Consider the following 57,671-nt stretch of genomic DNA (forward strand, 5'->3'; position numbering starts at 1 on the left):
CTTCAGCCGTTGAGATATTACGCTCAGGGGTATTTAAAATATTTAAACCGGTATAAAGAGAAACCGTTTTTCCTGAACCTGTAGGTCCAGTCACTAAAATCATACCTTGAGGCTGGTCAAGGGCTTCAGTGTAAATTTTCTTTTGTTCATCTTCGTAGCCTAGCATTTCAATGCCTAACATAGCACTTGAAGAGTCTAAAATACGCATTACTATTTTCTCTCCCCACATAGTAGGTAGCGTACTTACACGAAAATCGATAGATTTCTTCTTAGATAGCGCTATTTTAATACGGCCATCCTGCGGTACTCGGCGCTCAGCAATATCTAGCTTAGACATAACTTTTAATCGGGCAGCCATACGAGACGCGAGTTTAATACTCGGGCGAGAAACTTCTGATAAAATGCCATCAATACGAAAACGAATTCTGTAAGACTTTTCGTAAGGTTCAAAATGTAAATCTGAAGCACCTTTCTTAATTGCATCTAATAGTATTTTATTAATATAAACAACGATAGGGGCATCTTCTTTATCGCTTGTTACTGGGGCGTCCTCGACATCCTCTTGTACATCCATATTGGCGAGTTCTTCAGCATCAATGTCTGAAATGTCTAAGCTGTCACCTTCATCTTCTAAAACTTTATCTATGCATTGGTGTAAGGTAGTTTCGTCGGTTAAAACAAGCTCTGTGGTATAACCGGTGTTAAATTGAATTTCTTCTAAAGCATCTAAGTTAGTGGGGTCTGACATCGCAACAAATAGCACTTTACCACGTAAAAATAAGGGTAAAGCATTATGTTTTTTTATTAGGTTCTCATTACGAACGCCTTCAGGTACTAAAGTGGTGTCAAAGGTTTTAAGATCGATTAAAGGGTAACCAAAGGTGCGGGAAAGTATACTGGCAATATTTTTAGCGTCATATTTTTGGTCTTCAACCAAGAAACTGATAAAAGGTTTCTTTTGTTTAATAAAATCGGCATTAATCTTTTCAACCATATTGGTTGGAACAATATCGAATTTTGATAATGCGGAAAGTAAACTGGATTGTTTATGACTACCTTTCATATGCCTTTATGTACATCAATGAGTAATATACTGAGTGTACTTATTTTTGATGTAAAAACAAAGGATAGGTTAAAATTTAATAGTGAAATATATTAAAGACATAAAAAAAGCTTCAATTAGACGCTTTTTAATAATATAGAGGTTACTCTTGTGAAGTAACCTCTAGTTATGATTTGTTTATTTAAATTAACAAAGAGTTGTATCAGAACAAGTTCTAACCCATGAAACTTTGTTGTTAGCTAAAGTAGGCGTTAATGTTACTGTTGCACTATTTATACCTTGTCCAGCTATACCTGTAGCAACAATTGCACCATTAGTAGTTGCTATTGATGATACATAACCTGAAGCACCTACTGCAGCAATAGACCAACCATTACCCTGTGTACCATCAGTACAACCAGTCACTGTTGCTAAATCAAGAGCACATAATTCAACTTGTGTTTTAAGACCAGTGGTCGCTAGAACAACTTCTGAGAACTTGGCTTTAGTTGTATATTGTTGATAAGCAGGCAACGCAACCGCTGCTAAAATACCGATAATCGCCACAACGATCATCAATTCAATAAGAGTAAAACCTTTTGCTTTATTTACGTTATTAATTTTATTTAAAGTTTTCATAGTAAAATTTTCCATTAATTTTTACGGGGTTGTTGGATATATACTGCGACACTTTTTTAAAGATGTAAAACATTCTTATACATTTTTTTGCTTTTTTTTTGTTTTTTTTTAATATTTAGCATGTTTTTTACATTTTGTTAAAAAAGCTACTTTATTTTAACAACTTATCTCGGTTATTTATTTAGGTTTTTATCATATTGTATACAAATAAATAGATTTTATGTTTAATTAAACAGCAGCTCACGAGGTGAATACTATTTTTTAAGCTTTTTAAATTTGCAATTACTTAATAAAAGTTGTTGGGTATTTTGATTATGAAAATCGCATTGATAAATCTATGGCATTAACTTGTTTAGTGAGTGCACCTACCGAGATAAAGTCGATTCCTGATTTAGCGTAATCAGCTAATGTAGTTAGTGTCATATTGCCAGATACTTCTAATTGGGTTCTTTTTACTTCCCTTTGAGTTTTTGAATTTTCTATTCCTGAAGTGTCTAATATTAAGCTTTCTGCTGCTTGGTTACGTAATACAACCGCTTCTTCAATCATGGCATGGCTGAAATTGTCTAACATAATGATGTCGGCTTGGGCCGCTAATGCTTGATTAAGCTCATCAATGGATTCTACTTCTACTTCTACTTTTTTATCAGGGTGGTTTTGTTGTGCTCTATTGATTGCTTGCGTAATTCCACCACAAGCTGCTACGTGATTTTCTTTTATTAAGAAGGCGTCGAATAAACCAATACGATGGTTATAGCCACCACCACAAGTAACTGCATATTTTTGAGCATTACGTAATCCCGGTATGGTTTTGCGTGTATCTAATAATTTAGTGGTTGTATTTTTTAATGCTTTTACGTATTCACTTGTGATAGTTGCTGTACCTGATAGCGTTTGCACAAAGTTTAAAGCGGTACGCTCACCTGTTAATAATGTACGAGCGTAGCCTGATAACTCAAATAAGGTGGTATTGGCTGATATATGCTGTCCGTCATTTACAAACCATGTGATCGTTGTCGGTACAAATGTTAGATTTGGCTGACTTTCAGCAAGTTGTTGAGCAACAATAGCATCTAATTGTTTAAATACTTCGTTTACCCATGCTACACCACAAAAAATACATTTTTCTCGTGTGATCACGGTTGCGTGTGCTGTATCAGTTTCTGGAATTAATTCAGCGGTAATGTCAGTGCCATTATTTAAGTCTTCTTTAAGAGCAAAGGTAACTGTTTCTTTAATGTCATTTAGAAGTTGTGGAGTTATGTTTGTTGATAATTGAGATGCTTGCATTTATTTTTGTTCTCGTAATATGAGTGTTTTGCCACTTTGATGAAGTTCTAGCTGCTTTAATGCGCTCATGCCTAAAAGGATTTCATCACTGTTAAATGAAGGGTTAATATTCGCTTCTACATTATATAAGCTAATATCACCAATATTTAACTCGTTAATTTTTGAACGGTAAACTTGCGTATTACCATTGGCTGTAGATACTTGATAGCTATTATAACGTGGTAAGTTTAATTTTTCTGCTATATGTTCAGGAATAGAAACGTCAGTTGCCCCCGTATCAAGTAAAAAAATAACAGATTGTTGATTTATTTTACCTACGGTTAAGTAATGGCCTTGTTTATTTCTTTTAAGGTGGACTTCATTTAAGCCATTATCTGATAGGTAATTTTTTGGGGAGCTATTTGGGTTTTGTTGTTGTTCAAGTATTTCTTGAAAAAAAAACACAAGCAAACCAATAGCGAGTATCCAAGCAATCCAACCAAAATATTTGCCTATTTTGTTTGTTGTATCTTCTTCAGTCATAATACCCGTATTGTTTTAGTTTATTTTAAATAGAGACTGATATTGTATGACTAATGATTCGGTTAGCCAATTAAATGAAGGATATTTTCTTAATAAAAAAAGTAAGAAAATTGCTATAGATAATGGCTGGTTTAACTCTGATGCTAATGGTATTAAACATTTTCCTTCTCCACACTTTACTCCGAGAGAAGAGAATTGCGCTATAAGCTTATTGGTAGTACATAATATTTCTTTACCTCCTAAACAATTTGGTGGAGATCACATCACTGATTTTTTTCTCGGTAAATTAGATAAAGATACTCATCCTTATTTTGAAACTATTTATGAGATGAAAGTTTCTGCTCATTGTTTAATTAAAAGGGATGGGAGTTTACTACAATACGTTTCTTTTTTAGATAAAGCATGGCATGCGGGAGTTTCTTCTTATAAAGGTAGAGAAAAGTGTAATGATTTCTCTATTGGAATTGAGCTAGAAGGCGCTGATGATATTCTTTATACTGAAGAGCAGTATCAAGCATTAGCATTGGCATGCTTTTCAATTCAACAAGAATATCCTGAAATTAAAAATAATATAGCAGGGCACAATCAAATAGCACCCGGTAGAAAAACGGATCCGGGTGAAGCATTTGACTGGAATTATTTTTCTCGTTGTTTAGATATATATAGTTGTACCAAATAATTCAGGTATATTGAGTTTTGGTTATATTGAGTCAATTCGGCTCAAAATCTGTTTGAATTAACGTACTATTTAAACAGTTATTTTTTAACAAAAAGGTTGGTTTGTATGAGTTTAATCAGTTTATTAATTGCATTGTTATCAGAACGCTACTTATCAAATAAGTGGTGGCAATTTAATACCTATTATAAGCGTTATAGTAAACTGGCTTTAAATGATATTAAGGGGGACTCAAAAGATAAGTCTCCTATTATATTACTGTTATTTTTATTAGTGCCTACTGTGCTTTGCTATATTGTACTAACGCAATTGAATAATGATTTTTTATATTTAATCGCTTCAACGGTTATTTTAATTATTTGTTTTGGGTGTTTAGACACTCGTTCTATATATAAGCGTTATTTAGTCGCTGCCTTTCGCGGGGAAACCACAACGTGTGATCTTATTCATAAAGAGTTATTACAAAATAAACAGTTACCAGAAATGGGCTTTGGACAAGCTTTGGTTTGGCTAAATTATCGATACTTTATAGCCATAATGCTATTTTTTGTTATTTTTGGAGCACCCGGCGCTTTGTTTTATCGACTATTAACGAGCATAAATGAGCGCTGTGTTACCGTTAATAGTGAGCAAGAAGCACCCAACGTGTGTGTATCTAATCAATTACTTTTTATTATTGATTGGCTACCCGTAAGAATTATAGCCTTAGGTTATATGCTAGTAGGGCACTTTTCTAAAGCGATACCTATATGGTTAGGAAATTTGTTTGATCTTGAAATGCCGTCGTATGAAGCATTAGTTTCAGTCGCTCAAAAATCTGAAGACTTTATGGTTGACTCTCAAGACTGTACTGCTGAACCTTGTACCTTAGTAAGGCTAGCTAAAAGAACCTTGTTATTATGTTTAGCCTTTATTTCAATTCTTATATTAACGGGCGTGCTGTAGCTATTGTTGTTTTATTACAAACATCATTTATTTTTGCTTAGTAATCACGAAATAAAATATTAATGGAATATACAAATAATCAGGTTACCGTTTATAGGTATTAAGTTATTGTTATATTGTGTTTTTGATTGATATAACTCAATGGCGCTAGCGTTTTTTAAACGACCGTTTTAAGTTTTGACTCTAAAATTTTCCTTGGAAAATGGGGCGAATTAATCTATGTTACATTTACAAAACTGCAAAGTTTTGTTATTTTTACAACAAAATATCATTGGTAATACCAATTTACCAAGCTTTTTTTAGTTCGTTTAGGTTGTAGAGGTAATAAAAAAGATGTCGTATGGCAGTGTAAAAAAAGCAGTTAAACAGCCTAAGTTATCAGATGTTATTCAAGAACAATTAGAAACAATGATCCTTGAAGGCAGTTTACAACCAGGTGAAAAATTATTACCTGAACGTGAACTAGCAAAGCAATTTGATGTATCGCGACCTTCATTAAGAGAAGCGGTACAGAAACTAGAAGCAAAAAAATTAGTTACAAGAAAACAAGGTGGCGGAACCTTTGTTAGTCATACTATTTTGTCTGGCTTGTCAGACCCACTGTTTGAGCTAATGTCACAAAGTAATGAATCGCAATTTGATTTATTAGAGTTTAGACACGGTATAGAAGGCATGGCGGCATACTATGCTGCAATGCGTGGGACACAGGCTGATTTTGATGAGATTCAAAGAAAGCATGACAATATTGGTAATGTTCAGCTAGAAGATAGCTACAATCTTGAAGCGAATGCCGTATTTGATTTTTATATGGCTATTTGTGCAGCTTCGCATAATGCTGTTATTTTGCACTTAGCTAGAAGTATGAGAGCTTTGTTGGTTGATAATATAGAACAAAATTTAACAATGATGGCTAAGCGGCCAGATGTTTTTTCTCAGATAACGGATTATCGAAAACACTTGTTAGAGGCTATTATGAGTGGAAAGCCCCAACGTGCTTGGGGAGCTAGTCATAGTCATTTAGCTTTTATTGAAGAAGTTTTGTTGAAGCTGACCCAAGAAAATAGCCGGGTTGAGCGTTCAATGAGACGAATGCAAAGAAAAATATAGATGTAATATCTATACATTATATTTGATTAGTAATTTGTCGTTTACATGTAAACGTTAATTATTTTTTATGTTTAAACATTTTAAGTAAATTTTAATATTTAACTTTAATCCCAAAGCCACATATGTAGTGGCTTTAATAACATTTGGAGACAAAGTAATTATGTCTGAGCTCCCGAAAATTGATATTGATTCGTCAGAAACGCAAGAATGGTTAGAATCAATGGAGTCTGTTTTAGAAAATGAAGGGCCAGAGCGTGCTCATTTTCTATTGGAAAAATTAATTGATAGTGCACGCCGTAGCGGTACACATTTACCGTTTGATGCTAAAACAGCATACGTAAACACTATTCCACCAGGCCAAGAGCCTCATATGCCTGCAGACCAAACCATTGAATCGCGTATTCGTGCCGCAATTCGTTGGAATGCTTTAGTACTTGTATTACGTGCTTCAAAGAAAGATTTAGACTTAGGTGGTCATATTGGTAGTTTTGCTTCTTCAGCAACACTTTACGATGTAGGTTTTAACCACTTCTTTAAAGCAGCTTCAGAAAAAGACGGTGGCGATTTTATTTTTGCTCAAGGTCATATTTCTCCAGGTATATATAGCCGTGCATTTTTAGAAGGTCGCTTAACTGAGAAGCAAATGAATAACTTCCGTCAAGAATGTGATGGCGAAGGTTTATCATCTTATCCTCATCCACATTTGATGAAAGATTTTTGGCAGTTCCCTACAGTTTCTATGGGCTTAGGTCCATTACAAGCTATTTATACTGCACGTTTCTTAAAATATCTTACCGATCGTGGAATTAAAGATTGTTCAGGCCAACGTGTTTATTGTTACTTAGGTGACGGTGAAACTGATGAGCCAGAATCATTAGGTGCTATTGGTTTAGCGTCTCGTGAAGGTTTAGATAACTTATGTTTCGTTATCAACTGTAATTTACAACGTTTAGATGGACCAGTACGTGGTAACGGAAAAATCATTCAAGAACTTGAAGGTACATTCCGTGGCGCAGGTTGGGAAGTTGTTAAAGTTATTTGGGGTTCATACTGGGATGCATTAATCGCCCGTGATACTTCAGGTAAACTTTTACAATTGATGAGTGAAACAGTTGATGGTGAATATCAAAACTGTAAAGCGAAAGGTGGTAAGTACACTCGCGAAAACTTCTTTAATAAATACCCAGAAACAGCAGCATTAGTTGCTAATATGTCTGATGCTGATATTTACCGCTTAAACCGTGGTGGACATGATCCTGTTAAAGTTTACGCGGCTTACAAAAAAGCAATGGAAACTAAAGGTCGTCCTACTGTTATTCTTGCTAAAACCGTTAAAGGTTTTGGTTTAGGTGCATCAGGCGAAGCGCAAAACGTTGCACATAACGTTAAGAAAATGGATGTTGAATCTATTAAGAGATATCGCGATCGTTTCAATATGCCTATCGCTGATGATCAAATTGAAGATTTACCATTTTACAAATTCCCAGAAGATAGCCCAGAATACTTGTACATGAAAGCGCGTCGTGAAGCCTTAGGTGGTTCATTACCTGCACGTCGTGAACAAGCTGAAGAACAATTAGAAATGCCTGGATTGAAAATATTCGACGCTATTTTAAAAGGTTCTGGTGAACGTGAAGTTTCATCAACAATGACGTTTGTTCGCGTATTAAATGCTGTTTTAAAAGATAAGAAGATTGGTAAGCGCGTTGTTCCAATTATACCTGATGAAGCACGTACTTTCGGTATGGAAGGTTTATTCCGCCAAGTGGGTATTTACGCAAATGAAGGACAAAAATATGTTCCTCAAGATGCTGATCAAGTTGCTTATTACCGTGAAGACAAGAAAGGCCAAGTATTACAAGAAGGTATTAACGAACTAGGTGCTATGGCATCTTGGGTTGCTTCTGGTACGTCTTACTCTACTTGTAACGCGACAACTATTCCGTTTTACATCTACTACTCAATGTTTGGTTTCCAACGTGTTGGTGATTTAGCATGGGCAGCTGGCGATAGCCAAGCACGTGGTTTCTTATTAGGTGCTACTGCTGGTCGTACAACCCTTAACGGTGAAGGTCTACAGCATCAAGATGGACATTCACATGTTCAAGCTAACTTGATCCCTAACTGTGTGACTTACGATCCAACATACGGTTATGAAGTTGCCGTTATTGTTCAAGACGGTTTACGTCGCATGTATGGTGAAAACGAGAATGTTTTCTACTACATGACATTAATGAATGAAAACTATCAACATCCAGCAATGCCTGAAGGTGCTGAGGGCGAGCAAGTTGCAAAAGATATCATCAAAGGTATTTATAAATTAGAAACTGTTGCTGCTAAAAAATCTGCTGCAAACGTTCAGTTATTAGGCTCTGGTACTATTTTATTACAAGTGCGTGAAGCTGCTCAAATTCTTGCTAAAGACTATAACGTTTCAAGTGATGTTTACTCAGTAACATCTTTCAACGAATTGGCCCGTGAAGGTCAAGAAGTTACACGTTGGAATATGCTTAACCCTGAAGCAGCACAAAAAACTGCTCACATTGGTACTGTCATCACTAAAGCCGCAGGTCCTGCTATTGCTGCAACCGATTATGTTAAATCATATTCAGACCAAATTCGTGCCTTTATCGATACAGATTACCGCTGTTTAGGTACTGATGGTTTTGGTCGTTCAGACAGCCGTGCTAACTTACGTACTCACTTTGAGGTGAATGCTGGTTATGTTGTTGTTGCTTCATTATATGAATTAGCTAACCGTGGTGAAGTTGAGAAGAGTGTTGTTACTGAAGCGATTAAACGCTTTAACATTAACACAGATAAACTTAACCCACTTTACTCTTAATTTAGACTAGAGAAGGAATCAAAGATATGTCTGATATTCAAAAAATTCTAGTCCCTGATGTTGGTGGCGAAGAAGTTGAAATTATCGAGATTTGTGTTGCTGTTGGCGACACATTAGAAGCTGATGAAGGTATTGTAACGGTTGAAACTGATAAAGCTTCAATGGATATTCCTGCACCTTTTGCTGGAGTACTATCGAGTCTTTCAGTATCTGTTGGCGACAAAATTAAAGAAGGCGATGTAATTGGTGAATTAAAAGCGTCAGGTGCAGAGGCTTCGGCTGAAGCTCCTGTTGCTGAAGCACCCGCTGCGCCTGTAGCTGAAATGCCTGCTGTTGAAGCTCCATCTGCTCCTGCTGCACCAGTTACTTCAAGCGCAAGTGAAGTTATTGATGTAGCTGTACCTGATATAGGTGAAGATGGCGAAGTTGATGTTATTGATGTACTCGTGGCTGTTGGTGATGTAATTGAAGCGGAAGACGGTTTAATTACTTTAGAAACTGATAAAGCAACAATGGACGTACCTTCAACACATGCGGGTACAGTTAAAGAAGTTTACATTTCAAATGGCGACAAAGTTAAACAAGGTACGCTTGTTATTAAACTAGAAACTTCTGGTGGTTCTGTTGTTGCTGAAACTGCACCAGCTGCACCTGTATCTGAAGCCGCGCCTGTTGTATCGGCTCCAGTAGCACAAGCTGCTGCACCGGTTGCCACTGAAAGTGCAATTATTGATATTGTTGTGCCAGATATTGGTGAAGATGGTGAAGTAGACATTATTGATGTACTTGTTGCTGTTGGTGATGAAATCAATGAAGAAGATGGCTTAATTACATTAGAAACAGATAAAGCAACAATGGACGTACCTTCTTCACATGCTGGTACGGTTAAAGAAGTTTTAGTTGCTGTTGGTGGTAAGGTTAAAAAAGGCTCTTTAGTTATCAAGCTAGAAACTAGTAGTGGAGCACCCATTGCTTCAGCTGAAGCCTCATCTGTTGAAGCTCCTGCTGCTGCAACAAGTGCTGTAGTTCAAGCGCCTGTTGAAGCTCCTGCTGCTACTAAGTCAGCACCTGTTCCACATCATCCTCAAGCTGGCACATATAAAGCGACAGGGGCAATTTATACGTCACCTTCAATTCGCCGTGTTGCTCGTGAATTTGGTGTTGATTTAACCTTAGTTAAGGGGACTGGTCGTAAAGGGCGCATTCTTAAAGAAGATGTTCAATCGTATGTTAAATATGAATTGTCTCGTCCTAAAGCGAATGCAGGTAGCTCTGTTGCAAGTGGTGAAGGTGGCTTGCAAGTTGTTAGTGCTAAAACTATTGATTTCTCTAAATTTGGTGAAATTGAAACAAAAGCCTTAACACGTATTCAGAAAATTTCTGGACCATTCTTACATCGTAACTGGGTAACCATTCCGCATGTTACTCAATTTGATGAAGCTGATATTACAAATGTTGAAGCATTCCGCAAAGAACAAAATGTTGTTTGTGAAAAGCAAAAACTTGGTTTTAAAATTACACCACTTGTGTTTATTTTAAAAGCAGCAGCAGATGCTTTACGTGCCTACCCAACATTTAACTCTAGCTTAAGTGAAGATGGCGAAAGCTTAATTCTTAAGAAATACATCCACATTGGTGTTGCTGTAGATACACCAAATGGATTGGTAGTTCCTGTTGTTCGTGATGTTGATAAAAAAGGTATTTACGAATTATCTCGTGAGCTTTTAGAAATCAGCGTTAAAGCACGTGAAGGAAAACTTAAAGCAGCAGACATGCAGGGCGGTTGTTTTACTATTTCTAGTTTAGGTGGTATTGGCGGTACAGCATTTACTCCAATTGTTAATGCACCAGAAGTCGCTATCTTAGGTGTTTCTAAATCTGAAATGAAACCTAAGTGGAACGGAAAAGACTTTGAGCCTAAGTTAATGTTGCCATTGTCTATGTCTTATGACCATCGCGTAATTGACGGTGCTCTTGCTGCAAGATTCACTGTGCATTTAGCAGGTGTAATGTCAGACATTAGAAAGCTTGTTTTATAAATAGCAAACTCTATTGTTGAATTAGTTCGGCAACATAACTTAACAGTAATATCCACTGAAAGTTTTTATGTTGCCGACATTATCAGCATAAAAGATAGAGATTTTGGTCAAGTTTAAGTAGACTTCTTGCCAGAATAATAAAAAACATTCTTGATTGTGCTTGTTTATTAATTAGCACAATGAATATTCATACGTAAATTGAGGTTAGCATGAGCAACGAAATTAAAACTCAAGTAGTAGTTTTAGGAGCAGGCCCTGGTGGTTATTCAGCAGCATTCCGCGCTGCCGATTTAGGTTTAGATGTAGTATTAGTTGAAAGTCGTGAAACACTTGGCGGTGTTTGTTTAAATGTTGGTTGTATTCCGTCAAAAGCATTATTGCACGTAGCTAAAGTTATTGATGATGCTGCAGCTATGGCATCTCACGGTGTAACTTTTGGCAAACCAGAAATTGATTTAGATAAGATTCGCGGTTGGAAAGAAAGCGTAATCGGCCAATTAACAGGTGGTTTAGGCGGAATGGCTAAAGCACGTAAAGTAAATACTGTTTACGGTTACGGTAAATTTACAAGTGATAAAACTATCGCTGTTGAAGGCGCTGACGGCAAAGTAACAACAATTACATTCGACAATGCAATTATTGCTGCTGGTTCTTCAGTGGTTGATTTACCTTTTATACCAACAGAAGATCCTCGTGTTATCGATTCTACAGGCGCTTTAGAACTTAAAGATGTGCCAGAAGAGTTGTTAGTATTAGGTGGTGGTATTATCGGTTTAGAAATGGGTACAGTATATAAAGCGTTAGGTTCTAACGTTTCTGTGGTTGAATTTGCAGACCAACTTGTACCTGCTGCTGATAAAGACATCGTTAAAATTTATACTAACTACAATAAAGCTAAATTCAACATTATGTTGTCTACTAAAGTTGTTGCAGTTGATGCGAAAGACGATGGCTTATATGTAACATTTGAAGGTAAGAACGCTCCTGAAGGTCAGGTTCGTTACGACAAAATTTTAGTTGCTGTTGGCCGTAAGCCAAATGGCCACTTAGTTGATGCTGATAAAGCTGGTGTAAATGTTGATGAGCGTGGTTTTATCAATGTAACTAACGAATTACGTACTAACGTAAATCACATCTTCGCAATTGGTGATGTAGTTGGTCAACCTATGCTTGCTCACAAAGCTGTTCATGAAGCACATTGTGCAGCTGAAGTGATTTCAGGTAAGAAACACACGTTCGAACCTCGTTGTATTCCTTCAATCGCTTATACTGATCCTGAAATGGCTTGGGTTGGTGTTACAGAGCGTGAAGCTAAAGAACAAGGTTTAAACATTGAAGTTGCTAACTTCCCTTGGGCAGCTTCTGGACGTGCTATCGCTTCTGCACGTACTGAAGGTAAAACTAAGATGATCTTTGAAAAAGAAACGGGTCGTGTTCTTGGTGGTGCTATTGTCGGTATTAACGCTGGCGAAATGCTAGGTGAAGTTTGTTTAGCGGTTGAAATGGGCGCTGATGCTGAAGATGTTGGTTTAACTATTCATGCTCACCCAACGTTAAACGAATCTATTGGTTTAGCGGCTGAGATCTTTGAAGGTTCAATCACAGATTTACCTAATGCTAAAGCAGTAAAAAAGAAAAAATAATATTTTAAACTGTTAATTTTTAATGAAAAGCCAATATTTATATTGGCTTTTTTGTTTTTATTCGTCAAAATAAAAGTTTATATTTTAAAATCAACAAGGATGTATTAATGAAGAGTTTATTCATTTTAGCAATTACTTTGTACAGTATTGCTTTCAGCAGTTTCTCCGCCCAAACAAAGCTTTCCTATAAAGACTTCGGTGTTTTACCAATGTTCCAAGATCCATCTGTTTCTCCAGAAGGTAACAAAATAGTTGCCATCTACAATACAGAAGATGGGCCTAGTGTTGTGGTTAGTGATTTTGGTGGACAAGAAATTACGACTCTTGTTAAGTTGAAAAAAGCTAAAGATAGAATAGATAATGTTTATTGGATAAATGAGAAACGTGTTTTAGTTTCTGCAAGTTATTCTGAAAGAATTGTTGATCGTTACTTTAGAATGACGCGTTTGTTTGCTATTGATATAGACGGTCAGAACTTACGAGAAATTAAACAAAGAGGCAGAAGAGACTTAAACAATTGGGAAAAAATTGCAGCAGGTGATGTGAGTTTAGTTTCTTTACTCAAAAACGATAAAGAACATATTTTAGTTCAGTTATACGATAAACGAGATAAAGATCACGCTGTTTTTAAATTTAATGTTAACGACGGTAGTTTAGAGAAGTTATTTGCTAATACATATAATGTTCACACTTGGGTAGTAAACAGTGAAGGTGTTGTTGTATTTGGTTACGGCACAGATAAAGTTGAAAGTGATGTAAGAACGATTTGGTATCGTAAAGATGCATCATCCAAATGGACCCTTTTACATAAGCAAAAAGCTTATGCTGGGGAAACCTTTGAGCCTAAGATTGTGCAAGACAATAAGTTGTTGGTTATCAGTGACAGAGAAACTCGCAGAGCCTCTTTATGGCAGTACGACATAGCAAAAGGTGAGTTTGAAAAAATTATTTATAGTCATGAAAAATATGATGTTGAGGGTGTTATATATACAGCTGATAGAGATAGAGTCTTAGGTGTTTATTATTTTGATAACTTCCTTAGAAGTCATTATATCGAAGACGCTAATAATAATATTGCGACATTAGTTAAGAATACATTTAAAAACTTCGAAACAAGCATATATAGTCTTAGTCAAAACAAGCAAAGAATGCTTATTTTAGCTGCCAGTGATAATAGCCCAAGTAAATTTATTTGGATGGATTTGAATGTTAAAAAAGCAGGGATTTGGTTTACACAATACCCTTATTTAGAAAAGAAAAACTTCCCTAACGTAACTCCTTATAGCTATAAAGCTAAAGATGGAACGGAGCTTTCAGGTTATTTAACTTTACCACATAATGCGAGTCCAGAAAAAACACCTGTAGTTGTATGGCCACATGGTGGTCCAATCGGTGTGCGTGATTACCAATATTTTGATACCTTTGTTCAATTCTTTGTAAATCAAGGTTATGCGGTTTTACAAATGAACTATCGAGGCTCTGGTGGCTTTGGATCTGATTTCCAAGTATCGGGTTATCGGGAGTGGGGGAAATTAATGCAAGAAGATGTATATGATGCATTTGATTGGTTAAAATCTCAAAAACTGGTTAACACAAATAATGCTTGTTTAGCCGGTTATAGTTATGGTGGTTATGTGGCATTAACAGCATCTTTTCAAAAGCCAAATACATTTAAATGTATTATAAGTGTTGCCGGCGTAAGTGACTTACTTGAGTTGGCTGAAGATGATTATCGATGGGAAGGTAGTTTACGTGCTCATGTTATCAATGAAATTGGTGACCCTTCAAAAAGTGACATTGCCAAAGAATTAGCAAATGTATCTGCAATTAATCATCTTGATAAAATAAAAGCACCTATTCTTCTTCTGCATGGGACTTATGATACACAGGTTAGATTAGATCAATCGAGCAACTTTTATGAGAAAGCCAAAAAAGCGGGTATTGATGTGGAATACACTGAATATAAATACGGAACACATTATTTAGATGAACCTGTTAATCGCATGGATGCATTTAAGAAAATAGGTGAGTTCTTAGAAGAGCATTTAGATTAGAATCGTTCAAAGTAAGTGGCTTAAAGATAAAGATTGCTGTATCAAAGAAGCTAATTATCATTAACCGTTTGAAACGAATATAAAAAGTCTTCTTACCAAAAAGTGGTCTTAGTTAGCTGACACTATTTCAAAGCACCTATTTAGGTGCTTTTTTCATTTTTGGCCTTAATGTGGAGAGTAGGCGTTTCATTAGGACTTTAATAAATTTATTAACCTATGAAATAAAAGTCCTTTATAACCTATCTTATAAGTAGTTATTTATTTTTAAGGAAATGAAGATGTTTTTAGTTAAAAAGTCAGCTCAATTAGCTACCTTTATGATGATGTTTTTTAGTTTATCTGCTTTCGCAGTTGATGATGCCGTAAATACCGGTCGTTTCAATACTATCGCTATTGATGGTTACGATACTGTTGCTTATTTTACACAAAATAAAGCTATTGAAGGTGATAAAGCTTTTCAGGTGAAATGGCGAGATGCTTATTGGTATTTTGACAATAAAGAAAACAAAGCGCTCTTTATAGCTAATCCAGAAAAGTATGCACCGCAATATGGTGGTTGGTGTGCTTACGCTATGGCAAATGAAGGTGATACGGTTCGTACAGATCCTGAAGCTTTTCATATTTATGAAAATAAGCTTTATTTAAATTATAGTGAAGGTGTTCAAAAAAGGTGGCTTGAAGATAAGCTAATTAAAATTGAAGATGCAGATCATTACTACCCACTAGAAACTAATGTGAATAGTTTTCATGAATAACATATTGTATACGGCTATAAGGTATTTTGTGTAACTGCTAAGTTTAAATAACCTCAAGTTGGATTAAATAACTTCTTTTCAATGGTCTTTGAATTTAACCATTTATCGTTTCAAGGCGGTTTTCCAATGAAGGTAATTAGTAAAATAAATAATTCTTTATCTTTACGTTTATAGAAGATCTACAAGCATCTATTCGATAAATATTTTTATATAAATATGTTAATGTATGAGTAGAGCGTATTTAATAAATACAGTATTAATCTCAAATCTAGCGTTATTTAGTATGAGTCTAACACTTATTCCTAATTGTTTATTTCTTATTTATCAAATTTTTAAAAGTAATGCTGTATCACATGAATTTTGATAAAATATAAATAATTATACTTCACGAAAATTTAATAAAATGGCGATTAATTGGTTTCCTGGGCATATGCATAAAGCCCAAAGAGAAATAAAAGACATCCTTCCTCAGATTGATGTTGTTATTGAGGTATGTGACGCACGCTTACCTTTTAGTAGTGAAAATCCTATGATCACTGAGATAAGAGGTGATAAGCCATTAATTAAAATATTAAATAAATCTGATCTTGCTGATCCTATTAAAACACAAATGTGGTTAGATTATTTAGAAGCACAACAAAATGTAAAAGCTATTGCTTTAACCACAGATAATCCGGGTGTTGCTAAAACCCTTCCTGCTTTAATACGTAAACTTGCTCCTAATAAAGATGAAACAGGTAAGCAAATTAACGCCGTTATTATGGGGATACCCAATGTAGGTAAATCTACATTGCTCAATACTTTAGTGGGTAAAGCTAAAGCTAAAGTAGGGAATGAGCCCGCAGTAACCAAAGGTCAGCAGCGTATAAAGCTTGAAGAAGGTTTATATCTTTATGATACGCCAGGTATGTTATGGCCTAAAATCGTAAACGAAAATAGCGGTTATCGTTTAGCTATTACTAGTGCTGTGAAAGATACTGCCTTTGATCATGATGATATCGCTTTTTTTGCCGCTGACTATCTTCTTCTTGAATACCCTGAACGATTAAAAGAGCGTTATAAGCTTGATACTTTACCTGCAACAGAAATAGAAATGTTAGAAGATATTGGACGGGTTAGGGGGTGTGTTAAGAGTGGTGGGCGCGTAGATCTCCATAAAGCATCAGCCATTTTAATTAATGAAATACGTGATAGAACACTAGGTGCTATAACTTTTGAAACGCCTGAAATGATTGAAAAAGAAATTATCCATTTTGATAAAGTGGAAGCGGATAAAATAGCGGCTCGAGAAGCTAAAAAGTTAGCACGTGGTCGCGGTCGTAAAAATAAAAGATAGGTGTAAGCTAAATGAATATTGATTTTCAACTTCACGACATGTTAGCTAAAGATTGCATTGAAGTTTATGAATTTCCATTATGTAAAGTGTTACTCATGAATGACAGTCAATATCCGTGGTTTATTTTAGTACCGAAAGTAAATGATGTGTTAGATATTTATGAGCTTGAATGGGAACAGCAAATTCAGTTTTTAAATGAATCTAGTTTGTTGAGTGAAGTTTTAATGGCAATGTTTAAAGGGACTAAACTTAATGTTGCTGCAATTGGTAATATCTGCCCTCAATTACATGTTCACCATATTGTTAGATTTAGTGACGATATCGCTTGGCCTAAGCCTGTATGGGGAGCATTTCCTGCAATTGCATATGATAACGATGCGCTAGATAAGATAAAACATGAAGTGAAAACTGCTTTATCCAAAGTAGCTGAGTAATCAGTTATTTTTAAATAAGTAACAGACTGCCCAGCCTATAGTATTTAATCGTTATGCGACATTTTTGTTATAAGTTTCAACTTTATATAAGGCTTGTTTTAAGTCAGATATTAAATCGTTAACATGTTCTAACCCTACTGATATTCGTATTAAACTATCACTTATCCCCGCTGCTTCTCTTTCTTCTGGAGTATAAGGTGAATGAGTCATGGATGCAGGATGCTGAATTAATGATTCGGCATCTCCTAAGCTAACTGCAATAGAAAATAGCTGCATATGATTAATAAAAAATGCACCGCTGTTAATATTACCTTTTAATTCAAACGCAATAACCCCACCAGCCGCTTTCATTTGTTTATCTATAAACTTATAACCTGAATGTGAAGGTAAGCCAGGGTAATAAACTTGAGATATCATAGGATGCTTTTCTAAGAACTCAGCAATTAATTGAGCGTTTTTACAATGCCTTTCTATACGAATAGGTAATGTTTTAAGGCCTCTAATAATTAACCAAGCATCGTGCGGACTTATCGTTGCTCCTATGTCTTTTAAAACAGTCATTTTGATATTGTTAATCATTTCAAACGAACCACATACAATGCCTGCTACCACATCACCATGACCATTTAAGTATTTTGTTGCGCTATGTACTATAAGATCAGCTCCGAATTTAGCTGGTTGTTGTAGTACAGGGGTTAAGAATGTATTGTCGATTATAGAGAGTAAGTTGTTATCTTTTGCGATAGCACAAATTTTCTCTAAATCTAAAACGATTAAATTAGGGTTAATGGGCGTTTCTAAAAAGATCAGTTTGGTGTTTTCTGTTATAGCGGCTTTTATGTTGTTTGGTTCTTCCATATCAACAAAGGTTACGCTAATGCCAAACTTAGTTAGTTGATGATTAATAAGAGCAAAAGAGCAGCCATATAATGCTTTTGAGGCGATTAGATGATCCCCACATACTAAGTTTGCTAATAAAGCGGCTGAAACAGCTCCCATGCCTGTAGAGGTTGCAGCAGCATCTTCGGTGCCTTCCATCGCTGCTAATCTCATCTCAAGTTGTCTTGTCGTAGGATTACCTAAACGGGTATAAATATATCCTTCTTCTTCACCAGAGAAACGATTAGCACCTTGTTCAGCATTCTTAAAAGTAAAAGTAGATGTTTGATATAAAGGCGTTGCTAAAGAACCAAATTGCTCGTCATTAATTCGGCCTGAATGTATGGCCTGTGTTTCAACATACTTACTGTTATTCATTATTTTCCTTATGTTTATATCGTTATTTAGACGTTTATAAATAATGTATAGCAACTTAGTGACCATGTTTTTAATAGCATTATAAAACATATGCTTAAGTGTTTTTATTGAAATACCTTAGTGTTTTGTAATGAATTTATTACGTTTTGTAAGGTTTTTTGTAATAAATTTAATACAAGAGTTATTAGTTAATGTAATTAAAGGGCTATAGTGGTTTTATGTCATTTTTTTATTACATATTCACCTGATTAAACAAAATTTTTACACGGTACTGGTAATGCGCATTGAAATTAAATCAAAAAATAGATTAGGTATTAGCCAAGAATTTTTAAAGGTTTTTGCTGCAAATACATGGAATTTAAATGCAGTAGAGATTGTAGCTGAATATATTTTTGTTGATTTTGAAAGTAACGAAATAACATTGCAGCAAGTCAGCAGAGCCCTTGAGCGTATTACGGGTTTTATTTATTGCAAAGAAATAGATCTTTTACCTACTGAAAGTAGAGAAAAACATTTAAAAGCATTACTTGACAGATTACCTGATCCCATTATTGATATTGATAATAAGGGAATAATTGTCGCAATAAACCAAGCGACGAAATTATTACTTAACAAAAATCCGCCCGTACTGATTGGCAAGTCGATTGATGAATTTGTTGATCAAAATATTAATGAACTATTAACTCCTAGCGCAATGTCTTTATCACTCACGTTTTTAAATAAGCCTTATATTGCAGAAGTGACACCTGTTATATCGAAAAATAAAACTTCAGGTGCTGTAATTACTTTGAAAAATTTAAATAAACTTGGACAGCAAATTTCACTATTACAGTCGCAAACTGAAAATGGAATACATAATATTATTGGCCAATCAGTTAAAGTTAAAATGTTAATTGCTCAAACTATTAGATACGCAGAACTTGAGCTTCCTGTGTTTATTAGCGGTGAAACGGGGACGGGGAAAGAATTAATAGCACGAGCTTTACATGATGAAGGTGGTAAGAGTTCAGCGCCTTTTTTAGCGATAAACTGTGCAGCTTTACCTGAACACCTATTAGAGAGCGAGTTGTTTGGTTATAGTTCAGGAGCTTTTACCGGAGCACAAAAAGGAGGTAAACCAGGACTGTTTGAAATGGCTAATGGAGGCACAGTATTTTTAGATGAAATTGCTGAAATGTCTATTTATTTGCAAGCGAAGCTATTACGTTTTTTACAAGACTTTACCTTTAGACGAATAGGCGGGACAACGGAAATTCATGTAAACGTTAGAGTGATTAGTGCAACTCATCAACATATTCCTGAATTACTTGATAAAAAGCAGTTTCGAGAAGATCTGTTTTATCGATTAAATGTATTAAGCCTTACATTGCCTCCTTTACGAGAAAGGTGTGAAGACATTCCTTTATTGGTTGAACATTTTATTTCTCATGCATCAAGAGTAGTAGACAGCCCCAAACCGAGTATTAATGACAATGCAATGCAACTACTAAAAAGTTATGAATGGTTGGGAAATATAAGAGAGCTACAAAATATTGTATTTAGAGTGGTTGCAAACAACAGCGGTGGTGCTATTAGCCAAAGTGATGTGAAAAGCGCGTTATCTCAGTTTTCTAGAAATGTAAATTTACACACTAGCAATAAAGGTCTGAATGAAAAAGTCGTAAACGAGATATCGTCTTATGGTAATTGGGAAGACGAACAAGAAAACTTTGAACGGAATTTACTTATTACTCTTTATCCTGAGTTTTCTACTACGCGTTTGTTAGCTCAACGATTAGAAGTATCCCATAATAAAATAGCTATTAAGTTAAGAAAATATGGGATATTGAAAAGCTAATTTATACCTTATGAATAAATTAGTGATTAATAAGGTGATAATAAATCAAGCTATTGAAGCTGAGTTATTAATGTTCAAGAAGTTTATATAAAATCTGCTTAACTACTTGAGGTTCAAAAGGTTTGTCACAAAGTGCATTGACGCCATCTTGTTCAATGTTAGCAAGATGAGTATCGTTACTTTCACTGGTTACCATTAAAATAGGTAAGTGTGATTGTTGGCTTTGCTCACGAACATAACGGGTTAATTCTCTTCCATCTACTTCCGGCATATTATAATCGGTTACTATGAGGTCAAACATACTGTCTTGTAACAAGTTTATTGCTTGTTGACCATCTACCGCTTCGGTTACTTTCATCATACCTAGGTTGTTTAACACGCGTTTAATGTGATTACGGGCTAAACGACTGTCGTCTACCAGTAATACTCTAATTTCGTGAACATCAAAGTGTTCAAGTTCCATTTCGTCTGCAGATAATAAATCAATCGTTGTATTAATAGCTGCTGCGAGGTGATCGTGGGTAAAAGGCTTAGGAAGTAATGCAATAACACCTGACTGTTTAAATTCTTCTAAATTTTCTCTCTTATGTTCGCTACTTACCAGCATAAAAGCGGTATCAGAAATCTTATCGTTTGCTCGAATTTTTTTGAGAAGATCTAAGGCAGTGCCGTCATCAAAATACATTGCACTTGTTATTAGGTCGTAGGAATGGCGTTCAACAATGCTTAATGCTTCACTTACACTTTTTGCTGATGATAGTTCTGTTACGCCTTGTTTTTTTAGTTCATTAGTAATTATTTTTCGTTGAGTATCTGATGGCTCTACTACTAAAATAGAGATGTCACTCGGATTCATTGTTGTCATGTTTTTCCTTTGAATGAACACAATTCATTAGTGCTACTAACCACCAATAAATTTAACCTTAAAACCATTTTTTTCAAGCACTTGCTTGATAGTATCCCTTTTGTCGCCTTGAACTTCAATAACTTCGCCAACAACACTACCACCCGTACCACAGGTCTTTTTCAATTTTTTTGCTAGATCTTTTAAAGCAGCAGTATCAAGGCCTAAACCTGAAATAGTAATTACACCTTTTCCTTTACGTCCTTTGGTTTCACGTCTTACTTTTGCAAAACCATCTGATGGGGTAATTGTATTGCTTTTATCTTGTTCTTTTATTCTTCCGCTATCAGTAGAGTAGACCAAAGTCGAGTTATTGTCGTTCATAAATACCTAGTTATTGATTTTTACATATAAAAAAAGCCACATATTAGTGGCTTTATTATACGGCGAGAATAATAAATTTTATAGTTTACTTTCTAATTCCGGTAAGGCATCAAATAAGTCAGCAACTAAACCGTAATCTGCTACTTGGAAAATAGGGGCTTCAGGGTCTTTGTTAATAGCAACAATAACTTTAGAGTCTTTCATGCCCGCTAAATGTTGAATTGCACCAGAAATACCAACAGCTATGTATAAGTTAGGAGCAACAATTTTACCTGTTTGCCCAACTTGCATATCGTTAGGAACAAAACCCGCATCAACTGCAGCACGAGAAGCACCAATAGCTGCACCTAATTTGTCTGCAATACCTTCAAGTAATGCAAAATTTTCACCATTTTGCATACCACGACCACCAGAAATAACGATGTTAGCAGCACCTAAATCTGGACGTTCTGATTTAGATATTTCGTCACTAACATGTGATGAAATACCTGCATCTTGAACTGAATCAATAGTTACTACTTCAGCATTACCGTCAGTAGCAACAGGATCAAAACCTGTAGATCTAACAGTGATGACTTTTTTGCTGTCTAAGCTTTGCACAGTAGCAATAGCGTTACCAGCGTAGATAGGACGTACAAAGGTATCTGCACTTTCAACAGCAATAATATCTGAAATTTGAGCGACATCTAATAAAGCAGCAACGCGAGGCATAAAGTTTTTACCTGTTGTTAATGCTGTTGCTAAAATGTAGTCATAATCAGCAGCAAGCTCGGTTACAAGTAAACTAATGTTCTCTGCTAGTTGGTGTTCATAAGCGGCATTATCCGCAACTAAAACTTTACTTACGCCATTTACTTTTGCTGCTTCAGTTGCAACATCAGCACAATTTGAACCAGCAACAAGTATATGAATATCGCCATCAATAGCTTGAGCGGCCGCTACAGTTTTTAAAGTGTCTGCTTTTAAGCTTTTGTTATCATGTTCTGCAAATACTAGAATACTCATGAGATCACCTTCGCTTCATTTTTTAATTTTTCAACTAATTCATCAATACTGCTAACAACAATACCTGCTTGACGCTCTGCTGGTGGAGTTACCTTAATAACATTACTGCGAGGAGCTAAGTTAATACCAAAATCAGCAGCAGGCTTAACATCTAAAGGTTTACGCTTAGCTTTCATTATGTCAGGTAATTTAGCATAGCGAGGTTCATTTAAACGTAGGTCTGTAGTTACAATTGCAGGTAAATTTAATGCAACGGTTTGTAAACCGCTGTCTACTTCACGAGTAACATTAACTTTATCGCCTTCTACAGCAACGTTTGAAGCAAACGTACCTTGTGGCATACCTGTTAGAGCAGCAAGCATTTGGCCAGTTTGGTTATTGTCGCTATCAATAGACTGCTTACCTAAAATAATTAATTGAGGTTGTTCTTCTTCAACAACTTTTTGAAGCAACTTAGCAACATTTATTGACTCTAGTTTTTCTTCAGTATCAATCTGTATTGCACGATCAGCACCTAGCGCTAATGCTGTTCTGAGCTGTTCTTGACAAGATTTATTGCCAATAGAAACCACGACAATTTCAGTTGCTGTTCCAGCCTCTTTAAGACGAACAGCTTCTTCTACTGCGATCTCACAAAAAGGGTTAAGTGACATTTTTACGTTAGCAAGATCAACATCTGAATGGTCTGCTTTAACGCGAACTTTTACGTTGTAATCAATTACACGTTTTATAGGTACTAATATTTTCATCGTAGCCTCTGATGGTGCATGTTGTTTGTAATTATTAAGTATTTAAATTTTTCTCTGTTTAATCTTAGTTGCTAATACAAAGATTGTGAGAAAAATTAACTGTGTAGAGTAAGCGAAGCTTAGCTATATTGTGTAAATCACGCAATGTAAACTAAGCGATAAAAAACTTTCTCAGTAAATATTTCATTACAAGATAGTATTTACATACCATTTATCTATAATTGTTGATATTATCAAACAGGTGTTTGAAAATCAAACGAGTGTTTGAATTAATTTGATTGTCTACTTTTCTGGGGGAAATTATGGAACGTGAATCTATGGAGTTTGATGTGGTAATTGTTGGAGCAGGCCCTTCAGGCTTGGCTACAGCATGTCAGCTTATGCAACTTGCACAAAAAAATGAACAAGAATTAATGGTGTGCGTCGTAGAGAAAGGTTCTGAAGTTGGTGCTCATATTCTGTCTGGTGCTGTGTTTGAACCTACAGCGATGAATGAGCTATTTCCCGATTGGAAAGAAAAAGGCGCGCCATTAAATACCGCTGTAACAGGTGATGATATTTACTATTTCACCGGTGAAGAAAAAGCTATTAAATTACCTAACATTGCGGTGCCTAAAACAATGCATAACGAAGGTAACTTTATTGTAAGTATGGGTAATGTATGTCGTTGGTTGGCAGAACAAGCAGAGCAATTAGGTGTTGAAATTTTTCCTGGATTTCCTGCTCAAGAAGTTATTTACAATGACGATAATAGCGTAGCAGGTATTATTACCGGTGATATGGGGTTAGATGCAGAAGGTAACCCTAAAGACTCATTTGAACCGGGTATGGAGCTACGCGCAAAATATACCGTTTTTGCTGAAGGTTGTCGCGGACATTTAGGTAAAGAATTGATCGCTAAGTTTGGTTTAGATGCTGATTCTTCTCCCCAACATTATGGTATTGGTTTTAAAGAAATTTGGGATGTAGCACCAGAAAAACACCAAGAAGGTTTAGTGATACATAGTGCTGGTTGGCCTTTAGAGTCCGACACTAATGGTGGTGGTTACTTATACCATGCAGAAAATAATCAAGTGTTTGTTGGTTTAATTGTTGATTTAAGTTACAGCAATCCACATTTAAGCCCCTTTGATGAGTTTCAGCGTTATAAGCACCATCCCAAAATTAGTCAATATTTAGCTGGTGGTAAACGCGTATCTTACGGTGCTCGTGCCATGGCAAAAGGTGGTTTGAATTCTTTACCTAAAATGACAATGCCGGGGGGCTTACTTGTTGGTTGTGATGCGGGTACGATTAATTACGCTAAAATTAAAGGTAATCATACCGCAATGAAATCAGGTATGCTCGCCGCCGAAGCTATTTTTGAGGCCATTTCAGCTGGTGATGAAGGCGGAAAAGAGCTTACTTCGTTTACTGATAAAATTAAAGCCTCGTGGTTATACGATGAACTTTATAAAACGCGTAATTTTGGCCCTGTTATGCATAAGTTTGGTACCTTTGTTGGTGGTGCGTATAACACAATAGATCAAAACTTTTTTGGTGGTAAATTACCTTTTAACTTTAAAGATGATTCTTTAGATCATGCGCAACTTAAACTTGCGGTGGATGCACCAGTAATTAATTACCCTAAGCCTGATAATGTACTTAGCTTTGATAAATTATCTTCGGTGTTTATATCAAATACCAATCATGCTGAAGAGCAACCATGTCATTTAAAACTTGCCGATGCCAGTATTCCTATTAGTGTAAACTTAGCTAAATATGCAGAGCCTGCACAGCGTTATTGTCCTGCCGGCGTTTACGAAATTGAATCGACAAGTGAAGGTGATAAGTTTGTTATTAATTCGCAAAACTGTATTCACTGTAAAACCTGTGATATTAAAGATCCAAGTCAAAACATTACTTGGGTAACCCCAGAAGGTACTGGTGGACCAAATTACCCTAATATGTAATTTCATCATGTCTAACAATTTTTATTAATAACAGCCTGCTTAATTAATTTTAAGTGGGCTTTTTTATATGTGTCGCTTGAATAGCCTCTATATTTATTACGTCAATTAACACCAAATTAATTGTTTGTTTTTCATTAGGTAGTTATATAATCCCCTTAAAGACTTATAAAAATGATGACTTTGCATTAATTGGTGTGAGAAAAAGTCATAAAAAGAAATAAGAGAGTAGAGTATGTCCTCAGATAGATACGGCACAAGTGCTAATTATAAAAGCCAAGAAAAAGGTTATAGAGATAGAGCATTAAAGCTATACCCATGGGTTTGTGGTCGGTGTGCACGTGAATTTGAATATTCAAATATTCGAGAGCTTACGGTTCATCATATAGATCACGACCATACAAATAATCCGAATGATGGTTCAAATTGGGAGTTGTTGTGCATTTACTGTCATGACAATGAACATGCTAAATACACAGATCATGCGAATTATAGTACTGAAGTTAAACCGGGCGAAAGCCAGCAAGAACAAGCCACTTACAATCCTTTTGCTGATTTAAAATCGATGTTAAAAAAGTAGAGTTTTAAAAATTATAACAGGAGGTTTTAAAGGATTGAGAAGCCTACTTTTAACTTAGCTGTTAGGCTTCAATTGTTTTTTATTCGCTAATAAATAGGGGAGGTTACTCTTCAGTATCAGTTAAATGCTTTTGATACCCCTCTGCACCAAAAAAGCGGATCGACTTTTTAAGTTTGATTTTTTTTGCGATAAGTTGGTTATTGCAATATATCTTGACTACATGCTTGTCGCCATTGTTATCTACGTCATATTGATGATCTGTATTTAATCTAAGATTATCAAATTCAGTTTTCATTATTAATTTCAAAGTAAATCCTACTTAGTAAATACCTAAATAATGGTTATCTTAATGTATCAATTTGGTGGATTTGCTCCAACATATTTTCCATATTATTGTAGTCTAATCCTATTGAGTAAATTTTATCGCCTACTTGATAAGCTAAACTTGGAAAGCTATTCATACCTAACTTTCGTGTATATAACAATTCTTGCTGGAATAATTCATCAATTTTTTCTGACTGAATATCTTGTGTAAATTGTTCTACGTTTAACCCTATTTCTTTAGCTAATTCAATTAGAATATTTTCATCTGATGGATTTTTAGCTTCCGTGTAATAAGCCTGTTGAATACGGTGTACCATTAATTCATCATATTCAGTCTTTTGCTGGCGAGCTGCAATAACAGCACGATTGGAAGGATAAGTTGAGCGCCTTGGCTGGCAATTACTCCAAAAATCATAATTAAATTCAGTGCCAGGTATTGTCTGTTCGATTTTGCGCCATGTGTTTTGTAGCATGGTTTGCATTTGTTGTGACATAGGCTCATTAGAATCTGGAGCCAAGCCGCCAACATATCGCTTAATGATAATTGCAGGCGGTAAACTGTTAAAAAGTTTCTTTCTAACGGGTTCAAATCCCCAGCACCAGCTACACATAGGATCATGAACATAAATAAGTGTTTTATCCAAAATAAGTCCTTATGTTATAACTTTAATGAAGCTGATTTTATTTTTAATTTATCGCTATTTTTATAGCGGAATTAATTATATTTAATGCTTACTAATTAATAAGTTAAGTTCTTTTTTAGCTAAGTAATTTTCCATTTTTGAACGTAATAGTTTATACAATAAAATTGAACCATCAATTTCTTCTTTACGATTGGTTAAACTTTCAATGTTTAAACCTAAAGGTAAATCGTAAGGTAATATCGCATCTAAAATTTGCTGTAAACTGTTTGAGCAAATACGGATAGATTCATATAACGAGTTGTTAGCATTTAGTATACGTAAGCTGGTTGCTTCTGGAACACTTACACCTAACCAATCAATAAATTCTAACGTTTTTTGGCTGCCACAAGGTGAAAAAGTAAGTATTAAACGCTGCGGCTTTAAGCCTTGTTTTTTGCATTCAATCGCATAGCGCGTCAGCATATCAATCGTTGCTTGTGGGTTGTAAATCGCTTGCGAGATAAAAAAGTTACAACCTTGTTGATGTTTCTCAATTAATCGTTGATGTTCATTACCTTTACTTGCATGGCGCTCGGCTATGGTTACACCACCAATGAAAAAATTGTTTTCATTGCTAACTAGCGTGTTATAAGCATTTTTTAAAGAAAGGGATATAGTGTTGTTTTTAGATGGACTGCCCACTAAAACAATATCTTTAACGCCATATTTTTCCCAAGCTTCACTTGCCCACTGATTAAAATCGTCAGCGTTTGATTGAATAACACTTTTATAAGTAATCACTGGACGCTTAGACTTTTTGTTTAACAGTGATGAATATAAACGAGGATCATGAGTCGATTTAAAAGGAAACGGTCGTGGTTTATTCGTACGTGAGTTTTCATCTTGAATGTCGTATACAATCAAACCATCAAAATCTATATCGCTTACACGCTCTAATAATTTATTTGCTATGCTTTCAACTTCTTCAAGTGGAGTGTCACTTTTAGGAGGAGTTGTACCAATAAAATAAACACCTCGGTGAATATCGTTGTATCGTGCTTTTAATTCAGATTCTGTTTTCACAAGTAAAATTCTTTTATAGACGTTTAGACGTCTATATAGTCTTACAGTTTCTAAAATTTGTCAAGACTCATTCATCGAGTTAATACATTAATTGGGTATTAGCTATACGTTTTTAAATGTTAAAGTTATGCGATTTATTTTGATGTTGATATTATTTGTTGTAATTACAGCTAGAAGCTAACCCTGAGTAAAAAGAAAAGTAATGGAAAAAAGTAGGATTGATAAATTTATAAGCTCCGCATTAGCGATTAATAAACGAGATGTTAAGCTGCTTTTAGCGCAGAATAGGGTTGAAGTAGATGGGGCTGTTATTACAGATGCTGCCTTTCAAATAAATAAGTTCTCGCTTGTTAAAGTCAGCGATAAGGTATTGCAAGACGATAAACCCGTCTACATTATGCTAAATAAGCCTATAGGTGTGGTAAGTGCGACCAAAGATAAAATTCATAAAACCGTAATCGATTTATTACCTTTTTCATATAAAGAAGAGTTACATATTGTTGGTCGTTTAGATCTCAATACTTCAGGTTTAATGCTATTAACTAACGACAGCAGCTGGTCTGAACGTTTAACACTACCTAATAGTAAAGTGCCTAAAGTGTATCAAGTTACCTTAAAAAACAAATTAACAAGCGATTATATTGAAGCTTTTAAACAAGGTATGTATTTTAACTATGAAGATAAAACAACCGAGCCCGCGGAACTCACCATCGAGTCAGACTACATTGCCCAAGTTATTTTAATGGAGGGAAAATACCATCAAATTAAACGTATGTTTGGTCGTTTTCAAAATCAAGTTATGGCGTTACACCGCAGTAAAATAGGGCGTTTGTTATTAGATGAAAATTTACAAGCTGGCGAAAGTCGCGAATTAACGGCTGATGAAGTAAAAAATATTTTTAACCTATAATCTATTGTTGTTTAAATCAACATAAACATAGCTTACCCACCATACACAGGGCCTTTCAATTCAAGTTGAGTTAAATATACACGTAATTCAAATTCTAATTGATGATAATTAGGTAACATGTGCTCGCAGAGCTTATAAAACGGCTTATCATGATTTTTTTCTTTTAAGTGTGCTAATTCATGCACCACTATCATCTGTAAAAAAGGCTCTGGCGCTACTTTAAACATACTGCCAACTCTTAACTCATTTTTACTTTTAAGCTTACTACCTTGCACTCTAGATACATAAGTATGTAATCCTAACGCATTATTAATCACGTGAATTTTATCGTCGTACTTTACTTGGCTTAGCGGGTTAGATTTTTTCAAATATTGATTTTTTATATTCATTACATATTCCCTCAAGGCTTTATCATTATAAATAGTATGAGGGGTAGGGTATTTATTGAGTAAAAACGTTTTTAACGTGTTCTCATTCAACATTATTTGAATTTTATCTTTAATCTCAGGTGAGTATGCAGAAAGGTATTTTAATGGCGTAGTCATAATAAATTATTTAGCTTAAAACTTAGCAGCATTATATGTTTTATATTAACAACTATCTATGTGGCTTACATGTTTTCAGAATCAAAAATAGGTATAATCTCGCCGTTCTAAGTTAGTAAATTAATATAAATAAAATGAGTTGTTTAAAATGAGTAAAAAAGGATACGCATGCATTGGATTATTTAATCCTAAATCTCCAGAGAATGTAGGATCTGTTATGCGAGCTTCAGGTTGTTACGGTGTACATTCGGTTTATTACACAGGTAAACGATACGATTTAGCCAAAGCGTTTTATACGGATAAAAATAAAGTTCATTTAGACATTCCATTAATTGGTGTTGAAGATTTAAAAAACACAGTACCGTTAGATTGTGTGCCAGTTGCAGTTGAGTTAGTTGAAGGTGCTAAGTCTCTAGTGAATTATAAGCATCCGCCTAGAGCTTTTTATATTTTTGGCCCAGAAGATGGCACGTTAAAAAAACACATTACTGATTTTTGTAGAGAAACGATTTATATCCCCACTAATGGTTGTATGAATTTAGCGGCAACTGTGAATGTTATTTTGTACGATAGAATGGCAAAAGGCGATGATTTTTCTAATCATTAACTTTGTATTAAATAATAGATAAAAAAATCCCCATTAAAAACTTAATGGGGACCAAGAATTACAGCGAACAATGAATTCTTAACGGGGGAAACTTTTTAGTAATGAAATGAGTGCTATTTAGTAATTGAAGCTAATTCTAACGTTACTTGCTCAATACCTTCTTTAGCAATGCGTTGACTTAACTCTGCTTGTTTACTTGAAAGTAGTGAAATGCCTTCTACAACCATATCGTATGCTTTCCATTCAAGTGTTTTTGGGTTTTTACGTAACTTGAAATCAATATCAATCGTAGGTCGGTTACCATCAATAATTTGTGTACCAACAGAAACTATTTTTTGACCTTCAGTACTTCTTTCTTTCTCAAAAATGACTTTTTGGTTTTTATACTGAGTTAAAGCATTAGCATAGGTGCGTATTAAATATTGACGTATAGAAACTACAAAATCTTCACGTTGTTCTTTAGATGTAGATCTTAAGTTTTTACCTAAAATTTTATAAGCAGCATATTTATAATCGATATGAGGCATAAGCTCTTCATCAACAATGTTTCTCATTAACTCTGGAAACTTTTCAATTTCTTGCTGATTATTGGCAATACGCGTAAATAAATTATTACCTACATTTTCTATCACTTTATATGGAGATACCTCAGCAGAAAAAGCTGAAACACTAATAAAGAGTGTGAAAATAAAAGAGAAAACGGAAACTAAATTTTTCATGAATGCGCCTTAATAACGGTAAAATTTATATTGTGGTAATACTACCATACCGACCGCTCGGTCTGCCAGTAATTAAAAGTACTTTATTTATATCTATAAGTTATAACTAATAAGGTTTAAATAATCTTAATTGTGTTTTAGGTTTCTTAAATATTTACAAAGTTCGTCCATCACATGTTCAAATAACTCTTTATTTCGCGAGCTTTTACTTAAACTAGTTGAACCGTGAAATGTAGAAACGATAAAGTAAGAGACTTGACTATAGTCAATATCATTTCGAAGCTGATTTTTTATTTTGCGTAAACTGTCTGAAATAAGCTGATTAAGTTGCAATTGCATATCTAAAATTCGTAGTCTGAACCCTTCATCAACTCCTGCCATTTCCTGACATAAATTATTTAGAGGACAACCACAGATCAATTCATCACAGCTCATGTTTACACTCATTTCACTAAAAAATGCACAAAGGCCTTCAATAGGATCTTCGTTGTTTACCGCTGGCAGCCATGTACTTAAAAATAAAGGAGTGTATCTTTCTTCAAATACGGCATAGCCTAATTCCATTTTATTGGCAAAATGGTGATATAAAGCACCTTTAGATATTTCACATCTTTTTAGAATAACTGACAAGCTAGTTGCGGTGAAACCATGTTTATGAATTTCATCGGCACTAACGTCTAATATTTTTTCTCTGGTTTGTTCTGCGTCTCTCATACTTAAAACCTGATTACATGTGAAATGTAAAACTAATACTAACAGACCAACCGGTCGGTTGTAAAATGAATATGAAAAATTACCGTTTTTTCGCTATTTTTCAACATTCACATATTGTTTATACCACTCTGTTTCGCTACATAAGTCTTGAACCGATTCCACTCTATCTATAAAAGTTAGGCCATCTAAATGATCTATTTCGTGTTGAAAAATACGTGCTAAAAACCCAGATAATTCTTTATTATGTTTATTTCCTTGTAGATCAAAATAGCTGACTTTTATGGTTTTATACCGAGGAACTAAGCCTCTTATTGATGGCACGCTTAAACAGCCCTCCCAATCTTTTTCTTGTTCTTTGCTGGTTGTTATTATTTCAGGATTAATAATCGCGGTAGGTTGCATAAGTGGAGCTTCAGGATAGCGCTTATTAGGCTTTGAACACATAATGAATATGCGTTGGCTAATATTTATTTGAGGTGCAGCAATACCCACGCCACCAGCTTTAGCTACTGTGGTCAGCATCATATCAATAGTTTGTTGAGTTGCATCTGACATTATGTTTTCAACAGGCGATGCTATTTGAGCTAGAACAGGATTACCGAGTTGGAGAATTTCGACTTGTTCGTTCATGGACTTCCTTATTATCAATTTTATTGAAAGAAGTTAATATTCATTCATATAAAATAATTTTTTAAATATTGAGGTCTTACTATTAAAAAAAAGCTGAAACAGGTGTTCAGCTTTTGGGGTCAGTTATCAATTATCAAGTGTTAGTGAATATCTTGATACGTTATCCCTTTAGGTAACTGTGCGTCTTCACTCTGTAATTGAGATTTCATTGCTTCGAGCATATATTTCAATTGCTTAGGTTCTTTCTTATATAAGTTATTTTGTTCAGAAGGATCTTGAACCAAGTTATATAATTCGTAAGTTAAGTGTTGCGTATTGTAGTTAGTGTGTTTTTTTCCAACAGGTACATGTTTTGGAAAATAATGATAAACAAGCTTCCACTCTTTTTCACGGTATGCAGTAAAATATGAACTACGGTGTTCATGGGGGAAATGCATCAAAAAGGTTTCAGGTTTGTTATTATCAGTTTTATTTTGCAAGGTTTTTTGTAAAGGGTAGCCATCAATTTTTGACTTATTATCTTTTATATCAAGTAATTGAGTAATTGTTGGGTATATATCTAATATACTTGCCATTTGTTCTTGTATTTTACCTGTAGTTATTGGCATTTTTTTCTGCCAATAATTGTTTTTATTAGACTTTACCCAAGCGGCAATAAAAGGAACTCGCATTCCGCCTTCATAATGAGTGCCTTTTTTACCCCTTAATGGTGCAGAACTAGCAATATCATGGAAGCCTGCTATTGGAGCGTCTGAACCATTGTCACCAACAAAAAGTATGAGTGTGTTATCAGCAATATCTAATTTGTTAAGATGTAAAATAATATCCCCTAGTGATTTATCTACACCTGCAGCCATAGTGGCGTATTGTTTAGTTTGTGTGTTCATTTCTTTAATATTTTCGTAGTCATCAGCAAAGCGTTTATCAGCAGTAAATGGGGAGTGAATTGCATAATGAGACATATTTAAAAAGAAAGGGGTATTACTTTTAACTGCTTGAGTTACTGCTTTGTTCGCTTCAAGGGTTAAGGCTTCAGTTAAGAAAATATCTTTACCGTGATATTCAGCTAAATGAGGAACTTGATACGGAGAATTACTTTTTTTTCTTTTAAAGTTTTTAGTGCCAAGATAACTTCCCGGAGAACCCCAAGCACCACCACCAATATTTTTAGAAAACCCAATATTTAATGGATCTTCGCCAACTGAATTAAGAGGCCCGAAATGCGCTTTACCTACAAAAATAGTTTCGTATCCAAGAGGCGAAAGGGTTTTTCCTAATGTTTGGTGACTTTTATTAAGACCTTGCCAATTCCAATTTTCAGGGCCAAATTGACCTGCATTATTTTCGTCATGTTTTATCCACTGAGTGGTGTGATGACGAGTGCTATTTTGTCCGGTAAGTAAACTCACTCGTGAGGGAGAGCACACACTATGTGCATAAAAATTACTATAACGAATGCCGTTATCCGCGAGTAATTCCATATTAGGTGTTTTGTATAATTTGTTTAATGGCTGAGTTTTAGCATGGCCGTGTCCGTCGGTAATAAAAGGAACCGAGGTGTCCATTAGGCCCATATCGTCAACTACAAATAAAACAATATTAGGTAATGGCTGCTTATTTTCAGCGTGAGTAAGCCCTGAATAAGTAAATAAAAAAGAGATGAATAAGGTAGTAATGTGTTTCATTATTGAAATGTCTGCTATTTATTATTTTTAGTACGACTATTAATAACGGAAAATGTCATACATAACAATGTATCACCTATATTATCACGCCAAAATGTAACGTTTGATGTATAAACGTTACATTTATTAATTGGCTGTTTTAATCAGAACAAACGATATTTATTAGTGTGATTATTATGCATATATTTTATTGGCCCAACGAGTTAACCCTGCTGTTACACTACCAAAATTATCTCCTAATACAATGGGGGTATCTTTAAATTGTTGTTTGAAAAATTCATGAAGTACAGGAGACTGTGCGGTACCGCCAGTAACAAATATTACATCAGGTTGATGGCCTGATTGCGCTACGGCTTCATGCATTAAATGAGCAATACCTTTTAATTCGCGTGTTATACCGGTAAGTAATGTGTCTTTAGTTACCGTACTCTTTAACGAATCATCTAAGTCGTTAAGCTCGATAGTATGTTCGTTATGATCGGTTAAACCAATTTTTGCCTGTTCAGCTCCATTAACGAGTCGATAACTAAGCTTTTCTTGTTGAACTTTAAGTAATCTATTTATTAGCTCTGGCTGTTGAGCATAACGTATTAATTCTTTAAGGAAACGCTGATTCTCGCTACTGTAAAATTCACTTTGTTCATTAATTTTATTAATAGCAACAGCTTGATAAAATGAGTTTACTGGCATAGGTTTCCCCGATTTTAAAAAGCTATTAAGTCCTAACTCGGGCATTATTCCCGTTAATGCTAAACCAATATCAAAGTCGTTACCGCCAATACGTTCACCGCAATGCCCAAGTAAATGATGAGTTCTATTATCGAGATCACGTAAGTTTGGTCCCATCAATAGCATTGAGCAATCGGTTGTTCCTCCACCTATATCAACAACAAGCACTTTAGTTTCTTTATCTAAAGTGGATTCAAATTCAAAGCCGGCAGCAACCGGTTCATACTGAAATTCTACATCTTTAAATCCTACACGTTTAGCTGCATTAGTTAATACGGTAATCGCTTGTTGGTTGCTTTCTTCACCTTTTAAGCCTTGAAAGTTAATAGGACGACCAATAACCGTTTGTGTTATTTCTCGGTTTAAAGATTGTTCTGCTAAGCTTTTTATATTTGCCATCATGGCCGCAACAATATCTTCAAATAATTGTACTTGCTGAGGATATAAACCGCTTGCTCCTAGAAAGGATTTAGGTGACTTAATGTAATAACCTTCTTCGGGGTCGGCTAAGTATGCTTGTAATGCTTGTTGACCAAAAAACAAGTCAGGTGGAATGCCATCTTGTTTTAATTCTCGTAAAACGCTGTTACTTTTTTGTAGTTGAACTTTACGTTGTTCTTGAAATAATAACTGCTCTTTTTCAGGTAATTGTTGGAGAAGCCAAGTTACAATAACTTCTCTACTTGGCGCATATAAAGTAGAGGCAACATATTTTCCGTGTTCGCTTAAAGATAATATCGATGGAGCACCGTTTTGCATTACACCTACTGCGCAATTTGATGTGCCGTAATCAAAACCAATCATATGTTGTACCTACGTTTAAAAAATCGCGTAGGATACTGCTGATGTGTAGTATGTGCAAGTGGGAATTAATGCTTAGTTGTATTCGCTTGATTTTTGCAGAGGAACTGAGTGAAATGAATAAAAATTATTCATGAATATTAAAAAATTTACTAAAAATAAAAGGGAACAAAATGCGCTCATTACTTATTTTATCTTTAATTTTGTCTGTATTTAATGCACAGGCTTATCAAAATACAGAAAGTTATAAAAAGTCTATTGATGAAAAAATAGAAAAGATGAAAAAGAAAAAATCTTCTTGGACAGCTGAAGAAAAACAAATGATGAAAGATGCTAGCGATAATCTAGCGAAAGCATTACCTAATCCGGGTATTCAAGTAGGGGAGAAAGCCCCAAGTTTTTCTTTAAAAAACGCTCAAGGTGAAAACATTACTTTAGAAGGTGCATTAGCTAAAGGCCCTGTAGTATTAGTTTTTTATCGTGGTGCATGGTGCCCATACTGTAATATGCAGTTACGTTCACTAAAAGAAAATTTACCTGAGTTTGAAAAATATAATGCACAATTGATTACAATTACTCCACAAACACCTGATAAGTCTGAGGCGCAATTTAAGAAAGAAGGTTACCCGTTTGAAGTCTTAACTGATACAGATTATCAAGTAATGAAAGACTATAAATTGTATTTTGAAGTGCCTAAAGCTTTAGTTGAACTATACAAAAAGCATGGTTTAGATTTAGAAGATTTTAATGGTGAAGGCCGTACGGCATTGCCAGTACCTGGTACTTTTGTTATTGACACTCAAGGAATAGTGAGAGCGATGACAGCACAAACAGATTATAAAGTTCGTATGGAGTCTGCTGATATAATTAAGGCATTATCTGAACTTTAATTCATAAATTTTTATAAACACCTTATATAAAACGCTTTTTAGGTAAACTAAAAAGCGTTTTTGTTTTTGGAGTAACCATGAAATATCCCTATCTATTTCTTGTATTAATAAGCTTTTCAAGTGCTGGTGCTGATACATTAAAACCCTTTACAAGTGATGGCTGTAGTGCATTTCCTGATGGAACATTTCAACAACAAGCACTTTGGTTATCGTGTTGTCAGAAGCATGATTTTGATTATTGGAAAGGCGGTACATTTGAGCAGCGTATGGCATCTGATCTTGAATTAAAGCGTTGTGTTACCCAAGTTGGCAAGCCTAAAATTGCGATGCTGATGTTATCAGGTGTAAGAGTAGGAGGAACCCCTTATTTACCTACAAGTTTTAGATGGGGGTATGGTTGGTCATATCCTAAGGGGTACGGAGAATTAACACTAGAAGAATTAGCCCAGGTTGAAAAATTATCAAAACTTATAGTGATTAAGAATACAAATTTACCATTAAAAAATAACTAAAAGCGCTTGATCAAAATGAATAGAAACCTGAGTCGAGGAAAAAATTTTTGATAGATGCTTAAATAATATTGTTGAGTAAAATAACTTAACGTAAACTGGAGTTATATAGTAAGATAAAGATAGTATTATTATATACTTAACATTAATGATATTTGAATGTTAAAGGGAAGTTACCATGAGGTAAATGTACTATCATCTTATGGAAATGCAAATTAATCTTTTTTGATTAGTGCTAGAGATTTAATGACTCATATAAAAAGCATATTTAACTATTTTTTCTTATTATCATTACTCTTTCTGAGTAATTATTCGTATAGTAATATCGCAAATAAAGTTACTGTAATATACCCTGATATAAATGCGCCATACGATAAAATATTCTCTCAAATTATTGAAGGGATCAGATCAGAATTTAAAGGTGAAGTTATTACCCTAAAGCTTCCTCGCACCTTTGATCGTCAAAAAGTTTTTAAAAATATATCAACAAAAAAGATTATCGCTCTTGGTAAGCGGGGGATGGGTATTGTTAAAGATATTTATCAAGAAAAATCGGTAGTTGTAGGAGCTTTTCCATTAACACCTAATAAAATATCAGGTGTTAGTTTAATGGCTTCACCTACCGCTTTATTTAACTCTCTACATGAATTAGCACCCCAAGTAAAAATAATAAACGTTGTGTATAGCAAATCTTCTGCTTGGTTAATGGAAGAGGCAAAAGAAGAGGCTAAAAATAAAGGTATTACATTAAAAGCTATACCAGTTGAAGATATAAAAATGGCTGTACAAGCATATAATGATCTATTTAAAAATACGAAAAGTAAAAATGTCGCTATTTGGTTACCTTTAGATCCTATTACGGCAAACGAAAAAATTATTGTGCCCGCCATACTCGAAAAAGCTTGGGAAAAGAAAATCGTTGTATTTTCAAGTAAACCAACTCATGCAAAACGAGGTGCATTGTTTTCAGCATTACCAGACAATGAGAGCTTAGGTAAACAGCTTGTAACCTTAATGAAAACAGTAAACAACAATAATAATGTGTCTGTTGTTAAACCTTTAAATAGCATTCAACTGGCGGTAAATTTACGTACGGCTGCTCATTTAGGTTATAACTATCAGCCTAGTATGGTGTCTGATTTCACTTTGATTTTCCCTAAATAGGCTACTAAATGGATAATGTAAAAGTAACAAAATTATCTGAGCGTAGTATAAAAGCACAAGTTATTGTTTTCATTGTTATTGCTATTACCTTAATGATTTTTGTATTGAGTTTCGTTACGTCTTCGGGCGTTAATCAACAATATCGTCAACTCATGCTGAAAAATGCAATGCAAATAACCGAGGGCTTAGCCAAACAAGCGGTGTTTTCTGTTTTATCTGGCTCTGAACAAAATGCCCAAGACGCCATGGAGCAAGTTCAGGGGTTTGAATCGGTTTCTGCTGCCCGAATTTTGTCAGATAATTACCAACCTTTTATTAGCCGAGGCGAATTTCCTAAGAGTATTCAAGACCATCATTCACATTTATTGAGTACTAATATCTCTGTTGAAACCGATGATTTTTGGTTTATAACTTCTCCTATCGTGATAAAAATAGAAAACAATGAGGATGACAGTGGTGAGTTGGGTTTTGAAAATACTCAAGTCGCTAATGAGGTTATAGGCTACGCAGAAGTTGTTTATAGTAAATCTCACCTAATTGAAGCTCAAACTCAGCTTACCCTTCTTATTGCTTTAGTTGGCTTGATCTCCATTATTATTTTGAGTTTTGTTATGCACTTTGGGCTTGTCAAATTATTTATACCACTACGTAATTTAGCGGTAACCATGCAGTTAGCTGAAACAACGGGTGAATACGTGTTTGCTGAAAACACTGGCGCGAAAGAAATTAAAAGTATGGCGCATGCCTTTAATAGCATGATGAAAGTTTTGAAAAAACAAGAGAATGATATAAAACGCCATAGAGATAGACTTGAGAGCGAAGTTAAAGTAAGAACCTCTGAGTTAATTGAAGCCCGAGATGCAGCACTAACGGCAAGTCGTCATAAATCTGAATTTATCGCAAATATGAGCCATGAACTACGTACACCGATTCAATCGATTATCGGATATGGAGAGTTAGTTACCGAAGAGTTAGAGCTGGAAGGACAGTTTGATTTAATTGATGATATGGACCGCATCGCTAAAAACTCTCAACGATTACTTAATATGATTAATAGCTTGTTGAATTTAGCTAAAGTTGAATCAGGTAAAGTTGATGTAAGCATTGCAGAAGTAGATCTTGAAGGATTAATTTTAACGATTAGTGATACCATTTCACCGTTAGCATCGAGAAACAATAATACATTTTCAATAGTACAAAATCAGAAAGTAAGTACGCTTCAAACAGACAAAGAAAAAGTTGAACAAGTACTCATTAACTTATTGAGTAACGCCTGTAAATTTACTGAAAATGGAGAAATAATTTTTACAATAAACAATTCTGAAAACTTTATTGAATTTATTGTGAAAGATTCAGGTATAGGCTTAACGAAAGAACAACAAATCTATATTTTTGAAGAGTTCCGCCAAGTAGACTCTAGTCAATCTAGAAAGTTTAGTGGAACAGGACTTGGGTTAGCTATTTCAAAAGCCTTTGTTGAGCTTATTAATGGCACTATAATCGTTGAAAGTGAGTTAGGTAAAGGGTCTGTGTTTGTTGTTAAAATACCTGCTCAATAATTTGAGTAGGTATTTTAACTCTAATTGAGCTTGTATTGGTGTTATTTGACTGTTCTTAATGCTTTACCTGTATAGGTAACATCTGAAGTCTTCAAAGGAGAAAAACCACCTTTAATTCTTTCCCTCGTATCGGTGTAGCATGCGGTAACACCACTGATTACTAATGACGAGAATATACGATAAACTTCTTCAGCACTATAGCCTTGATCTGATAAAAATGCTGAAACATAACCATTCACATTCATGGTCTCATCAAACCTTTTATTGAGGTGCTCTTCAATTTTATAAGCTAATGACAGATGCTTTCCAATAGTGAAATTCAAATCTTTGGTTACTTTTTCCATTGCTGGTATGCGTTCATCTCCCTTTGCAATAGGTCTTATATAACCCATTAAATAAGGTTTCCCTCCATTTTTTTTCACTTCATTTGTTATGAAGTCGTCAATAGAGATGCCTTTCGTTATTTCTTTATAAGCATATTGAATGAACCCAACTCCACTAATAAGAGGTTTTATACCATATGATTTAGAGTCTGCTGCTAATACACCTAAAGTGGATGCTGCAACTGCAGTGGTGCGTGCGCTCCCTGCTAGGGCTCCAATTCTGTTACACCATATTCTAGGATCAGGCCAGCTTAAACAAATATGTATTGCTTCAATCCAGTCAGCTAGTTCTTTACTGGGAAGACGGCCTGTAGCGTTTAATATTACTACTTGCATATAGGTTTTTTTACCAACAAGATCTTCCATCATATCGTAACCACAACATTGAACACCTTCCCCTATTTTCCATCCACCTCGAGCGCTTACTATACACCCATGATAATGTTCCCAGTCTTGATAATTATTCATTTTTTAATTTCTCAATTGTATAGGCTTCATCAGGTTCGAATACCATAGAAGTTAAAGGTTTGTTGCTATATTCTAGGCCATGTGCCAATAAACCAGGCGCTGCGAATAGTTGCATTACAGAAGCACCTTGGCGCGGTTGAAAACCTAAATCAGCTAGTATTGCTGCGCATATACTGGTTTTAGTTATACCTATATTTTCATTATATATAAGGGATTGAAGTTGATATAACCAAGAAAATATTTTTCCATCTTTAGCATAGGGTAAGAGGTTTTCAATAAGTGTATTGGCATAAGTGTCAGCATCACCATAATGTTGAGTAATGCTAGGAATTTTTTCTTGTAAAGCTTCTTCTTTCGCCTCTATTGCTGGCTTTTTAGCATACTTTCTAAATAAACGTATTGTTGCCTCTATTTCTCCTGCTCCATCAAATGTACCCCCATAAACTCCTAAAGAAATAGGAAGAATATTAACAGTATCAGATTTTCCTACTCCAGCAATTATACTTGCTTGGGCTGCTGGGTGACGTACACCAGGATTAATAAGAGCAATAGCTAGTTTGTTAAATAATATACTTTGTTCTTTCGAGGGGAGTTCTCCTCTAAGTAGCAAATATATAACGTCAGCAAAGTTACAGTTTTCTAGTAGATCTAAATGGTCATAGCCATGTATAAATTGTTTTTCGACTAAATAGGGGTTGTGTTCAGGCGATTGCTCTAGGGTTATTTTAGTTTCTATTTTTACAGAAAACTGTTCGCCACGTGATTTAACATCACTAAAAGATGATTTCATTAGAATTTATACCTAAGTTCAGTATGTAAATAACGTTCAGATAAAGGGAGGTCGTTTGGAATGTTTACAGTTGAGCCGTTATTAAATGAAGGCTCTCTAGCGTCTTTATCTAGGATGTTTTTAGCTATTATAGCCAATTCAATAGGCGCATTATCACTTTTCCAACGCATACTAATATCACTTGTCCAATAATTAGAAATATTATCACGAGGGTCGTCAAAATTACGTAATCTATTTTTGACAAAATTATTTTTAAAATTTAGTGAAATGGTGTCACTTATATTCCAGTTAATTTGAGTATATATTTGCTGTTCGGGGACATTGGCAATCTTGGTGTTTGTATTTTTATTTTCTGCTTTAGAAATAGCATAGTTGGCAGATATACTAATATTATTGCTAACTTTCCAATTAAGTTCTAATTCACTGCCATGAGCAATTTGTTTCCCAAAATTTTGAGCTGTATTACCATTTTGATCAGGAATATATTGAATAATATTATCCCATTCGTAGTAGTAAAAACTTAAAATAGCGCCAAAGCCTGAGCCAGGGTGATAGTCAAAAGCTAGTTCGGTGGTTTCAATCTCTTCAGGTTTTAAATCAGGATTACCTAAAGCAACAGGGTTATTAATATTCCCTATATCAGCATAGGAAGGCGCTCTAAACGCTTTACCGTAAAGAAACTTTGTTGATAAGTTTAAATTGGTAGACCAAACTAGGGCTAAACGAGGATTTGTTGTATTTCCAAAATCAGAATAGTTATCATATCTAACTCCTGCAGTTAATTCCCAATCATTGGCTATACTCCAAAGATCTTGAACGAATATATATCTATTTGTACGATCTGTTTCGCGCAAAAAAACGTAAGGGGTATCTGATACATCAATTAATGGGCTTCCAGGAGTAATAAACTCACCATTAGGCCCTAATGCAAAATTTTTAGTTTCTTGTGTTCGGTATAAGTCACTATAAAAATACCCCATACCTAATGTTAGCGTATGTTTATTAATACCATTATAAATTGAAGATATATTTATTCTACTGTGTTGTTCCCAATTCTCAGGATTACCAATTAATCCATCTTTGAAAGGACCTCCTAATCCAATATCTGTACCTTTGGGGTAAATTAGGTAATTGTTTTTAACTTGTTGTGAAGTATTGAAATAGCTTGCTTGTGCTGTGAGTTGCCAAGTATCTGTTAAATGTTTAGTGTAATTGATATCTATATTATAGCGTGTGCTTTTTTGTTTAACATCAAGATCTAATGCTTCCCCAAGTCCAGTTCCTACACCTGTATTATTTCTTAATTGATAGCCCGCTCTTAGTGTAAAAGTGTGGTAGTTTACTTCTGTCCTAATATCTATATTTTCGGTACTTAAATTTAATTGTCCTGGTGCATTACTGACATTAGTTTTAAACACCTTATCCAGTAATGTTTGCGCATCCTGCTCTATAATTTTATTAGAGCCATCTGTTTTGTGATATTCAATTACCGCAGAGTATTTTAGGTCTTGCTGTTGGCCTGATATATTGAACCAAGCATCTTTTGTTGAATTAGTGCCTAACCTAGCCGATATTTCGTTTTTTTGAATATTATCAGCATTTTTCGTTATGATGTTAATAACACCCGAAAATGCATCAGCGCCATATATTGCAGAGCCGGGGCCGCGAATAACTTCGATACGTGCTATTGCTTCAACAGGCATTCCTCCCCAAACTTGGCCTCTATCCCCGACAAAGTTATTAGTGATGGGAATACCATTAACCAACATTAACACTTGAGAATTATAGGAACTATGTACTCCTCTAAAGCTATAAATAGGGTTGTAACCAACAGCGTTTCTAGATACATGTAAACCAGGCACGGCTTCCAGTACATCATCTATATCTGTAGCCCCCATGTTTTTTATTTGCTGGCTGGTAAATACGCTGGCGACAGCAGGTGCTTTATATATTTGAGTTTTTATTCCTGTTGCTATTTCAACTAACTCTTCACTGCCATAAAAATCTACAAAATAATCGTCGTTCTCTTCTAAGGTGTAATCTTGCGCAAATGCATTGGGGGCTACTGAGAAAACAGCTAATAAAGAAAGGGTGATCAATTTCATAAACAGTACAGCTTCCTGATGTTAAAAAATAGAATTAAATTAACAATATCAAATTTATACATGATAATTTAAGTGAAGTACATTATTTTAAATCTTTAAGTAATCTCATTATTTCCGGTAAGAAAAACAGCGCCTTCTTGCAAGCTTTTTACGCGATCCATCATCGGGGGGATTTCATTACTATCAATTCTTACATCTAAAACAGTGGGCACGTTTTTATTAAAAAAAGCATGAACATCTAAAGCCATTAATTCTTTGGGCGACTCAATGATATGGCCGTCTGCACCTTGTGCTTGAGCAAGTAAAGCAAAATTAATTTGGTTTAACTTCCAGCCCACTTGTTCAGCATTACTCATTCGTTGCCCAAATTTAACCATGCCGTAAGCACTATCATTGAGTACGATAAAAAGTATCGGGAGATTGTTGTCTACTGCTACACCTATTTCGTGAGAACTCATTTGCCAAGCACCATCACCAATTAAACATACGTGAGGTTTGTCGGGAGATGCCATAGCAGAACCAATGACGGCGCCCATTGACCAAGCCATACTGCCAAAACCCATGGCTATACGGTAACAACCTGAGTTGTTAGAGGTAGTTAAGTAGTGTGTTGCCCATGCCCAAATATTTCCAGCATCAATAAAAAAGCGTGTATCTTCGGGAAGTTGTGTTGATAGATAACCCATGAGTCGTTGTGGTTTGATGGGAATGTCATCAGATATACATTTCTGTTCATCAATAAGTTCTGCATAGCCACCTAATATATTTTTATTGCATTCTAGCTCTATACCTTCCCAAGTTCTTCGCCAGCTTTGTTGGGATATTTTATTTAATAATCTATTTACAATACCGTTTAGGTGCCCACATACATGGAGTTTAGCCATAGGTGAGCGACTAAAACTTTCGACGGAAGAATCTATATGGATAAGCTTTTCGTTTAGTAGGTCGCTACTTAAGCCACCAATACCTGTTTCAGTAATTGAGGTACCAAAAGCAAGAATGAGTTCAATGTCGTCATTTTTAAAAAGCTCACGCGCAGAACGATGGCCAGCATAACCATATACACCATAGTAAAGAGGGTGTTTTTCGTTTACCCACCTTTTTCCCATAGGGCCCGACACAAAAGGAGCGTTAATCGTTTCAGCTAATGTTTCTATTTGTTGGTAGGCTCCTGCACAACTATGTCCTAAATATATAACAACTTTATTTACTTTGATTATCTCTTCAATAAGTTGCTCTACGGCAAGCGTGTCTTCTAAGGAGGCTTTGTTCATTAAATAATTGATATGAGCATTTGGATTATCATGTCCATAAGGCATACGCAATATATCGGATGGAATACTGATATGAACAGGGCCTCGTGGAGCTTGGTAGGTTTCCATTAATGCTGATATTAATTTACTTTCTAGTTGTAATTCGTGGGAAACTAACGCGTTATATTTTGTACAGTTTCTAAATATACTAACGGTATCTATTGCTGTTTCACTGGAGTCTTGTAAAGAGCGTTTACCAAACTTGGGTAAGGCGGTTTGTGCTGTAATTACAAGCATTGATGATTTATCAACAGAGGCTGAGGCAACACCGGTTATAAGGTTAGTTGCACCTGGGCCTGTTGTTGAACATACAACACCTAATTTACCGGTTTCTCTAAAGTAACCGTCTGCCATAAATGCTGCAGCGCATTCATGCCTGGCTATTACAAGTTTAGGTCCGCCATTTCTTTCTGAGCGTGCTAAGGCATTGATAAAAGGCTCTATTGCGCCTCCAGGTACTCCAAAAACACACTCAATACCGAGTTGCTTAAGGTAGGTAATGATCAGGTCTGCATAATCAAATGCATGTTCTTGAGGTGCTACTAAATCTTGGTGACTCATAATTTTCTCAGTTAAACTTACTATTAAAATACGACAATTATTTATCGAGCTAAAAAATTAGCTTCATAAAAATTAAATGTAATAGAACAATTTCTTGATTAAATTTTAGTGCTTGTTGCTGTTAAGTTAATCTGTCTTGAGATATTTCCTTGATACATTTGGGTTTTGCAATGTGATACCCCTGCGCAAAATCAACGCCTAATTCGTTTAATTTAATTAGGGTGGCTTCATCTTCTACAAATTCAGCAATTGTTTTTTTATTCAGTGCTTTTGCTGTTTCGTTAATCGCTTTCACGAGTGCGGCATCGGTTGAATCTTTTAGCATGTCTTTGACAAATGAACCGTCAATTTTTACATGCTCTGCTGGAATTTGTTTTAAATAAGCAAAGGTACTAAAACCTGTGCCAAAGTCATCAATAGCAAAGCTACAACCAATTTCATTTAAGCGATTTACTAGGCGTTGGGTGCCAGTAATGTTTGATAAGCTGGCGCTTTCAGTTAGTTCAAAAATAATACGCGAAGGTTCAATGTTATATTGCGACAATCTTTCTTCTATATATAACACTAAGCGATCATCACTAAAGGCTTGAGCAGATAAGTTAATGGCTACTTTTTCTAATAGTTCGTATTCATGCATGAGCTTAATGGCTTTATCTATAACATGGCGATCTAATATGTTCATATCGCCCGCTTTTTCTAAGTGGGGGATAAATTTATCAGGGTACACAAGTTGCTCGTCTACAATAATCCTTACTAGGGCTTCATAGCATTCTGTTTCACGAGTTTTAACATCAATTATTGGTTGAAAGTGCAATATTATATTGTCTTCACTGAGTGCTCTTTGTAGTTTTTGAGCCCATTCAAAACTTTGTTTTATTTCATCTGTTAGTTTGTCTTCTTGGGTGAAAGTATGAACTCGGTTTCGTCCATTATCTTTAGCAACAAACATTGCTATATCAGCTTGTTGTAGGTAAATGTCGCTTGATAAGGCTTTACCATCGATGGCCGAAATACCTATACTGCAACTCACTTTATAAACTTTGTCTCCAAATCGAAAACTTGCTTCTTCTATGGTTTTACATATTTGTTGAGCTAATTTTTGCGCTTCTTCTACATTGGTGTTTTGGAGAATAATAGCGAATTCGTCACCGCCAATTCGACATAGATAATCACTTCCTCTCACTCTTTCAGAAAGTAAGCGTGATATTTCTTTTAATACTAAATCACCTTGCTGGTGGCCTTGCGAATCGTTAATTATTTTGAAGTGATCTAAATCTACATAAAGTAATGAATTTACGGTATTTGAGCGTGCAGCTGTTTTAGCTATATTAACGAGAATGTCATCAAAATAGTAACGATTGTGTATACCCGTTAAAGTATCGTGTAAAGCTACATGTTGTAACTTTTCTTCCGCTTTTTTTCTTAATGAAATGTCATCAATAGTACCTGATATTCCCATGAACTGATCTTGTTCATTGTAATAAGAGGAAAGGGTGATTTCACACCAAAGAAAAGCGTTAGATGATGTTTTTAACGTAAGTTCTATGATTTCTTTTTCTTGTTTACCTTGTTGTAATGTTTGAAAAATTTCGTTTAAAAACGGTTTTATTTTACCACTTGATTCATGAATATATTCAGTAAGAGGTTTTCCAATGCTTTCAGATAATAAGTAACCTGTAGTTTTTTGCCATGCGTTGTTCAAGAAAGATATATTACCTTCTGCCGTAAGCTCTATAACAATATTATTTAAACTATTTAATATTCGGTAATGAACTTTTGAAAGTGACTCAAACTTTTCTTGTTCTTGTATTAATGCTTGTGTTTTGGTTGAGAATTGCTCGTTAGCGATAATAAAGTCTTCGCGCTTCTCGGCAATACTACATACTTTTCTTAATTGTTCGGCTTTAAACGGTTTTTGAATATAATCTGAAGCACCTTTTTTCAGCATTAACTCAGCTAAATCAGCATTGCCGTGTGCTGTCATAGCAATAACGGTTTGGCTTGGTGTTATGGTTATTATGTGATCTAACACTTCATCGCCAGACATGCCTGGCATCATAATATCTAGCAGTACAATGTCGTAAGGTGTGTTTTTGAATTTTTGTAAGCCGATTAACCCGTTTTCAGCTAGCTCAATATCATAATTATGTCTTAACATGCGTTCAATAAGTTGAGCTGTATCAGGGGTGTCTTCAATGACTAATATTTTAGTTTTCTGGTTTAAGTTGTTTTTTCCTATTATTGCTTCTTGAATAATACTGGGGAGTAATTCAATTTCTTGAAATGAAACAACTTTGTTTATATCAAATATTTTTGCGGTGGTTTCTGCAATACGTTCACTATGATTTTCTGTAATTAATATAACGGGGATATCTGGTTTTTCAGATAAAATGCCAGAGCGAATTAATCGGGTTAATTTCCAGCCATCTACTTGCCCAATTGCGACTTCTGTAATAACAGCATCAATATTTTTTGAGCGAATAAGTGCTACAGCTTCAACACTATTTTTTGCATGAATAAGTAGAGTTTCATTACAAGAGAGAATTAAATTTACTTTATTAACCATTAAATCATTCGCACTAATGATCAATAAAGTTAATGGTTTGTTACGAGAAGTTTGTATTTTTTTTAATAGCACTATTTTTGGCAAACTACTTGATGGCAATTAAGCTATGTTTATATATTTTTTCAATTAAAGCAATGAATTAAATGTAAATTTTTTTTTGAAAGGTCGGAGTAGTTATTAAATAAATAAGATGATTTGGTGGTTTCTATCCATTAAAAAGAGATAGGTTTTAAGTGGTAATGGTTGTAACTATTGAGCTTAAGCACATTATCTCTATTTTATTGTTTGTCTATTTATATCGTGGAATATGAAATATAAATTTTAAACATAACTAAAACTTATTATTTAAATGTAATCATATAAAAATTAATTTTTAATTCATTGTAAAACCGGTAACCATTTAAGATGCTGATTTCAGTGGGAACTAAAAATAATTTAGGCGCAGCTTCCCGCTCGAACAAAATCGAAGTACATTTATGCAGGAACCTGATTGAAATTAATCAGCCTCATAAATTGTTTTAGACCCATCGCAGCACTTGAGAAAAATAACTTTATCAACGATGCTTCTTTAAAGGAATAGTCTTTATAACAAAGTATTGCCTTGAATTGATATCGTTTAAGTATTCTGAAATAGCCTATTGATTGGTAATGGGTATATGTTTTTTTGAATTTTTGTTGTTTTTTAGAGATTTATTTTTATAAAAAATACTTATATTTAAAGGTACAATACAGCGCATACAAAATTAAGATTAAAAATAGGGAAGCTCAGTGAAAATTAAAGCGTGGATAATTACTCTTATTGTTATAGCACTAGTATTATTTGGTTTGTATTCATACAAGAAAAATTTAATGTCGCCTAGTGCCGAGGCATCAGCAGGAGGCTTTGAGCCTGCTGCAACTGTTGAAGCAACTGAAACTAAAATGAGTGTGTTTCAAAACACTGTTCAAGTTACAGGAAACATTAAAGCACCACAGCAGTTAATATTAAAAAACGAACTTGCTGGGAAAATCACTGGGCTATTTTTAACTTCTGGAGAAGTTGTCAAAAAAGGACAAACACTACTAACACTTGATACGAGTAATGAGCAGGCCAGTTTAATTGCGGCTAAAGCGCGTGTTACTTTGTCTGAGCAAACATTAAAACGCTATAAAAATCTTGTTGCTCGTAATGAAATTAGTGCTGAATTAGTTGATAAAGCGACATCTGATCTTGCTATAGCAACGTCTGAAGTTATGTCTCTTAATACTCGCATTGATAAAAAAACTATTACCGCACCTTTTGATGCTGTTGTTGGTTTACATGATTTAACGCAAGGTCAATATTTGGATGGTAATAGTCAAATAGCTGATTTAGTTGGTGTAACGGATCACTTATGGGTTGAGTTTTCATTACCTCAATCGTTTTCTGAACTTGCTATGAATGAAACCGTCATGATGAATAGTTCAAATGGTTTAGCATTATCTGCCAATATTATTGCGGTAGAACCTGTGCTTACTTCACAATCTCGTCATTTAAAATATAGAGCACAATTTAGTGTGAAAAATAATGGCATTAAACCGAATTCATTAGTGAATGTAGTCGCTCCTATCAGTGACGTTGAAAACCGTATTACTATTCCTGATATTGCTTTAACTCATGACCAGTTTGGTGATTACGTATTTATACTCACACCAGAAGAAGGTGGACAAGGTAGTTATCGTGCTCAGCGTAAACAAGTGACAATAGCGCTGAAAAATGAAACAGACGTTGTATTAAAAAGTGGTTTAGAAGAAGGGCAAACCATAGCGACTCTTGGTGCTTTTAAACTTCATGATGGTATGAAAGTTTTTATCGCAAAAGCTGTAAAAACTGCTGAACAATAGGGAATATTATGGCCACACTTGAGTACAACAAAGCCAGCATAATGGATATGTTTGTTCGTAAACCCGTATTGTCTATTGTTTTATCGTTAGTTATTTGTTTATCGGGCATATGGGCAGCGTTTGATATACCTGTTATTCAGTTTCCTCAAATGGAAAGCTCATCATTAGTCATCAATACCTATTACACAGGAGCTTCAGCTAAGGTTGTTAAAGGCTTTATTACTGATCCTATTGAACGCGTATCTTCTACAATACCGGGTGTTGATTATGTTGATTCAATAACAACAGCGGGAAGTAGTACGGTTACTGTGCATTTAAACTTGAATGAAGACAGTACAAAAGCTTTAGCCGAAATTAACACTAAGTTGAGTCAAATTCGTTTTGAGTTACCTGAAGGTGCACAAGATCCTGTTGTGTCTGTTGTTCGAGCGGATAGAGCTTTTGCGGCTTTTTATCTAAATGTGAATTCAGATAAGAATAATCCGTCTATGTTAAGTGATTATTTAACCAGACAAGTACTTCCTACTCTTACGAGTATTGACGGGGTGCAAAAGGTTGAACTAGAAGGCGGTCGAAAACCTGCCATGCGCGTAAATTTAAATCCTGAACGTGTTGCTGCTTACAAGTTGAGTACAGTTGATATTTTTACTGCTTTAAGAGCTAACAATACCATAGCAACGTTGGGATACAGCCAAAACGATCGTCAGCAAATTGATATTGTGACTAACTCTCAGTTATCTAGCGTTAAAGAGTTTGAAGACTTGGTGGTGACAAAAATTAATGGAGAGGTTATTTATTTAAAAGATATAGCGAATGTTTCTTTAGGAGCTGAAGAAGCGAATGTTACGGCCCGAATAGATAATACCAATACTATTTATATTTCAGTTTGGCCTTTACCCGGTGCTAATGAAATTTCAATTGGTGATGCACTTTATCAATCGGTAGAAGAAATAAATAAAACACTACCAGATGGTATTGATATTGAGTTTGCTTACGACGGCACGCTGTATATGCGTGATTCACTTAAAGAAATTATTATCACCTTATTTGAAACCATCACCATTGTGGGTTTAGTGGTTTTAGCCTTAATGGGATCGTTTAGAAGTGCATTAGTGCCTTTAATTACCATTCCAATTTCAATTTTAGGTGCTATTTGGACCATGTCGTTAATGGGGTTTTCATTAAACCTGTTAACTGTACTTGCCATTGTTCTATCTGTGGGGTTAGTAGTTGATGATGCGATTGTTGTTGTTGAAAACGTTGCGCGCTATATGCGTGATGGTAAAACTCGTACTGAAGCGGCCCTGCAAAGTTCAAGGCAATTACTTGTACCTATTATATCCATGACATTAACCTTGGCTGCGGTATATGCACCTATTGGCTTTTTATCGGGGTTGACGGGGATGTTGTTTAAAGAGTTTGCTTTTACTTTAGCTATTGCTGTGTTGTTTTCGGGCATTGTAGCAGTAACTTTGTCGCCTATTATGAGTGCCCATATATCACCGTCTGACGGGAAAGAGGGCAGCATGACAAAATATGTAAACGCCATCTTTTTCCGTATTCAGCGTGCCTATGCAAAATTGTTAGATTTCGTTTTTACCATTAAAACTCAAATTGTGTTAGTTGCTGCTATTGTTGCAATGCTTACCGTACCTTTTTATTTATATTCTGCTAAAGAGTTAGCGCCCATTGAAGATCAAAGCATGGTGGTGGTTATTATTCAATCACCACCTGAATCATCTATGGCGTATAACATAGAACATACCACTAAAATGGTAGATAAATTATTAACTATTCCTAACAGTGAAGCTATTTGGCAAGTGGTTTTTAAAAGTGGTGGTTTTGGTGGTTTAAACTTTGTAAAACCAGATGAGCGTAAAGAAAGCGCTGAAGAGCTTGTTCCTATGGTTTATATGAACTTAGTGGGAAACTCGGGTTTAGATTCACTTCCTATATTACCTCCGTCATTACCAACAGCAGGACAATTTGATGTTGAGCTAGTGATCAAATCGCCTGATTCTTATGAAACTATGAAAGGTTATACCGATAAATTGGTTGGAGCAGCTTTTGCTAGCGGACAGTTTTTATTTGCGGATACTGATTTAAAGATTGATTTACCGCAAATGGAACTGAGTATAGACAGACAAAAAATTGCTGATTTAGGGCTGAGCTTTGCAGATATAAATCAACAGCTAAGTGTTTTTTTATCAAGTAATTATGTTAATCGGTTTGATTCAAATGGAAAAGCTTATCAAGTTATACCTATGGTAAATAATAAAGTGAGAGCTAATCCTGAAGATATTTTAAGTTTAACAATTAAAACGCCCAATAATAGTTTAGTGACCGTTTCTAGCTTTGCTAAAATTAAATGGTTAATTGGTCCAAGACAACTCACCACATTTAATCAGCAAAACTCTATTAAAATCTTTGGCGGTGTTTTACCAGGGGTAAGTAAAGAAGCAGCATTAGCTACATTAGAAAAAGCTGCTGCTGATATATTACCTAAATCATATCGATTAGATTACGCAGGTGAGTCTCGCCAAATTAGATCTGAAGGTAGTACGTTAATGAGCGTATTAGGGGTTTCATCTATTATTGTATTTTTCATTTTAGCGATTCAGTTTAATAGTTTTAGAGATCCGTTAGTGGTGTTATTCGGTTGTGTACCTTTAGCCTTATCAGGTGCATTGCTTTTACCTTTTATTGAATTAACAACAATCAATATTTATTCACAAATAGGCTTAATCACCTTGGTGGGCTTAATTGCTAAAAATGGTATTTTGATTGTTGAATTTGCTAACCATGTTCAAGAACAAGGTAAAACCAAATTAGAAGCGGTAACCGAAGCGGCTATAACACGGTTAAGACCTATTATGATGACAACGGCGGCAACTGTTTTCGGACATCTCCCATTAGTATTTGTAACCGGTGCTGGCGCAGAAGCGCGTAACAGTATTGGTATTATATTGGTAGCGGGTATGTTAATTGGTACTGTGTTTACATTATTTATATTGCCTGTGTTTTATTTATGGTTTGCTGAAAAGCGAGAAAAAACCGTTAAGACTATGTAAGTAATGTACAAAAGTAGTTAACGTAATAAGGATAGGTAGGAGAACTCAATTCTCTTTAACAACCTATCCTTTTTTATTTCTTTAATTTAAATCACAATTGGAAAATATTCCTAAATGTTGTCTCTCTTTTCTTACGAACTCTCTTATAACGCTTTACTACTGTTATTTCTTGTGGCTTTTTTTATTGGTATGGCTAAAACAGGTGTTAGCGGTATTTCAATGTTTGCCGTGCCTTTACTCGCGTTAAATTTTGGTGGTAAAGAGTCATCAGGCATTATGTTACCGTTATTAGTTATGGCAGATCTTTTTGGTGTTTTTTATTATCATCGTAGTGCTAATTGGTACTACTTAAAAAAGCTATTTCCTTGGGCTGCTATAGGGGTAATTATAGGCACTTTGATAGGAGAATATGTTGATGACCAAATATTTCGTCAACTTATGGGGATTATTCTCTTTGGTAGCTTAGCGCTAATGATTTGGCAAGAGCAAAATAAACGTGTAAATGTACCTGATTATATGTGGTTTGCTATTTTAATGGGGCTACTAGGTGGTATAACGACCATGGTGGGTAACTTAGCTGGAGTGGTAATGGCCTTATACTTATTAAGTATGAGATTACCCAAAAATGAATTTATAGGAACAGCCGCTTGTTTCTTTTTAGCGGTAAATTTATTCAAAGTACCATTTCATGTTTTTGTATGGGAAACCATCACTATAGATTCGTTTTTATTGAATATCATAAGCTTACCGTTTATTGCATTAGGCGCTTATGCAGGTGTGTATATTGTTAAAAGAATACCCAATAAACAATATAGGTGGTGGGTTATTGGTATGACGGTATTAGCGGCCGTTTTTATGGTTTTATAACGAGCTAGGATAAGAAGATATGGAAATCGTTTTAATTAACCTCAACTCGGGTTAATGAATGTTAGAGAATGAATTAAACCCCTTCTTTATCAAAACTTAATCTGTATCGTTATTTTACTAAGCTATATTAATTTCTCAATATTGATATTTTTGTGTATAACAAGGCGGATTTTTCTATCTAATAGCTGGCTATTAGTAAAAAATTCAACGAAGTTAGGCATAAAAATAGCTTGTTGAGTAACTTTGCTTATCCCGAGCTGAGGTTAATTAGACATGGTAAGCCTGTCGCTGCAGTTAACAGCATGATGAATGCTATCAGCTATGTCAAATGGGTAAGGCAATACCACCTATCCGAAATATCAAATAACAGTAGGCCCAACTATCAACATGTTCAAGACTACAAGTCTCACTTTGTTGTATCAAGTGATCTTAAAAGAGCATTGCATTCTGCACATATATTTACCGGTAAATCACCTGAATTAATAGATCAAACATTAAGAGAAATGGAATTACCGCGTTATAAACTTCCCTTATATTTACCTACAGTGGTTTGGCTTTATAGCTGTCGTATTTTTTGGTTACTTCGGTTTAAAGGGCACTTTGAAACTTATAAACAATCTAAAATACGCTCTATAAGAGCGGCACTTATTTTAATTCGATTAGCTGAAAAAGAAGAAAAAATAGTTGTTTTTGGGCATGGGCTAATTAATCGCTTTATTCGAAAAGTACTTATCAAAAAAGGCTGGAAATTAACAACTAAAAGTAGCGATTATTGGGGAGTAACTCAATTAAAATTATAACTGTACGCATTAATATAATTTACTGTATAAAACTAATAGAAATTAAAAGAGTAACTTTTTTTTAAATTTTTTTAAAAAGTTACTAGTTAATGTAAAGTTGTTATTTTTCAATGGATAACAAGTCTTGTTGTTAATTTATTTTCCAGTATAAAAAATAAATTAATAAAAAACTTGATACTGTACGACCATACAGTATACTTGTTTCATTAAAACGAATTAAGCACCTAAATCATCTTGGAGCAATAAATAATGAACGAGAATAAAGAAAAAGCACTTTCTGCTGCGTTAAGTCAAATAGAACGTCAATTTGGTAAAGGCTCAATAATGAAGTTGGGTGATAACCGTAGTATGGATGTAGAAACTATTTCTACAGGTTCGTTAGGATTAGATATCGCACTAGGTGCTGGCGGTTTACCATTAGGCCGTGTTGTAGAGATATACGGACCAGAGTCTAGTGGTAAAACAACCTTAACATTAGAAGTTATCGCGGAAGCTCAGCGTAATGGAAAAATTTGTGCTTTTGTTGATGCCGAGCATGCACTTGACCCAATTTACGCAGGTAAACTAGGTGTAAATATTAATGAATTATTAGTATCTCAACCTGATACGGGTGAACAAGCTTTAGAAATTTGTGACATGTTAACGCGTTCAGGTGCTGTTGACGTAATTGTTGTCGATTCTGTCGCAGCTCTTACACCTAAAGCTGAAATTGAAGGTGACATGGGCGACTCGCATATGGGTCTTCAAGCAAGAATGTTATCTCAAGCAATGCGTAAACTTACAGGTAACCTTAAACAATCAAATACCATGATGATTTTTATTAACCAAATTCGTATGAAGATTGGTGTAATGTTTGGTTCTCCAGAAACCACAACGGGTGGTAATGCATTAAAGTTTTATGCTTCAGTAAGATTAGATATTCGTCGTATTGGTGCTGTTAAAAATGGCGATGAAATTGTCGGTAACGAAACACGTGTTAAAGTTGTTAAAAATAAAATAGCTCCTCCGTTTAAACAAGTTGAATTTCAAATTTTATATGGCGAAGGTATTAACAGCTTAGGCGAGTTAATTGACCTAGGTGTTAAGCATAATATGGTTGAAAAAGCTGGTGCTTGGTATAGCTACAATGGCGATAAAATTGGTCAAGGTAAAGCTAACTCAACAAAATATCTAGCTGAAAATCCGGCAATAGCTAAAGAATTAGATTCACGTTTACGCGCAGAACTTTTAACTAAGAAAGTTCCTGAGAGTGAAAAAACTGAAAAAGTAGAAGAAGCTGCTGAATAATCAGCAATCGTTTTCATTAAAATCTCGGCATGTCCGAGATTTTTTTTGTTTAAAATTTGGATAACATTAGGGAATAACTAATGAAGGTATGTATTTACCATTTTTTATAAATCAGTAGGTTAAAAAGCCATTATCTAAATATCTGACTAAGTATTACTGAAGTTTAAGTTGTTATATATTTTCAAGTTAGCTAATATCTATCGTAAAGCGTTTAGACGTCTATACGTTTAGATGTTGACATAGCTATAATGAAAAATGCTATAATCCTTTAAGCTAAATTTTGTACATTCTATAGGTTAAGTCTTATGCCCATTAAAATTCCGGATCAATTGCCTGCTTTATCTATTTTGAATAATGAAAATATTTTCGTTATGTCTGAGAATCGAGCTGCCCGTCAAGAAATTCGTCCAATGCAAGTGGCAATACTTAATTTAATGCCCAATAAAATTGAGACAGAAGTACAAATATTAAGAATGTTATCGAATACACCACTACAAATTAATATTGAATTTGTACGTATTCATGCTAACGAATCGAAAAACACACCTAAAGAGCACTTAGAAAACTTTTATTGTTTGTTTGATGATATTAAGCATAAACAATACGATGGGTTAATTGTTACAGGGGCTCCATTAGCTTTAATGGATTATGATCAAGTGACTTTTTGGGATAAAATTTGTGAAGTATTTGATTGGGCTGAAGACAACGTAACTTCTACTATGTTTTCGTGTTGGGGAGCACATGCTGCTTTATACTATCATTATGGTTTGCAAAGGCATTTAAGAAAACAAAAGCTTTCAGGTGTTTTTACTCATAAACCTAATGATATAAAAGAACCGCTTACGCGTGGTTTTGAAGATTCATTTAAAGTACCTCATTCTCGTTATGGCTACATAGATAGAGAAGATTATTTATCTATAGAAGGTCTTAAAATTATTGCTGAATCAGAGCAAGCCGGTGTGTATGTTGCCGCCAGTAAAAATAAAAAACAGGTGTATTTAACTGGCCATCCTGAGTATGACGCGGAAACTTTACATGAAGAATTTCTGCGCGATATCAATGCAGGAGCAAAGCCTGCTATACCTGAAAACTATTACCCTGATGATAATCCTGAAAACGAGGTGAGTAGTACGTGGCGTAGTCATGGTAGTTTGTTATTTACTAATTGGCTTAACTATTACGTATATCAAATTACTCCATACAAATTAGATGCAAATAACATAAAAGCTATTAACCCTAATGATTAAATAGAACCAAGGTTCTTTTTATAGTAAATACATTTATACCAGTTTCATTCATGAGATTGTTATTAACGACCTTTTATCGGAAAAAATGATGCAAAAGTCAGCCAGTTTTGAAACATTTGAACAACAACTTCGTAAAAACATCTTAATACTTGATGGTGCTATGGGAACTATGATCCAAGCATACAAGTTTGAAGAACAAGACTATCGAGGTGATCGTTTTGCCGACTGGCATTCAGATGTAAAAGGCAATAATGATATGTTAGTGCTTACTCAGCCTGATATCATTAAAGCGATACATACCGAATATTTGGCTGCTGGCGCAGACATACTCGAAACCAATACGTTTAATGCCACAACTATTGCTATGGCTGATTACGATATGCAAGAGTACAGCGCTGAAATTAACTTGGTTGCTGCACAAATTGCTCGCCAAGCAGCTGATGAATTTACGGCTAAAAACCCTGATAAACCACGCTTTGTTGCTGGTGTTTTAGGGCCAACAAACCGCACCTGCTCTATATCTCCTGATGTAAACGATCCTGCTTTTCGAAATGTAACTTTTGACGAATTAAAAGACGCTTATATTGAATCAACCAAAGCATTAATTGAAGGTGGTTCAGATCTGATCTTAATCGAAACCATATTTGATACGTTAAATGCCAAAGCCGCAATATTTGCAGTTGAATGCGTATTTGAAGAATTAGGTGTGCGATACCCTGTTATGATTTCCGGTACGATTACCGATGCCTCAGGTCGTACATTATCAGGTCAAACAACCGAAGCATTTTATAACTCTTTACGCCATGCTAAGCCCATTTCATTTGGTTTGAATTGTGCTTTAGGGCCGGTTGAATTACGTGAATACGTACAAGAATTAAGTCGTATATCAGATACCGCAGTATCAGCTCATCCTAATGCGGGCTTAC

49 protein-coding genes (2 of these 49 cut by a window edge) are annotated in these 57,671 nt (G+C 35.0%); 26 read left to right on the forward strand and 23 right to left on the reverse strand.

All coding sequences use genetic code 11. The features are described from left to right. The 4 genes from pilB to B0X80_RS08615 all read right to left on the reverse strand — a co-directional run. Positions 1–994: the 5' portion of a type IV-A pilus assembly ATPase PilB gene (gene pilB / locus B0X80_RS08600; RefSeq protein ID WP_425439700.1), read on the reverse strand. It extends 638 nt beyond the left edge of the window; 994 of the gene's 1,632 nt are visible here — the first part of the coding sequence; the start codon lies at positions 992–994; its stop codon lies beyond the left edge, outside the window. A 255-nt stretch (positions 995–1,249) separates the two neighbouring features. Further along, positions 1,250–1,681: a pilin gene (locus B0X80_RS08605; RefSeq protein ID WP_077339490.1), complete on the reverse strand. Its 432-nt coding sequence runs from the start codon at positions 1,679–1,681 to the stop codon at positions 1,250–1,252. 312 nt (positions 1,682–1,993) lie between these two features. Then, positions 1,994–2,971 carry a carboxylating nicotinate-nucleotide diphosphorylase gene (gene nadC / locus B0X80_RS08610; protein WP_077339491.1) on the reverse strand — a complete coding sequence of 326 codons (978 nt, stop codon included), beginning with the start codon at positions 2,969–2,971 and terminating at the stop codon, positions 1,994–1,996. Further along, positions 2,972–3,493 (reverse strand): retropepsin-like aspartic protease family protein, encoded by a 522-nt coding sequence (locus tag B0X80_RS08615; protein ID WP_077339492.1) that lies wholly within the window; start codon positions 3,491–3,493, stop codon positions 2,972–2,974. Between the two features lie 46 nt (positions 3,494–3,539). Between B0X80_RS08615 and ampD the strand changes: the two genes are divergently transcribed. The 10 genes from ampD (at position 3,540) to B0X80_RS08665 (ending at position 17,327) form a co-directional block, all read left to right on the forward strand. Beyond that, positions 3,540–4,172, forward strand: coding sequence for a 1,6-anhydro-N-acetylmuramyl-L-alanine amidase AmpD (gene ampD, locus B0X80_RS08620; protein WP_077339494.1), 633 nt, complete (start codon positions 3,540–3,542; stop codon positions 4,170–4,172). 105 nt (positions 4,173–4,277) lie between these two features. Further along, positions 4,278–5,114 (forward strand): beta-lactamase regulator AmpE, encoded by an 837-nt coding sequence (ampE, locus tag B0X80_RS08625; protein ID WP_077339496.1) that lies wholly within the window; start codon positions 4,278–4,280, stop codon positions 5,112–5,114. 333 nt (positions 5,115–5,447) lie between these two features. Next, a complete protein-coding gene (pdhR, locus tag B0X80_RS08630; RefSeq protein WP_077339498.1) occupies positions 5,448–6,221 on the forward strand; it encodes a pyruvate dehydrogenase complex transcriptional repressor PdhR in 774 nt (257 codons plus the stop codon). 160 nt (positions 6,222–6,381) lie between these two features. Beyond that, positions 6,382–9,066, forward strand: a complete 2,685-nt coding sequence (gene aceE, locus B0X80_RS08635; RefSeq protein WP_077339500.1) for a pyruvate dehydrogenase (acetyl-transferring), homodimeric type — start codon at positions 6,382–6,384, stop codon at positions 9,064–9,066. A 26-nt stretch (positions 9,067–9,092) separates the two neighbouring features. Further along, positions 9,093–11,105, forward strand: coding sequence for a pyruvate dehydrogenase complex dihydrolipoyllysine-residue acetyltransferase (aceF, locus tag B0X80_RS08640; protein ID WP_077339502.1), 2,013 nt, complete (start codon positions 9,093–9,095; stop codon positions 11,103–11,105). 209 nt (positions 11,106–11,314) lie between these two features. Then, a complete protein-coding gene (gene lpdA, locus B0X80_RS08645) occupies positions 11,315–12,748 on the forward strand; it encodes a dihydrolipoyl dehydrogenase (protein ID WP_077339504.1) in 1,434 nt (477 codons plus the stop codon). A gap of 107 nt (positions 12,749–12,855) precedes the next feature. Continuing rightward, positions 12,856–14,802 (forward strand): alpha/beta hydrolase family protein, encoded by a 1,947-nt coding sequence (locus tag B0X80_RS08650; protein ID WP_077339506.1) that lies wholly within the window; start codon positions 12,856–12,858, stop codon positions 14,800–14,802. 278 nt (positions 14,803–15,080) lie between these two features. Continuing rightward, the gene (locus B0X80_RS08655; RefSeq protein WP_342743282.1) at positions 15,081–15,557 is read left to right on the forward strand and encodes a YHS domain-containing (seleno)protein; all 477 of its coding nucleotides are present in this window, start codon (positions 15,081–15,083) and stop codon (positions 15,555–15,557) included. A 403-nt stretch (positions 15,558–15,960) separates the two neighbouring features. Beyond that, entirely contained in the window at positions 15,961–16,893 is a 933-nt protein-coding gene (gene ylqF / locus B0X80_RS08660; protein WP_077339508.1) for a ribosome biogenesis GTPase YlqF, read from the forward strand. Positions 16,894–16,904: 11 nt separating this feature from the next. Next, a complete protein-coding gene (locus B0X80_RS08665; protein WP_175623913.1) occupies positions 16,905–17,327 on the forward strand; it encodes an HIT domain-containing protein in 423 nt (140 codons plus the stop codon). Positions 17,328–17,378: 51 nt separating this feature from the next. On the opposite strand, the gene megL is transcribed toward B0X80_RS08665, so the two are convergent. Further along, a complete protein-coding gene (gene megL, locus B0X80_RS08670; RefSeq protein WP_077339510.1) occupies positions 17,379–18,584 on the reverse strand; it encodes a methionine gamma-lyase in 1,206 nt (401 codons plus the stop codon). A gap of 277 nt (positions 18,585–18,861) precedes the next feature. On the opposite strand from megL, the gene B0X80_RS08675 reads away from it, so the two are divergent. Beyond that, positions 18,862–20,421 carry a sigma 54-interacting transcriptional regulator gene (locus B0X80_RS08675; RefSeq protein WP_077339512.1) on the forward strand — a complete coding sequence of 520 codons (1,560 nt, stop codon included), beginning with the start codon at positions 18,862–18,864 and terminating at the stop codon, positions 20,419–20,421. 67 nt (positions 20,422–20,488) lie between these two features. Here B0X80_RS08675 and B0X80_RS08680 read toward each other — a convergent pair whose 3' ends face one another. From B0X80_RS08680 to B0X80_RS08695, 4 genes are all read right to left on the reverse strand, one after another. Further along, complete coding sequence (locus B0X80_RS08680) at positions 20,489–21,286, reverse strand: response regulator (protein ID WP_077339514.1); 798 nt, start codon at positions 21,284–21,286, stop codon at positions 20,489–20,491. Positions 21,287–21,322: 36 nt separating this feature from the next. Then, complete coding sequence (locus B0X80_RS08685; protein WP_077339516.1) at positions 21,323–21,649, reverse strand: SUI1 family translation initiation factor; 327 nt, start codon at positions 21,647–21,649, stop codon at positions 21,323–21,325. Between the two features lie 78 nt (positions 21,650–21,727). Beyond that, positions 21,728–22,654: an electron transfer flavoprotein subunit alpha/FixB family protein gene (locus tag B0X80_RS08690; RefSeq protein ID WP_077339518.1), complete on the reverse strand. Its 927-nt coding sequence runs from the start codon at positions 22,652–22,654 to the stop codon at positions 21,728–21,730. Beyond that, positions 22,651–23,403, reverse strand: coding sequence for an electron transfer flavoprotein subunit beta/FixA family protein (locus tag B0X80_RS08695; RefSeq protein ID WP_076420430.1), 753 nt, complete (start codon positions 23,401–23,403; stop codon positions 22,651–22,653). Before B0X80_RS08695 ends, B0X80_RS08690 begins: the two co-directional genes overlap by 4 nt. A 302-nt stretch (positions 23,404–23,705) precedes the next feature. On the opposite strand from B0X80_RS08695, the gene B0X80_RS08700 reads away from it, so the two are divergent. Continuing rightward, positions 23,706–25,355 carry an electron transfer flavoprotein-ubiquinone oxidoreductase gene (locus tag B0X80_RS08700; RefSeq protein ID WP_077339520.1) on the forward strand — a complete coding sequence of 550 codons (1,650 nt, stop codon included), beginning with the start codon at positions 23,706–23,708 and terminating at the stop codon, positions 25,353–25,355. Positions 25,356–25,587: 232 nt separating this feature from the next. Beyond that, positions 25,588–25,932 carry a YajD family HNH nuclease gene (locus tag B0X80_RS08705; protein WP_076420434.1) on the forward strand — a complete coding sequence of 115 codons (345 nt, stop codon included), beginning with the start codon at positions 25,588–25,590 and terminating at the stop codon, positions 25,930–25,932. Between the two features lie 103 nt (positions 25,933–26,035). Here the strand turns inward: B0X80_RS08705 and B0X80_RS08710 are convergent, their stop codons facing one another. The 3 genes from B0X80_RS08710 to B0X80_RS08720 all read right to left on the reverse strand — a co-directional run bounded on the left by B0X80_RS08710 (position 26,036) and on the right by B0X80_RS08720 (position 27,962). After that, positions 26,036–26,227: a hypothetical protein gene (locus tag B0X80_RS08710; RefSeq protein ID WP_245825421.1), complete on the reverse strand. Its 192-nt coding sequence runs from the start codon at positions 26,225–26,227 to the stop codon at positions 26,036–26,038. Between the two features lie 46 nt (positions 26,228–26,273). After that, positions 26,274–26,900, reverse strand: a complete 627-nt coding sequence (locus B0X80_RS08715; RefSeq protein ID WP_245825422.1) for a DsbA family protein — start codon at positions 26,898–26,900, stop codon at positions 26,274–26,276. An 81-nt stretch (positions 26,901–26,981) separates the two neighbouring features. Continuing rightward, positions 26,982–27,962 (reverse strand): methylenetetrahydrofolate reductase, encoded by a 981-nt coding sequence (locus tag B0X80_RS08720; RefSeq protein WP_077339524.1) that lies wholly within the window; start codon positions 27,960–27,962, stop codon positions 26,982–26,984. Positions 27,963–28,164: 202 nt separating this feature from the next. Here B0X80_RS08720 and B0X80_RS08725 point away from each other — a divergent pair, with 202 nt between their 5' ends. After that, positions 28,165–28,872 (forward strand): pseudouridine synthase, encoded by a 708-nt coding sequence (locus B0X80_RS08725; protein WP_077339526.1) that lies wholly within the window; start codon positions 28,165–28,167, stop codon positions 28,870–28,872. 32 nt (positions 28,873–28,904) lie between these two features. On the opposite strand, the gene B0X80_RS08730 is transcribed toward B0X80_RS08725, so the two are convergent. Further along, a complete protein-coding gene (locus tag B0X80_RS08730) occupies positions 28,905–29,417 on the reverse strand; it encodes a M48 family metallopeptidase (protein ID WP_077339527.1) in 513 nt (170 codons plus the stop codon). A gap of 148 nt (positions 29,418–29,565) precedes the next feature. On the opposite strand from B0X80_RS08730, the gene B0X80_RS08735 reads away from it, so the two are divergent. Further along, entirely contained in the window at positions 29,566–30,024 is a 459-nt protein-coding gene (locus B0X80_RS08735; protein ID WP_076420443.1) for an RNA methyltransferase, read from the forward strand. A 113-nt stretch (positions 30,025–30,137) separates the two neighbouring features. On the opposite strand, the gene B0X80_RS08740 is transcribed toward B0X80_RS08735, so the two are convergent. The 5 genes from B0X80_RS08740 to yegD all read right to left on the reverse strand — a co-directional run bounded on the left by B0X80_RS08740 (position 30,138) and on the right by yegD (position 35,305). Beyond that, on the reverse strand, positions 30,138–30,743 hold the full coding sequence (locus B0X80_RS08740; protein ID WP_077339528.1) for an MlaC/ttg2D family ABC transporter substrate-binding protein: 606 nt from the start codon (positions 30,741–30,743) through the stop codon (positions 30,138–30,140). Positions 30,744–30,869: 126 nt separating this feature from the next. Continuing rightward, entirely contained in the window at positions 30,870–31,457 is a 588-nt protein-coding gene (locus B0X80_RS08745; RefSeq protein WP_076420447.1) for a TetR/AcrR family transcriptional regulator, read from the reverse strand. Positions 31,458–31,550: 93 nt separating this feature from the next. After that, on the reverse strand, positions 31,551–32,087 hold the full coding sequence (gene def, locus B0X80_RS08750; protein ID WP_077339529.1) for a peptide deformylase: 537 nt from the start codon (positions 32,085–32,087) through the stop codon (positions 31,551–31,553). Positions 32,088–32,227: 140 nt separating this feature from the next. Further along, positions 32,228–33,772, reverse strand: coding sequence for a sulfatase-like hydrolase/transferase (locus B0X80_RS08755; protein WP_077339530.1), 1,545 nt, complete (start codon positions 33,770–33,772; stop codon positions 32,228–32,230). 174 nt (positions 33,773–33,946) lie between these two features. Then, positions 33,947–35,305 (reverse strand): molecular chaperone, encoded by a 1,359-nt coding sequence (gene yegD, locus B0X80_RS08760; protein WP_077339531.1) that lies wholly within the window; start codon positions 35,303–35,305, stop codon positions 33,947–33,949. Between the two features lie 170 nt (positions 35,306–35,475). Between yegD and B0X80_RS08765 the strand changes: the two genes are divergently transcribed. From B0X80_RS08765 to B0X80_RS08780, 4 genes are all read left to right on the forward strand, one after another. Further along, positions 35,476–36,192: a peroxiredoxin-like family protein gene (locus B0X80_RS08765; protein ID WP_077339532.1), complete on the forward strand. Its 717-nt coding sequence runs from the start codon at positions 35,476–35,478 to the stop codon at positions 36,190–36,192. 77 nt (positions 36,193–36,269) lie between these two features. Next, the gene (locus tag B0X80_RS08770) at positions 36,270–36,704 is read left to right on the forward strand and encodes a hypothetical protein (RefSeq protein ID WP_077339533.1); all 435 of its coding nucleotides are present in this window, start codon (positions 36,270–36,272) and stop codon (positions 36,702–36,704) included. A gap of 243 nt (positions 36,705–36,947) precedes the next feature. Further along, positions 36,948–37,865 (forward strand): ABC transporter substrate binding protein, encoded by a 918-nt coding sequence (locus tag B0X80_RS08775; RefSeq protein ID WP_077339534.1) that lies wholly within the window; start codon positions 36,948–36,950, stop codon positions 37,863–37,865. 8 nt (positions 37,866–37,873) lie between these two features. After that, positions 37,874–39,424, forward strand: a complete 1,551-nt coding sequence (locus tag B0X80_RS08780) for a sensor histidine kinase (RefSeq protein WP_077339535.1) — start codon at positions 37,874–37,876, stop codon at positions 39,422–39,424. 41 nt (positions 39,425–39,465) lie between these two features. Here B0X80_RS08780 and B0X80_RS08785 read toward each other — a convergent pair whose 3' ends face one another. The 5 genes from B0X80_RS08785 to B0X80_RS08805 all read right to left on the reverse strand — a co-directional run bounded on the left by B0X80_RS08785 (position 39,466) and on the right by B0X80_RS08805 (position 47,682). Next, complete coding sequence (locus B0X80_RS08785) at positions 39,466–40,275, reverse strand: citrate synthase family protein (protein WP_077339536.1); 810 nt, start codon at positions 40,273–40,275, stop codon at positions 39,466–39,468. Then, positions 40,268–41,065: a citrate synthase family protein gene (locus B0X80_RS08790; protein WP_077339537.1), complete on the reverse strand. Its 798-nt coding sequence runs from the start codon at positions 41,063–41,065 to the stop codon at positions 40,268–40,270. Before B0X80_RS08790 ends, B0X80_RS08785 begins: the two co-directional genes overlap by 8 nt. Further along, the gene (locus tag B0X80_RS08795; protein ID WP_077339539.1) at positions 41,065–43,170 is read right to left on the reverse strand and encodes a TonB-dependent receptor plug domain-containing protein; all 2,106 of its coding nucleotides are present in this window, start codon (positions 43,168–43,170) and stop codon (positions 41,065–41,067) included. Before B0X80_RS08795 ends, B0X80_RS08790 begins: the two co-directional genes overlap by 1 nt. A 95-nt stretch (positions 43,171–43,265) precedes the next feature. Continuing rightward, the gene (locus B0X80_RS08800; protein WP_077339541.1) at positions 43,266–45,044 is read right to left on the reverse strand and encodes a thiamine pyrophosphate-binding protein; all 1,779 of its coding nucleotides are present in this window, start codon (positions 45,042–45,044) and stop codon (positions 43,266–43,268) included. Between the two features lie 121 nt (positions 45,045–45,165). Beyond that, a complete protein-coding gene (locus B0X80_RS08805) occupies positions 45,166–47,682 on the reverse strand; it encodes a GGDEF domain-containing response regulator (protein WP_077339543.1) in 2,517 nt (838 codons plus the stop codon). A 696-nt stretch (positions 47,683–48,378) separates the two neighbouring features. Here B0X80_RS08805 and B0X80_RS08810 point away from each other — a divergent pair. The 7 genes from B0X80_RS08810 to metH form a co-directional block, all read left to right on the forward strand. Then, entirely contained in the window at positions 48,379–49,473 is a 1,095-nt protein-coding gene (locus B0X80_RS08810; RefSeq protein WP_077339544.1) for an efflux RND transporter periplasmic adaptor subunit, read from the forward strand. Between the two features lie 8 nt (positions 49,474–49,481). Continuing rightward, a complete protein-coding gene (locus B0X80_RS08815) occupies positions 49,482–52,544 on the forward strand; it encodes an efflux RND transporter permease subunit (protein ID WP_077339546.1) in 3,063 nt (1,020 codons plus the stop codon). Between the two features lie 114 nt (positions 52,545–52,658). Next, complete coding sequence (locus tag B0X80_RS08820; protein ID WP_077339548.1) at positions 52,659–53,411, forward strand: sulfite exporter TauE/SafE family protein; 753 nt, start codon at positions 52,659–52,661, stop codon at positions 53,409–53,411. Positions 53,412–53,641: 230 nt separating this feature from the next. Next, the gene (locus tag B0X80_RS08825; protein WP_077339550.1) at positions 53,642–54,211 is read left to right on the forward strand and encodes a phosphoglycerate mutase family protein; all 570 of its coding nucleotides are present in this window, start codon (positions 53,642–53,644) and stop codon (positions 54,209–54,211) included. Between the two features lie 249 nt (positions 54,212–54,460). Next, a complete protein-coding gene (recA, locus tag B0X80_RS08830) occupies positions 54,461–55,498 on the forward strand; it encodes a recombinase RecA (RefSeq protein ID WP_077339552.1) in 1,038 nt (345 codons plus the stop codon). A 305-nt stretch (positions 55,499–55,803) separates the two neighbouring features. Beyond that, a complete protein-coding gene (gene metA / locus B0X80_RS08835; protein WP_077339554.1) occupies positions 55,804–56,745 on the forward strand; it encodes a homoserine O-acetyltransferase MetA in 942 nt (313 codons plus the stop codon). 88 nt (positions 56,746–56,833) lie between these two features. Next, positions 56,834–57,671, forward strand: partial view of a methionine synthase gene (gene metH, locus B0X80_RS08840; protein WP_077339556.1) — the 5' portion only. It continues 2,855 nt past the right edge of the window; 838 of the gene's 3,693 nt are visible here — the first part of the coding sequence; the start codon lies at positions 56,834–56,836; its stop codon lies beyond the right edge, outside the window.

Source organism: Pseudocolwellia agarivorans (genome assembly GCF_002000085.1).
GTDB lineage: Bacteria > Pseudomonadota > Gammaproteobacteria > Enterobacterales > Alteromonadaceae > Pseudocolwellia > Pseudocolwellia agarivorans.

Bases quoted from the DNA above. Each gene is read 5' to 3' on its own strand.
- B0X80_RS08605 (WP_077339490.1), bottom strand. From the start codon at position 1,681: ATGAAAACTTTAAATAAAATTAATAACGTAAATAAAGCAAAAGGTTTT.
- nadC (WP_077339491.1), bottom strand. From the start codon at position 2,971: ATGCAAGCATCTCAATTATCAACAAACATAACTCCACAACTTCTAAAT.
- B0X80_RS08615 (WP_077339492.1), bottom strand. From the start codon at position 3,493: ATGACTGAAGAAGATACAACAAACAAAATAGGCAAATATTTTGGTTGG.
- ampD (WP_077339494.1), top strand. From the start codon at position 3,540: ATGACTAATGATTCGGTTAGCCAATTAAATGAAGGATATTTTCTTAAT.
- ampE (WP_077339496.1), top strand. From the start codon at position 4,278: ATGAGTTTAATCAGTTTATTAATTGCATTGTTATCAGAACGCTACTTA.
- pdhR (WP_077339498.1), top strand. From the start codon at position 5,448: ATGTCGTATGGCAGTGTAAAAAAAGCAGTTAAACAGCCTAAGTTATCA.
- aceE (WP_077339500.1), top strand. From the start codon at position 6,382: ATGTCTGAGCTCCCGAAAATTGATATTGATTCGTCAGAAACGCAAGAA.
- aceF (WP_077339502.1), top strand. From the start codon at position 9,093: ATGTCTGATATTCAAAAAATTCTAGTCCCTGATGTTGGTGGCGAAGAA.
- lpdA (WP_077339504.1), top strand. From the start codon at position 11,315: ATGAGCAACGAAATTAAAACTCAAGTAGTAGTTTTAGGAGCAGGCCCT.
- B0X80_RS08650 (WP_077339506.1), top strand. From the start codon at position 12,856: ATGAAGAGTTTATTCATTTTAGCAATTACTTTGTACAGTATTGCTTTC.
- B0X80_RS08655 (WP_342743282.1), top strand. From the start codon at position 15,081: ATGTTTTTAGTTAAAAAGTCAGCTCAATTAGCTACCTTTATGATGATG.
- ylqF (WP_077339508.1), top strand. From the start codon at position 15,961: ATGGCGATTAATTGGTTTCCTGGGCATATGCATAAAGCCCAAAGAGAA.
- B0X80_RS08665 (WP_175623913.1), top strand. From the start codon at position 16,905: ATGAATATTGATTTTCAACTTCACGACATGTTAGCTAAAGATTGCATT.
- megL (WP_077339510.1), bottom strand. From the start codon at position 18,584: ATGAATAACAGTAAGTATGTTGAAACACAGGCCATACATTCAGGCCGA.
- B0X80_RS08675 (WP_077339512.1), top strand. From the start codon at position 18,862: ATGCGCATTGAAATTAAATCAAAAAATAGATTAGGTATTAGCCAAGAA.
- B0X80_RS08680 (WP_077339514.1), bottom strand. From the start codon at position 21,286: ATGACAACAATGAATCCGAGTGACATCTCTATTTTAGTAGTAGAGCCA.
- B0X80_RS08685 (WP_077339516.1), bottom strand. From the start codon at position 21,649: ATGAACGACAATAACTCGACTTTGGTCTACTCTACTGATAGCGGAAGA.
- B0X80_RS08690 (WP_077339518.1), bottom strand. From the start codon at position 22,654: ATGAGTATTCTAGTATTTGCAGAACATGATAACAAAAGCTTAAAAGCA.
- B0X80_RS08695 (WP_076420430.1), bottom strand. From the start codon at position 23,403: ATGAAAATATTAGTACCTATAAAACGTGTAATTGATTACAACGTAAAA.
- B0X80_RS08700 (WP_077339520.1), top strand. From the start codon at position 23,706: ATGGAACGTGAATCTATGGAGTTTGATGTGGTAATTGTTGGAGCAGGC.
- B0X80_RS08705 (WP_076420434.1), top strand. From the start codon at position 25,588: ATGTCCTCAGATAGATACGGCACAAGTGCTAATTATAAAAGCCAAGAA.
- B0X80_RS08710 (WP_245825421.1), bottom strand. From the start codon at position 26,227: ATGAAAACTGAATTTGATAATCTTAGATTAAATACAGATCATCAATAT.
- B0X80_RS08725 (WP_077339526.1), top strand. From the start codon at position 28,165: ATGGAAAAAAGTAGGATTGATAAATTTATAAGCTCCGCATTAGCGATT.
- B0X80_RS08730 (WP_077339527.1), bottom strand. From the start codon at position 29,417: ATGACTACGCCATTAAAATACCTTTCTGCATACTCACCTGAGATTAAA.
- B0X80_RS08735 (WP_076420443.1), top strand. From the start codon at position 29,566: ATGAGTAAAAAAGGATACGCATGCATTGGATTATTTAATCCTAAATCT.
- B0X80_RS08740 (WP_077339528.1), bottom strand. From the start codon at position 30,743: ATGAAAAATTTAGTTTCCGTTTTCTCTTTTATTTTCACACTCTTTATT.
- B0X80_RS08745 (WP_076420447.1), bottom strand. From the start codon at position 31,457: ATGAGAGACGCAGAACAAACCAGAGAAAAAATATTAGACGTTAGTGCC.
- def (WP_077339529.1), bottom strand. From the start codon at position 32,087: ATGAACGAACAAGTCGAAATTCTCCAACTCGGTAATCCTGTTCTAGCT.
- B0X80_RS08755 (WP_077339530.1), bottom strand. From the start codon at position 33,772: ATGAAACACATTACTACCTTATTCATCTCTTTTTTATTTACTTATTCA.
- yegD (WP_077339531.1), bottom strand. From the start codon at position 35,305: ATGATTGGTTTTGATTACGGCACATCAAATTGCGCAGTAGGTGTAATG.
- B0X80_RS08765 (WP_077339532.1), top strand. From the start codon at position 35,476: ATGCGCTCATTACTTATTTTATCTTTAATTTTGTCTGTATTTAATGCA.
- B0X80_RS08770 (WP_077339533.1), top strand. From the start codon at position 36,270: ATGAAATATCCCTATCTATTTCTTGTATTAATAAGCTTTTCAAGTGCT.
- B0X80_RS08775 (WP_077339534.1), top strand. From the start codon at position 36,948: ATGACTCATATAAAAAGCATATTTAACTATTTTTTCTTATTATCATTA.
- B0X80_RS08780 (WP_077339535.1), top strand. From the start codon at position 37,874: ATGGATAATGTAAAAGTAACAAAATTATCTGAGCGTAGTATAAAAGCA.
- B0X80_RS08785 (WP_077339536.1), bottom strand. From the start codon at position 40,275: ATGAATAATTATCAAGACTGGGAACATTATCATGGGTGTATAGTAAGC.
- B0X80_RS08790 (WP_077339537.1), bottom strand. From the start codon at position 41,065: ATGAAATCATCTTTTAGTGATGTTAAATCACGTGGCGAACAGTTTTCT.
- B0X80_RS08795 (WP_077339539.1), bottom strand. From the start codon at position 43,170: ATGAAATTGATCACCCTTTCTTTATTAGCTGTTTTCTCAGTAGCCCCC.
- B0X80_RS08800 (WP_077339541.1), bottom strand. From the start codon at position 45,044: ATGAGTCACCAAGATTTAGTAGCACCTCAAGAACATGCATTTGATTAT.
- B0X80_RS08815 (WP_077339546.1), top strand. From the start codon at position 49,482: ATGGCCACACTTGAGTACAACAAAGCCAGCATAATGGATATGTTTGTT.
- B0X80_RS08820 (WP_077339548.1), top strand. From the start codon at position 52,659: ATGTTGTCTCTCTTTTCTTACGAACTCTCTTATAACGCTTTACTACTG.
- recA (WP_077339552.1), top strand. From the start codon at position 54,461: ATGAACGAGAATAAAGAAAAAGCACTTTCTGCTGCGTTAAGTCAAATA.
- metA (WP_077339554.1), top strand. From the start codon at position 55,804: ATGCCCATTAAAATTCCGGATCAATTGCCTGCTTTATCTATTTTGAAT.